Annotated in this window: 42 protein-coding genes (1 of these 42 cut by a window edge); 10 read left to right on the top strand and 32 right to left on the bottom strand. The window is 55.6% G+C overall.

Going from position 1 to position 49,641, the window contains the following annotated elements; translation table 11 throughout:
• Positions 1–229: 229 nt before the first annotated feature.
• The 7 genes from KO499_RS16630 to KO499_RS16600 form a co-directional block, all read right to left on the bottom strand.
• A complete protein-coding gene (locus tag KO499_RS16630; RefSeq protein WP_215984879.1) occupies positions 230–1,855 on the bottom strand; it encodes an OmpP1/FadL family transporter in 1,626 nt (541 codons plus the stop codon).
• Between the two features lie 38 nt (positions 1,856–1,893).
• Positions 1,894–2,904 carry a transporter gene (locus KO499_RS16625; RefSeq protein ID WP_215984878.1) on the bottom strand — a complete coding sequence of 337 codons (1,011 nt, stop codon included), beginning with the start codon at positions 2,902–2,904 and terminating at the stop codon, positions 1,894–1,896.
• A gap of 54 nt (positions 2,905–2,958) precedes the next feature.
• Entirely contained in the window at positions 2,959–3,759 is an 801-nt protein-coding gene (locus KO499_RS16620) for a C39 family peptidase (RefSeq protein ID WP_215984877.1), read from the bottom strand.
• A 186-nt stretch (positions 3,760–3,945) separates the two neighbouring features.
• Complete coding sequence (locus KO499_RS16615; protein ID WP_215984876.1) at positions 3,946–5,151, bottom strand: efflux RND transporter periplasmic adaptor subunit; 1,206 nt, start codon at positions 5,149–5,151, stop codon at positions 3,946–3,948.
• Between the two features lie 32 nt (positions 5,152–5,183).
• Positions 5,184–7,565, bottom strand: a complete 2,382-nt coding sequence (locus tag KO499_RS16610; protein WP_215984875.1) for an ABC transporter permease — start codon at positions 7,563–7,565, stop codon at positions 5,184–5,186.
• Between the two features lie 21 nt (positions 7,566–7,586).
• Positions 7,587–8,318, bottom strand: coding sequence for an ABC transporter ATP-binding protein (locus tag KO499_RS16605; protein WP_215984874.1), 732 nt, complete (start codon positions 8,316–8,318; stop codon positions 7,587–7,589).
• Positions 8,319–8,326: 8 nt separating this feature from the next.
• Positions 8,327–8,647 (bottom strand): TraR/DksA family transcriptional regulator, encoded by a 321-nt coding sequence (locus KO499_RS16600; protein ID WP_215984873.1) that lies wholly within the window; start codon positions 8,645–8,647, stop codon positions 8,327–8,329.
• Between the two features lie 143 nt (positions 8,648–8,790).
• Between KO499_RS16600 and KO499_RS16595 the strand changes: the two genes are divergently transcribed.
• The 3 genes from KO499_RS16595 (at position 8,791) to KO499_RS16585 (ending at position 12,413) form a co-directional block, all read left to right on the top strand.
• Positions 8,791–9,123 (top strand): phasin family protein, encoded by a 333-nt coding sequence (locus KO499_RS16595; protein ID WP_215984872.1) that lies wholly within the window; start codon positions 8,791–8,793, stop codon positions 9,121–9,123.
• Between the two features lie 9 nt (positions 9,124–9,132).
• Positions 9,133–10,935 carry a PHA/PHB synthase family protein gene (locus tag KO499_RS16590; protein ID WP_215984871.1) on the top strand — a complete coding sequence of 601 codons (1,803 nt, stop codon included), beginning with the start codon at positions 9,133–9,135 and terminating at the stop codon, positions 10,933–10,935.
• A gap of 113 nt (positions 10,936–11,048) precedes the next feature.
• Positions 11,049–12,413 (top strand): sodium:solute symporter, encoded by a 1,365-nt coding sequence (locus KO499_RS16585; RefSeq protein WP_215984870.1) that lies wholly within the window; start codon positions 11,049–11,051, stop codon positions 12,411–12,413.
• 22 nt (positions 12,414–12,435) lie between these two features.
• Here the strand turns inward: KO499_RS16585 and KO499_RS16580 are convergent, their stop codons facing one another.
• From KO499_RS16580 to KO499_RS16510, 15 genes are all read right to left on the bottom strand, one after another.
• Positions 12,436–13,434 carry an AgmX/PglI C-terminal domain-containing protein gene (locus KO499_RS16580; RefSeq protein ID WP_215984869.1) on the bottom strand — a complete coding sequence of 333 codons (999 nt, stop codon included), beginning with the start codon at positions 13,432–13,434 and terminating at the stop codon, positions 12,436–12,438.
• Between the two features lie 5 nt (positions 13,435–13,439).
• A complete protein-coding gene (locus KO499_RS16575) occupies positions 13,440–13,940 on the bottom strand; it encodes an ExbD/TolR family protein (protein ID WP_215984868.1) in 501 nt (166 codons plus the stop codon).
• The gene (locus KO499_RS16570; RefSeq protein ID WP_215984867.1) at positions 13,937–14,449 is read right to left on the bottom strand and encodes an ExbD/TolR family protein; all 513 of its coding nucleotides are present in this window, start codon (positions 14,447–14,449) and stop codon (positions 13,937–13,939) included. Before KO499_RS16570 ends, KO499_RS16575 begins: the two co-directional genes overlap by 4 nt.
• Before the next feature lie 25 nt (positions 14,450–14,474).
• Positions 14,475–15,179 (bottom strand): MotA/TolQ/ExbB proton channel family protein, encoded by a 705-nt coding sequence (locus KO499_RS16565; protein WP_215984866.1) that lies wholly within the window; start codon positions 15,177–15,179, stop codon positions 14,475–14,477.
• Positions 15,180–15,317: 138 nt separating this feature from the next.
• Complete coding sequence (locus KO499_RS16560; RefSeq protein ID WP_215984865.1) at positions 15,318–15,623, bottom strand: hypothetical protein; 306 nt, start codon at positions 15,621–15,623, stop codon at positions 15,318–15,320.
• Between the two features lie 15 nt (positions 15,624–15,638).
• On the bottom strand, positions 15,639–16,211 hold the full coding sequence (locus KO499_RS16555) for a tetratricopeptide repeat protein (RefSeq protein ID WP_215984864.1): 573 nt from the start codon (positions 16,209–16,211) through the stop codon (positions 15,639–15,641).
• Positions 16,198–19,083: a tetratricopeptide repeat protein gene (locus KO499_RS16550; RefSeq protein WP_215984863.1), complete on the bottom strand. Its 2,886-nt coding sequence runs from the start codon at positions 19,081–19,083 to the stop codon at positions 16,198–16,200. The genes KO499_RS16555 and KO499_RS16550 overlap by 14 nt, the downstream gene beginning before the upstream one ends.
• Positions 19,076–21,010, bottom strand: coding sequence for a hypothetical protein (locus KO499_RS16545; protein WP_323133362.1), 1,935 nt, complete (start codon positions 21,008–21,010; stop codon positions 19,076–19,078). Before KO499_RS16545 ends, KO499_RS16550 begins: the two co-directional genes overlap by 8 nt.
• A gap of 20 nt (positions 21,011–21,030) precedes the next feature.
• The gene (locus tag KO499_RS16540) at positions 21,031–21,582 is read right to left on the bottom strand and encodes an AraC family transcriptional regulator (RefSeq protein WP_215984862.1); all 552 of its coding nucleotides are present in this window, start codon (positions 21,580–21,582) and stop codon (positions 21,031–21,033) included.
• Between the two features lie 19 nt (positions 21,583–21,601).
• Positions 21,602–22,735, bottom strand: a complete 1,134-nt coding sequence (locus tag KO499_RS16535) for a DUF3570 domain-containing protein (protein ID WP_215984861.1) — start codon at positions 22,733–22,735, stop codon at positions 21,602–21,604.
• 13 nt (positions 22,736–22,748) lie between these two features.
• On the bottom strand, positions 22,749–22,985 hold the full coding sequence (locus KO499_RS16530) for a DUF4266 domain-containing protein (RefSeq protein ID WP_215984860.1): 237 nt from the start codon (positions 22,983–22,985) through the stop codon (positions 22,749–22,751).
• Between the two features lie 18 nt (positions 22,986–23,003).
• The gene (locus KO499_RS16525) at positions 23,004–23,501 is read right to left on the bottom strand and encodes a TlpA family protein disulfide reductase (RefSeq protein WP_416240394.1); all 498 of its coding nucleotides are present in this window, start codon (positions 23,499–23,501) and stop codon (positions 23,004–23,006) included.
• A gap of 17 nt (positions 23,502–23,518) precedes the next feature.
• Positions 23,519–24,163 carry an outer membrane beta-barrel domain-containing protein gene (locus KO499_RS16520; RefSeq protein ID WP_215984858.1) on the bottom strand — a complete coding sequence of 215 codons (645 nt, stop codon included), beginning with the start codon at positions 24,161–24,163 and terminating at the stop codon, positions 23,519–23,521.
• Positions 24,133–24,885 (bottom strand): SH3 domain-containing protein, encoded by a 753-nt coding sequence (locus KO499_RS16515; RefSeq protein ID WP_215984857.1) that lies wholly within the window; start codon positions 24,883–24,885, stop codon positions 24,133–24,135. The genes KO499_RS16520 and KO499_RS16515 overlap by 31 nt, the downstream gene beginning before the upstream one ends.
• A 22-nt stretch (positions 24,886–24,907) precedes the next feature.
• Positions 24,908–27,601: a hypothetical protein gene (locus KO499_RS16510; protein ID WP_215984856.1), complete on the bottom strand. Its 2,694-nt coding sequence runs from the start codon at positions 27,599–27,601 to the stop codon at positions 24,908–24,910.
• Positions 27,602–27,771: 170 nt separating this feature from the next.
• On the opposite strand from KO499_RS16510, the gene KO499_RS16505 reads away from it, so the two are divergent.
• From KO499_RS16505 to KO499_RS16495, 3 genes are read left to right on the top strand one after another with little or no spacing between them, the layout of a single operon-like run.
• The gene (locus KO499_RS16505) at positions 27,772–29,007 is read left to right on the top strand and encodes a hypothetical protein (protein ID WP_215984855.1); all 1,236 of its coding nucleotides are present in this window, start codon (positions 27,772–27,774) and stop codon (positions 29,005–29,007) included.
• Positions 29,008–29,014: 7 nt separating this feature from the next.
• The gene (locus KO499_RS16500; protein WP_228340020.1) at positions 29,015–31,504 is read left to right on the top strand and encodes a LamG domain-containing protein; all 2,490 of its coding nucleotides are present in this window, start codon (positions 29,015–29,017) and stop codon (positions 31,502–31,504) included.
• Positions 31,505–31,516: 12 nt separating this feature from the next.
• Positions 31,517–33,076, top strand: coding sequence for a general secretion pathway protein GspF (locus tag KO499_RS16495; protein ID WP_215984854.1), 1,560 nt, complete (start codon positions 31,517–31,519; stop codon positions 33,074–33,076).
• A 14-nt stretch (positions 33,077–33,090) separates the two neighbouring features.
• Here KO499_RS16495 and KO499_RS16490 read toward each other — a convergent pair whose 3' ends face one another.
• Positions 33,091–33,984 carry an FAD:protein FMN transferase gene (locus KO499_RS16490; RefSeq protein WP_215985431.1) on the bottom strand — a complete coding sequence of 298 codons (894 nt, stop codon included), beginning with the start codon at positions 33,982–33,984 and terminating at the stop codon, positions 33,091–33,093.
• 457 nt (positions 33,985–34,441) lie between these two features.
• Here KO499_RS16490 and KO499_RS16485 point away from each other — a divergent pair, with 457 nt between their 5' ends.
• A complete protein-coding gene (locus KO499_RS16485) occupies positions 34,442–35,692 on the top strand; it encodes an ABC transporter substrate-binding protein (protein ID WP_215984853.1) in 1,251 nt (416 codons plus the stop codon).
• A 104-nt stretch (positions 35,693–35,796) separates the two neighbouring features.
• Here the strand turns inward: KO499_RS16485 and KO499_RS16480 are convergent, their stop codons facing one another.
• The 6 genes from KO499_RS16480 to KO499_RS16455 form a co-directional block, all read right to left on the bottom strand.
• The gene (locus tag KO499_RS16480; RefSeq protein ID WP_215984852.1) at positions 35,797–37,539 is read right to left on the bottom strand and encodes an extracellular solute-binding protein; all 1,743 of its coding nucleotides are present in this window, start codon (positions 37,537–37,539) and stop codon (positions 35,797–35,799) included.
• A 221-nt stretch (positions 37,540–37,760) separates the two neighbouring features.
• Positions 37,761–38,036 (bottom strand): DUF2160 domain-containing protein, encoded by a 276-nt coding sequence (locus KO499_RS16475; protein ID WP_215984851.1) that lies wholly within the window; start codon positions 38,034–38,036, stop codon positions 37,761–37,763.
• An 11-nt stretch (positions 38,037–38,047) separates the two neighbouring features.
• Entirely contained in the window at positions 38,048–38,854 is an 807-nt protein-coding gene (locus tag KO499_RS16470) for a carbohydrate ABC transporter permease (protein WP_215984850.1), read from the bottom strand.
• A 10-nt stretch (positions 38,855–38,864) separates the two neighbouring features.
• Entirely contained in the window at positions 38,865–39,731 is an 867-nt protein-coding gene (locus KO499_RS16465) for a carbohydrate ABC transporter permease (protein ID WP_215984849.1), read from the bottom strand.
• Positions 39,731–40,831, bottom strand: a complete 1,101-nt coding sequence (locus tag KO499_RS16460; RefSeq protein WP_215984848.1) for an ABC transporter ATP-binding protein — start codon at positions 40,829–40,831, stop codon at positions 39,731–39,733. Before KO499_RS16460 ends, KO499_RS16465 begins: the two co-directional genes overlap by 1 nt.
• Complete coding sequence (locus KO499_RS16455) at positions 40,831–41,925, bottom strand: ABC transporter ATP-binding protein (RefSeq protein WP_215984847.1); 1,095 nt, start codon at positions 41,923–41,925, stop codon at positions 40,831–40,833. Before KO499_RS16455 ends, KO499_RS16460 begins: the two co-directional genes overlap by 1 nt.
• A 334-nt stretch (positions 41,926–42,259) precedes the next feature.
• On the opposite strand from KO499_RS16455, the gene KO499_RS16450 reads away from it, so the two are divergent.
• Positions 42,260–44,137, top strand: coding sequence for a sigma-54-dependent Fis family transcriptional regulator (locus KO499_RS16450; RefSeq protein ID WP_215984846.1), 1,878 nt, complete (start codon positions 42,260–42,262; stop codon positions 44,135–44,137).
• 26 nt (positions 44,138–44,163) lie between these two features.
• Here KO499_RS16450 and glpK read toward each other — a convergent pair whose 3' ends face one another.
• Positions 44,164–45,636, bottom strand: coding sequence for a glycerol kinase GlpK (gene glpK, locus KO499_RS16445; protein WP_215984845.1), 1,473 nt, complete (start codon positions 45,634–45,636; stop codon positions 44,164–44,166).
• Positions 45,637–45,840: 204 nt separating this feature from the next.
• Here glpK and KO499_RS16440 point away from each other — a divergent pair, with 204 nt between their 5' ends.
• Entirely contained in the window at positions 45,841–46,599 is a 759-nt protein-coding gene (locus KO499_RS16440; protein WP_215984844.1) for a DeoR/GlpR family transcriptional regulator, read from the top strand.
• Between the two features lie 182 nt (positions 46,600–46,781).
• On the top strand, positions 46,782–48,311 hold the full coding sequence (glpD, locus tag KO499_RS16435; protein WP_215984843.1) for a glycerol-3-phosphate dehydrogenase: 1,530 nt from the start codon (positions 46,782–46,784) through the stop codon (positions 48,309–48,311).
• Positions 48,312–48,390: 79 nt separating this feature from the next.
• Here the strand turns inward: glpD and KO499_RS16430 are convergent, their stop codons facing one another.
• Positions 48,391–48,990 carry a uracil-DNA glycosylase family protein gene (locus KO499_RS16430; protein WP_215984842.1) on the bottom strand — a complete coding sequence of 200 codons (600 nt, stop codon included), beginning with the start codon at positions 48,988–48,990 and terminating at the stop codon, positions 48,391–48,393.
• Between the two features lie 124 nt (positions 48,991–49,114).
• A protein-coding gene (locus tag KO499_RS16425) for a glucokinase (RefSeq protein WP_215984841.1) crosses the window boundary here: on the bottom strand, positions 49,115–49,641 show its 3' portion. Its footprint extends 439 nt past the window's final position; only the last 527 of its 966 coding nucleotides appear in the window; the start codon falls outside the window, past its right edge; its stop codon occupies positions 49,115–49,117.

Genomic DNA, 49,641 nt, shown 5'->3' with positions numbered 1-49,641 from the left:
CGCCTGGATCGCCTGGATCGTCAGTATCCGTATTTGCGACTCCGGCCACAGGAGAGTATCGAACCCTCCCCTGCTCATCTACCCAGGTAAAGTAGCCTTCTTGTTTGGATACCGTGGAGCCACCAATCTGGCAGCCTCCGAGAAGAGCGGCCAGAAAGAGGCTGGTGACTGATTTCAATACAGAACCGTTGATCACGGCAAATGACTACCCTTTTATTGATGGCATCAATCAGAACCTTGTCCGAAAGCTGAGGCCCGCCATCACAACCCGTAACGAGGTTTTTATATCGAGGCCCGCATAGGGGTTGTAGATAATGTTAGTAATGTTGTCACAGTTTACGTTGCAACTTGTGTTGGCGGGAATTGACTCTATCGAGTGGAGGTAACTGAGGTTCATGTCAACCTCGGTGTTCTTGTCCCACTGATACCCCATACCGACACTGTAGAGGTTGGCTCCCCCGAACGGTGCCATAACCTGTCGCTGATCATCGGGGATGACGGAATCCCGTATTTCCACACCGGCCCGAAGGTCCAGACGGGAAGACGCATGAAATTCCATTCCAAACGCCCAGTTCCATTGGCTCTTGAAGCCCAGAGGTAGTCGCAGGGTATTTGACGTGGCGTTGTCCGGAGACAGGATCCTGGCCGCATTGAGAAATTCCAGGTTGCGATCAAACCTGAATACAAAGGCATCCCATTGCTTGTAATCGGTCCAGCCTATGTCTGCGTTGAGAGTCAGCTTCGGGTGAACGTCGACACTGATTCCAGTCTGGAAATGCTGCGGATACACCAGATCCATACTGACGTTGCCGGATTCCTTGGGCGCACCAGACGGCAGGCTCAGGATTGCCGAGGTAATGGCACCAAGAACGGATCCGTTAACACTCTGCCAGAAACCTGACCAATCGTCGGTGTACTGAATCTCGAACGTGCCCTTCATGTTCATTTCAGCTTCAGAGGTATAACTCGCCCCCCAGCTGAACCAGTCTGTTGGCTCCCAGATCACACCCAGGGCATAGGTGGGGGACAGAGTTTCCTGAACATTGATATTCAGGGCACCGATATCATCCCAGGGGCCGATGTTACCGCCACAAAGTGCCAGCCAGGGCTGAAGCGGCTCATCACCACTCTCACAGTTGAAAGCGTCCTGTAACACTTCCGCTACCCCCAGGAGCAGGTTGGGAGCACGCATGTACTGGTCTGCTGCGATCCCCATGTGAGACAGGTGAATACCGGCTCCAACGGACCATTCGTCATTGATTTCATAGCCCACGGTGGGCGAAAGATACGTCGTGCGCTGCAAAGCCGTAGCCTGTGGCTGGTAACGGCCAGGATCGTCCTTATCGCGGTAGAAACCGGCGGCCAACGGCAGGTAAAAAGCATTACCGAAGGTCAGCCTGGAACCCGGAGAATTGATGCTGATACCTGCTGAAGGCGCGAGAGCCGGCCCGGGAGGCGCGCGCAAGATACCGTATCCCGGCAGATACAGGGCCACGTTATTGCTGTGACTGTGGGTATTGGCAACCGGGTCCCTCTGCTTTCCGGTCTGAGGATCAATCTCCAGCCCGTCAATGCCGAAAATCTCATAACCTTCCGGTGCTGTGAAATCCGCATCAACGTCCAGATAGACGCTCATCAGGTTCACTTCCAGCTGACGCCCATCCAGTTTGGTCAGACCAGCAGGGTTGTAATGAATCGCCATGAGTCCCGGCGGGTCGGCAGTCACGGCGTTACCCAGCGCCAACGCTTTGGGGTGTATGGTCAGATTCTGCGCCAACTGAGCCTGCGCACCACAGGATAAAATCGTGGTGACAAAAGCAGCGAGAATCTGACGGTTGTAGCTTTGCTGTCGCATTTAATCCTTCCCTTCCCGTCGATCGTCAACGACACCAATCACTCTTTGAGACCGGAGAAGTTAATAGGCAGGGACACCCCCAGCGAAAAGTCAGGTGCGTCCTCGGTAAGGCCGATTCCCAGGCTGGTATTCACGATGGTGGTATCGCTGATCCGGGTTCCCAGGGACATGCTGAGAAAGCCAGTCATCTGGTCCTGTGCCACGGCCTGTTCGCCATTGGAAAACGTCAGGACCGTTTCATCGCTGTAGCTAAGCTGGGCGGAAATGCTCAATGAGATATCGTAGGACAGGGAGTAGGCAAAACCTGCTGAACCGGACAGCCCGAACCCGGGATCCACCTCCGCCAGAAGACGCGCACCACGAACCTGCTGCAGATTCTCAGCCGGCAAGTTATAGGTGGCGCTCAACGAACCAAAGATCACTACCGGATCAAGGACTTTGGACAGGCTTGCTCCGCCTCCGATGGAATAATACCCACTGCCAGTGGACAGTTGTTCATTGATATCAATTTCATAGGGGCTGACACCCGTCTTACTGGAGAGAGTTCCAAATAACGTCGTCGATACCTTGCCGGGAACATAAGCAAATGGCTGCCAGCGTCCGGTAAAGGAAATGTCACCAAAATCATAGACGTTAAGCTCGTCCTGGGTGTCGTACTTGACCAACAGCGGAATCCGGGCACCTACCGTCAGGTTGTCCAACAACCCATAGTCGTAAGAGAACGAATTCGTAAAACTGTGAGTTGCCGAAGGTACGACATCCAGATTTGTTACCGATCCGTTGGTGATAGCCAGATCCAGCCGCTGGTCTGCGGTGAAGGAATAGTCGAACGAATAGTTCAGAGCGTGGGAGCCCTTTTTCTGCAATGAATAATTCTTCTCCGCAGCCTGGAACACCTCCTCAAGCTGCTGAGAAGCGTCCTCGTCGCCTTCCTGCCGGGCCAGCGCTTCCCGCGCCTGATCAACACTCCCGTCCTGTCCCAGGGCCAGGCCCGGAAGCAGGCCTGCCGTGGAAACAAGGATAAAACCTCGCGCTAACCAACGATTCATCCTGACTCCCTTGTTGTATTTGTAGTGTTCCTGACCCGGGGTTTTCCCGATGATTTAATGACGACGGTAATACAGCTGCTTTCGAGTATTCTCAGCACTTCCGTCGGGATTGTTCTTCTGGCGTTCCAGCAAATTCTGGATCCGCCTCTGTGTGGATTCGTGAAACACCGGTATCCGTTCCAGCGCCAGAAGGGTCATCGTCTGGTCGTCCACGAAGCGAAGGTCTTCCTCCTTCAACTCAAGGTTGTCCAATGGTTTGTCGCTGCCCGGAAAGACAATAAAAAGCACGTTGTCATCCCATTTCTCCTCGAACTGAGCGAGCGTAAAGGAGATATTGCCGACAGAAGGATCTGCCAGGTACGCGCGCCCGTCGCGGATCGTCCTTAACACCACAAAATGTTTGAAACCCGCATGATGAATGGGAACGATGGCCGGATGGTCGAGATCCTTCAGGTCATCGATGGTGGCCTTGAATCCACCTGATGGATAACCAAGAGCGGTAACGAGGCGCTTCATATCGAGCATGGAAAAGGCTCTCCGTTCGACGATGCGCTCGCTCTCACCATAATGCAGCAGCCCTTCCATGACCTGTCGCTCCGACAGTGTGCGCCCCAGATAAAAATTCAGCACCGTCGTCAGCGCGGCGCTTCCGCAGCTGTAGTCATAGGCCTGACGCACAATATTCCGGAATTTCTGCTCGACCAGAGGCTCAACCCGGATATCGGATCGCAATTCAATCGGGCTCGAATCGACATCCTGCTGAATAACGATCTGGCCCTGCTCCAAAGGCTCTACCACGGTTGCTTCCTGCACCATGGTAAAAGTAAGAATGGATCCAGCGAGCACCAGAAGCATGTCAGACGAAGTCCCTGTTTTTATTGGTCACGTTATCGATCGGGTTACATGTTGTTACGGTAAGATACCGAAAAGCCTGCGCCCTTAAAGATAACTGTGCCTCAAATCTGTCGCTGCAGACGGGGCCTTACGGGGGGGATTTGAGAACTGTTTCATGACTTTGGTAGGTAACAGCGATACAGCCCCTTACCGGATCCTGATCCTGCTGCCGTCTTCAAGCTGGCGATCCGGATGCCGGACGACCGTATCAATCTCGGCGAGCCCCTCAGTTATCACTGTGTGAAACCCGTTTGTACGTCCAATCGATACGTTCGTGAGCACGGCACTGTCGTCCACAACGCGGAATACCTGATACTGGCCGCCACTACGAAAGATTGCCGACTCGGGAACCTGTAGAACATGGTCTGAATGCCATAGCAGAAACTCCGCATCAACCCGGTACCCATCCCCGAGAGTCTGCCAGGTATCCGGCGGGCTGGTGATGTCCGCAACCACCTGAACCCGCCTTTCTTCTACGCCCAGAGCCGACACATCTTCGAACCCAACCGGTTCAACCCTCCGGACCACGGCATCAAGGGTGCTGCCGCCCCACCCGGTCAGCCGCGCAGTGATGCCCCGGCTGAGCTTTACCGCATCGAAACTCAACACATCGACAACCACCTCCAGTGCGCCGGGATCACCGAGCTCCAGGATGGCCTCGCCTGCCTGAATGACTCCCTCGCTTTTACGGACAATGCTCAGGACGGAGCCGTTGACCGGGGATCTCACCGGTACCCGCTCCACCTCTCCGTTGCCAGAAGCCCGGGCGGCAGACACCTCGAGGCGGGTTCTCGCTGCTGCCAGTTCGTGGGCCATTACCTCCTCATCAAAGCGCGCTGAACGCAGTATGGCCTGCGATCTGTCAGCAGCGGCCTTTGCCTGCTGCAAGCGCTCCTCGGAGATGAAATGGTCACCGCCAAGTGCCTGCAGGCGCGCCAGTTCCCGCAATGCCAGGTCCGCCTCGGCCTCCGCTGCTGAAACTTTCTGACGGGTGGAGTTGAGTGCCGAACGGGCTGACTGCACCTTCGCCTCCGCTTCCGCCCGGCTGCGCGCGTCCAGGGTACTGGCCGGCATGGGGTCCACTTCTGTCAGCAGTTCTCCCGGAACAACCCTGTCCCCCACTTCCAACTGAATCCGGTGGAGGTAGCCGGCCACCGGCGATGAGACCACGTAGCGGTCCCGTACCCGGGTTTTTCCCTCTTCCTTGATCGTGATTTCCATTGGCGCGCGGGTTACCGGCGCCAGATCCACCCAAACAGGATCAGGACGAACCGTGACCACAAACGCAGCGATCGCCAGCAGCACGAACACGCCCCAGAACAACCATTTTCCTGCGTACCATTTTGCTGCCATAGCGACTATTCACTCCCCGTTTTCCACAGCGCCTATTCCCGCGTTTTCAGCACGGCCACGAGATCCAGTTTCTTTAGCCGCCACCACGCAATCAGCCCGGAAGCGATCGCCGATACCACCACAACCAGTGCTGACATACCGAGGGTCTGGCTAGTTATGGTTAGAGGCACACGGTAAAGCTCCGTTTGCATCGCGGTAACGATCAGCAGTGCCATGCCTTGCCCGATGAACCAGCCGAGCGGAACACCAAACAGCAGCATAAGCGCCACCTCACCCAGCAATATATGCGCAACTTCATTATGGGTGTACCCGAGCACCCTCAGGCTTGCCAGTTCCCGACCTTTTTCAGCCAGGGAAATACGAATGGTGTTATAGACAACACCAAAAGCAATCACGCCTCCCATCAGACTGTTGAAATACGTGAACGTCAGGAACGTCTTGGCGAGAGTGTCGTAAAAACTGTCCAGCATGGCCTGGCGCATGCTCAGGCCAAGCACACCCGGTGTATCCCGAAGGCTGCCGTAGACTTCCGATGCCCTGTCCGAATCCAGATTAATCATGGCCTGATTGATCAGGTGTCCATCACCCAGCGCCCGGTTCAGAGCCGCCAGATCCATATAGGCGCCGACACCAAGAAATTCGCTGGTCACACCGGCAACAGGAATCCTGATCTTTCTCCGGTCGCCTTCAAGCAATTCCACCTCGAGCACATCGCCCGGGCTGACTCCAAGTTCCTTGGCCAGATAATCGGTCAATAACAGGCCCTCCACCGGTAATGAGACGCTCTGGAGATTACTGTCGACAACAAATTGCAGCCGCGCATCCTCCGGTATTCCAGTCACCGAACTTCGCCACTCCCGGTGGCCAGAAATCAGACGGGCCGGGATGGTGCGACGGCCCTCGGCGTAACGGATTCCCGGTTGTCTTTGTAAGCCGAACAGTACTGCACTGTTGACCGGATCAATGAAAGTTGCAGCCAGATCCTGATGTTGCACCCGGGCAAACTGTGTATGCACCATCAGGGATACCGAATCAAACTGGAAATTTCCGACCATCACGATGGCTGTCGCCATGGCGATGCCGCTCATGGACAACAGCGAACGGACCGGCCTGCGGGAGAGCTGACGCAGGATCATGCGCGAGGTTTCGGAGAACCGGATGCCCGAAAGCAGCACTTCCACGCCGGTAACCCGGTAGCTGGCAGGCCCCTCGGGCCTCATGGCTTCAGCGGGCGGCAGGGCAGCTGCTTTACTGATGGCCCTCCAGGCACCCAGCCAGGCGACAGCAATCGTCAATGCGGCCAGCAGCAGTACCCAGAGAGGATCAAGACGAAACAACAAACCGGGGAACCGGTAAAAATCCATGTACAGCTCCCCCAACGCTCTGCCGAGCCAGAGCCCAAGGACCAGGCCGATCACCAATCCGACGAGCGCAATCACAATGACCAGCTTGCTGTAATGCCAGGCAACCTGACGATTGCTGTAACCAAAGGCTTTGAGCACGGCAACGATGTCCCGCTGGGTGCTGATCAGGCGACCAATCACCACATTCAACAGAAACATGGCTACACCCATGAAAATAAGGGGGAACACCGTTGCCATGGTTTTCAGCTGATTCAGCTCATCACTCAGAAACCGATGCGAGAACTGATCATCCCGCCCATAGGCCCCGATCGCGCCATAACGGGCCAGCAGTCGGTCGAGGGCATCAGCGACGGAGGCCGCAGAGTAGCCCGGGCTGAGCGTCACCACCAGACTGTTGAAGGCCCCCACCATGTCCATGGCCGATTCAAGCGCCTCTCTGTTCATCCAGAGCACCCCGTAACGCAGGTAATCCGGTAGCATGCCTCCGGGCGGAATAACGTAGATAAACTCCGGTGACTCAACAATGCCGGTCACAACAAGCGCCTGTCGCCGACCGTTGATAATGGCCTGAAAACTGTCGCCAGGTGCCAGGCCATGAGCCTCTGCAAAACTTCCGATAACCGCGACCTCCTGACTTCGGGCAACGTCCGGAAGCCGTCCCTGACGAATAAAGAGACGGTTGATATCTGGCTGGCCTTCCGGAGGAATCGAAACCAGCCGGGCCGATACCGGATCCCGGAAACCCGGGATCTCCAGCTTCGCCGCACCCTCAACCCGTCCTTCCTGTCTTTTGATACCTGGCAGGGAATCTATGTCCTGGAGAGTATGGCGCGGGGCGCGTTTCAGAGGGGAAAATACATCAGCAAACTGGTTCTGTTCGTAATATTGGGCCCGGGTTGCCAGCAATGACGAGTAGTTCACCAGGGACATCACACAAACCGCCACTCCGCCAGCAATCACCAGCGCAATAGCCAGTACCTGACCCCGCATCTGCCAGAGCTCCCGGCGTAACTTGATATTCAGAACCGTGTTCAGAGCATTGGAGGCCATCACACTCACATTCCCGCCCTGTTACCAGGACAGAGTCCGGGGGTCCTGGCGCTGCTTGTTACGCCGTTCGCCACTGATATTGCCGTCGGAGAGCGTAATCACGCGATCCGCCATGCCGGCAATCGATGCATTATGGGTAATGATAACGGTCGTGGTGCCCGTTTCCCGGTTGGCTTTGTCCAGTGCCTCGAGAACCAGCACGCCGGTGGCCGAATCAAGGGCTCCGGTTGGCTCATCGCACAGCAGTACCTCAGGACGTTTGGCGATGGCCCGGGCAATCGCGACTCGCTGCTGCTCACCACCGGAAAGCTGGGCCGGAAAGTGGTCGATTCGCGCTGTCAGTCCAACCAACGCCAGGGCGTCTTCGGGCGACATGGGATTGGACGCAATCTCGGTGACTGCAGCAACATTTTCCCGAGCGGTCAGGCTGGGAATCAGATTGTAAAACTGAAACACGAAACCAACGTGCTCACGGCGGTATTGGGTCAGTTCCCGGTCTCCGGCTGCACTCAATTCAATATCGCGATACCGCACTTCACCCGAGGATGGCACATCCAATCCGCCGAGAATGTTCAGAAGGGTCGATTTTCCCGAACCAGAAGCTCCCAGCATAACAACCAGTTCTCCAGCATAGAGGTCCAGATCGACACCACGCAGAGCATGGATCTTAACCTCTCCCTGACGATACGTTTTCGTCAGCCTCCGGGTCCGGAATACCGGAGACCCATTGCTGTCTGCCGCCCCCGGTTCCATACAGTCAATCAGTTTTCTGCACAAGCCACACACACAGTGGTATACGGCAGAACTTGCAGGCGACGGGGGTCAATGGCCTTGCCACAGGACTCACAATCACTGCCGACACCTTTCTCGATCCGCGCCAGGGCATATTCGATTTGTGCGAGTTCCGCACGAGTTTCAGTCTCCAGTGAGTCAACCACCTGGTCATTCTGAGTCTGAGTAGCCTGCTCCTCAAAATCCTTGTCCAACGCCCCGTCTTCCCGATGTTGATGCGCTTCATATCGGGAAAGCCTGGCCGTCAAGTCTGCTTTCAGCGTTTCCAGTTCGGATTTCCGGTCAGTCATATGGCACCTCCTGCCATGTCGGGGAAACATATTCTTACAGTAAAGCATAAGCTGCGCCCCAGATTGATGCTGGTCAAAAATGCATCAGGTCCGGTGAGGCAAAATACGGAATCCCCCAACCTGAATGCAAAGGAGTTGTGACCATGAATAGGGAGTTTTTCGAGAAAACGACACGCCTGAATGAAATCCTGCTGGAGCAGTTCGGTAAGGCCTCGAAACTTCAGATGGACACCTTCCACCGGTATGCCGATGTCACGGTGGAGCAAGCCCAAAAGGTGTCTGAAGTCCGCGACCTGGAGGGTCTGAAGTGTCTGGCCGGAGATCAGGCAGAAACCCTGAAGTCCCTGGGTGAAGGGTTCACCGCAGACTGGAAAGCCTGGCAGGATTATTTCAGTGAAAGCCGGCAGAAAATCCAGCAAGTGTTCGATAAATCTCCGGAGGAGAAGACCGAACCTGCCGCGAAAGCTTCCAAATAAGGGATTGTTATGTTCGGTCTGGATACGCTCGGCAAAGCCGCCGGCCACATCATCAACAGCTTTGAAACCAACGTCCGCCAGGGGCAGCAGCAACTGGAGAAGTGGCTTGGAGATGCGGGCATCCTGGATGATGCAACTCTCTCCACGATCACGGAAATGTCGGATGCCTACCGTACGATGGCAGAGGATCTGCTACTGCATCCACTCCGATTCGCGAGTGCGGAGCTGGATCTGGCTCGCAAGCATACTGCACTGGGGTATTACACCCTTGCCCGATTGACTGGCAAAGCCAAACAGCCCGTTGCTGAACCCGATCCGGACGACCGACGTTTCCAGGCCGAAGACTGGCATAAGCACCTGCTGTTTGATGTACTGCACCAGGCCTATCTGATCAATGCCCGAGTGTTCCTCGACTGGGTAGCCAGCATGGAGGGTATGCCACAGGCAGGACGAGACCAGATGCAGTTCTACGCACGGCAACTGACCAGTGCGCTGTCACCGTCGAATTTCCCGGTTACCAATCCGGAAGTGCTTCGAATCACCTGGGAACGCAAAGGTATGAACCTCATTGACGGTGGTCGACAGCTGATTGAAGACCTGCGCCAGAACCCATCATTGTTCAACGTCGGAATGACGGATCGCTCTGCTTTCGAGGTCGGTCGAAACCTGGCAACCACTCCGGGCAAGGTGGTGTTCCAGAATGAACTGATGCAGCTTATCCAGTATTCGCCAACCACAGAAACGGTGAGCAAACCGCCCTTACTGATTGTTCCCCCCTGGATCAACAAGTATTACATCCTCGACCTGACCGCCAGGAACTCGTTTATCCAGTGGCTTGTGAACCAGGGCCAGACAGTATTCATTATCTCCTGGCGCAACCCCGGCCCCTCTCTTCGAGACAAAGGCTGGGACGACTACATGGAACTGGGGCCTCTGGCCGCTATGGAGGCAGTCACCGAAGCTACCGGCGAAGCACAGATGAATACGATCGGCTACTGCATCGGGGGCACCCTGCTGGGTTCAACCCTGGCGTGGCTGGCGAAGAAGCGACGCAGTCCGGTGCTCAGTGCCACCTATCTGACCACATTGCTGGACTTCTCGGATCCAGGTGGCATCGGGGTATTCATCAACGATCACTCGATCAAGGGTATCGAACGAATGCTTGAGCGCAAAGGCTACCTCGATGGCCGCGCCATGGCATTTACCTTCAACCTGTTGCGGGAAAACGAATTATTCTGGTCGTTCTGGACCAACAATTACCTGAAAGGACAGAAACCAGCCGCTTTTGACCTGCTCTACTGGAATACCGATGGCACCAATCTGCCGGCCCGGATGCACAGCTTTTACCTGCGTCAGATGTACCTGAACAATCGGCTGGTGCAGCCGGATTCCCTGAACCTGCTCGGGGAATCCATCAATCTGTCCGAGATTGATGTACCCTCCTTTTTCCTTTCCGCACGACAGGATCACATCGCCAAATGGAAAACGACCTACAAGGGTGCCCTCGCCCACGGTGGTGACGTCCGTTTCATGCTCTCAGGCTCTGGCCATATCGCTGGTGTAATCAATCCCCCTTACAAGGAGAAGTACGGCTACTGGACCAATAACAGCCTTGTGCCAGATGCAGACGCCTGGTTTGAAAACTCTGAACATCACCCTGGCTCATGGTGGCCTCACTGGCTTACCTGGGTTGCTCGTTTCTCGGACAGTGAGGTACCTGCTCGCATCCCGGGCGAAGGGAAGCTCACCGCAATCGAAGATGCACCTGGACGTTATGTAAAGGTCAAAGCTGCTGAGGCGGCCCAGTGTTAGATCTGCCGCAGGGGCCAAGGGTCAGGCACGGCTTTCTCCGGGGCACATGATCTCGCCCCGGGTTCGCCATTGTGGCACTATGGCGCGCTGGACGACCGGCGGAGAACCATCTGATGTTTTATACCACCCTCGCGGCCATTGCAGCCGCCATGATCCTGTTTGCCTGGCTCGGGCTCAGAGCCCGTCTCGCTGACGGTGGTCTGGACGACTACGTAACAGCTCGAAACAGCCAGGGAGCGCGCGCTCTGGGATTCTCTTTTCTTGCCTCCGGCATGGGAGGATGGATTCTGTTTGCGCCACCAGAGGTAGGCGCGTTGGTCGGTCCCCTGGCGTTGGCAGGCTATGCTCTTGGTGCCGCACTACCCTTTATTGTGTTCGCGTTTTGTGGGCCCGCCATCCGTCGTTTCCTTCCCCAGGGCCGTAGCATTGGTGAGTTTGCCGACGCCTGCTATGGCAATGGCGTTCGCCGCTACGTCTCTCTGATCTCCGTACTCTACATGCTGTGCTTCCTGACAGCAGAGCTCACGGCTATCGGCGCCATCACCTCACTGCTTTCCAATATTGACGGTGGCGTCGTGGTGATTGGCGTTGCGGTCACCACATTGATCTACACAGCAGTCGGCGGCCTCCGCGCCAGCATCGTTACTGATCAGTGGCAGGCTCTGTTACTGATCGCCCTGCTCGCAATTGTCGGCTTCGTCGCTGTAGGCAAGCTCCCGGACGCAACTCCGGCGGCACTCCCGGACATCCCGACTTCCGCAGCCCTGAGCGTGGCACTGACCCTGGTAATCGCCGTAACGGCAGCGAACCTTTTTCATCAGGGTTACTGGCAACGATTATGGTCGGCCCGGGATACCAACGCTCTCAGCCGGGGAGCGCTTCTGGGCGGGGTGATCACAATCGTCGTTGTTGCAGTCGTTGGCGGGCTGGGAATATTGGCGGCGATGAGCGGCGCCGATCTTGGCAATCCACCGATTCCCTTCTTTGCCTTGCTGACCGATGCCCCGGCCTGGCTGGCTCTGCCGGCACTTCTTCTGGCGATCACACTGGTCGCCTCGTCGGTGGATACGCTGCAGAACGCCCTCGCGTCACTGGCGGTTACCGAGAAAAAGGGCCTGTCGATTGTCAGCGCCCGATGGTTCACCGTTTTACTCATGGTTCCGGTTGTTCTTGTGGCCTTGCAGGGAATCTCGGTACTGCGGCTTTTCCTGATCGCCGACCTGCTTTGCGCCACAGCAGTGTTGCCTGTGCTTATGGGACTCTGGGGCAAAATGACAACACGAGCCGCCATTCTGGGCTGTCTGGCTGGCCTTCTTGGCGCCATTTTGCCCGGCTGGCTCACCGGAGGCAGCTTTTCAGCCGGCCTGGAAGCTGCCAGCTTTCCCGGCAGTATTCCGACCCTGATGCCCTTTGTTGGCGCTCTGGCCGGTTCCGGAGTAGTAAGCCTGGTGGTCGCTGCCACCACCCGCAAACACTGAATCCATGCTGCTGCCTGGCGTCCTAGCTGGGCAGCAGTTCAATCGGGTACCGAATTTTAGTCTGATCGACACCGGGACGGGCTCCGAAATCCACTAGCCTCAGCCGGTTACAGATCTTACTCTCGAGTGCCGGCTCATTGAGTGTGGATTCCACCACCGAACAACTGGAGACTGCTCCGCTCGGTTCAATGACCAGCTCCGGTGTAATACTTCCCTGGAGCGAAGGTTTACGACGCAACTCCCGGTTGTAAATGCTGTAGATGGCCGACTTGTTTGCATCCATGGTACGACGCAACTCTTCCTTGCTCCGGGTTCTGGCGGCCGTTTCCTGTGTTTCACGACGGGCCGTTTCTTTGGCAGCGGCAACCTTTGCTGCCTCAGCCACTTCGGCACGCTGGCGTTCTGCCAATGCAACCTGACGGGCCTCCCGGTTCAGGGCTTCTTCGTTCACACCACTGCTCCGGCTGTTTGCAGCAGCTCTGGACGCCAGCGTGTCGCCGGCTTTTCGGGCGATGGGCTCGGCGGTATTGGTGACCGGACCATCCAGCTTGACCGATTCTGCCAGGGAGCTGAGTTTCGAAAGCTCGTTACCCATGGCCAGGATGCCCGTGTTCTTAACCTTTTCACGGGCTTCGGCCACTTCTTCCGGCTTCGGCTCGGGTTTGTCGGCAACCTGCGGTTCCGGTTCCGGTTCCGGCACAACCGGTTCAGGAACCGGCTCAGGTTCGGGCTCCGGTTTCGCTTGTTCTACCGGTTTTTCCTCAGGTTTCGGTGGTTCGGGTTCGGGCTCCGGCTCTGGTTCCGGCAGCACGGGTTTCGGCGGTTCCTTTTTTTCGATTATCAATTTGGCCAACTGAGGCGGCAAGGCTTCCTGTTCCTGCCTGTCGCGCTCAGGCAGCTCTACCCAGCTGACGTAACCTGCAAAAGCGAAAAACAGCGGCACAACCACCACGGCGGTAGTCAGCAGCCTTTTGCGCTCACCGCGGTCCTGGTTCCAGGGCAATCTGTTCCGATAATCCATAACGATCAGGCCCCCTCTTCCGCACGCTGATTAACAGCCAGAGAAATGCTGGCATAACCGGCGTCCACGCAGGTGGACATGATCTTCTTCAGAAGTTCGTAAGGTAGCTCCCGGTCCGCGAGAATCGTAATCGGTCGGCCAGCATCCGGCGCCGGAGTCGATGAACGGCCGGCCTGGTAGTCCAGCTCCTGTTTCAGGGCCGGCTCCACCTGTCCCTCAAACATCTGAAAAGCATCCCTCTTAACAACAACCCGCCCGTTGACCAGAATATCCCGATCCGTCACCGTCAACGCCAGAACATCGCCAGGGGGCTGTTCTGCCGAAGAATCCGGCAATTTAATGGTACTGTTCTGATTCAGTACCTGAACGTCGGAAGAGGAGTTCACCATCAGGAAGAACACAAGGATGGTGAAGATATCCATCAGCGACACCAGGTTCATTTTTCCCTGGCCCTTGTTACGCCGGTAGTGACGTTTCTGGCGACGAGCCTTGGCAGATTCCTTCATGAACTTGCCTCCCCGGATGCACTACTCCGGACCGGCGCATCACCCAGTGAAATTTCAGGAAACAGTTCAGCTTCCACAACACTGCCGGCAACGACCGCTTCGTAAGAACGTACGGTATCCATCACGGAGACCAGCGCCTGATAGGAGGTCTCGCGGGAGGGCATGATGATCACATCCTTCTTGTCAGGAACGCGGCTCTTGATCTCTTTCATGACGTCCTTGAGCACGGCAAAATCATACTCGCCCTCAAGCCGTGCGATGTTCTTGATCACCCCGCCCTGGTTGTCGGCAACCACCAGACGATCTTCATAGATTACGACCTGGATCTGAAGCTCTTCGGCCTGCTCCGCCGACAGACTCTCACCGGTCGGAAAGTTCAGCTCCAACACACTTGTGTGAGCAAATACCATGTTCAGCAGCAAAACCGGCACCAGTACGATCATGAGATTCATGAACGGCGTGATATCGAGATCTGCTTCACTCTGTAGGCGACGATGTTTCCGTCTCATGGCCTGACATCCTTCTTGCTGGTTATCAGGCCGGACTACCGGCCGCTGTCGCTACCTGGGCAGAACCGGGACTGGGAGCCTGGGCTTGAGCCGCAGATTTGTTGCCGGAACCATCGCTGAGCAGGTTCAGGACCTTGATGCCGGCCATTTCAAAACTGTCCACGATTTCATTTGTTTTCGTCTGCAGAACGGAATGGATAAGCAGCATGGGGATAGCCGACATCAGCCCGAAAGCCGTAGTGTTCATGGCCACGGAAATACTCTGCGACAGCAGGCTGGCCTTCTGGGCAGGATCAGCTGCGGCAACCGCCGTAAATGCCGCAATCAAACCAATGATGGTGCCCAGCAGGCCTAGCAGAGTGGCGATATTGGCCAGTGTTGCCAGGTACTGGGTACGCTTTTCCAGCCGGGGCATAACATCCAGAAGCCCCTCTTCCATCGCGTACTCAATCTCTTCCCGACCCTGGCGGCGAGCCAGACGCTGAAGACCGTAGCCGATCATGGTCGACATGGCACTCCCGGATTCCTGGGTATAGTTCAGTGCACCCTTCAGATCACGCTTGGCAATCATCTGGTGCAGGCGATTGAAATCACGGCGGTTGGTCAGTTTCTGAGCGGAAAGGTAGACGTAACGTTCGATGGCAACTACGAGTCCGACAATCAGAACAACTGCGATCGGAAACATAAAAAAGCCACCTTCCTGAAAGAAGCGAACGGCGGTATCGATCATTTCTGGGCACTCCATGGTACGGTTTTCAGAACAGTCTATGCGCGACCTTCCACTCGGAGGGTAAGTTCGCGAAAGTCTGTGTGAGGGTTTGTTGAATCTTGCGCAACAACACAGTCAAAACGTGACAGAAATCACACTCTAACCTCCAGTTGCCGCTTCAGTCTGTTTGAGGAACGCTTCGTGGTACTGGATAAACCGCTGGAACTCATAACGTTCCAGGGGGCTGAGGCCCTGACCCACCATCGGGCGCTCCTCCGGCCCACGCAGCTCACCGACTTCAGGAGGCTGCCAGGGCACCAGATACATCACCGTTGGCATTTCCTGGTCGCCACGAATGCGTGCGCCCTCAATGGTTACCACATCGGCGGCATCCTGGGCCTGTACAACAGAAGTTAAGGCCAGGAGGATGCCAGCTCCAAGAGCGATCATCGCGTAACACTTCATATCACACTCCCAACATTACATTCGGTTTTTCGCATCGAAGATCCAGTCTTTCAGTCTCGGGTGCGGCTCTGTAGCAACCGACTGATAACGTTCATAAACCTCAACGGCTTCGGCGGGGTTTCCGAGGTAGATATCCAGCAGGAAGGCGAGATTAAGAATCGCTGGCGCGTAGTTCTGATCAGCAGCCAAAGCGGCCCGGTAATAGCGTTCCGCTTCGCCGAAGTCGCCGGCGTTTCGGGAAATAACGCCCAGATGATTCAACGCCTGGACATGCCCCGGATTCACCGCGACTGTCTGTTCAAACCATTTTTTTGCGGCCTCGGTCTCACCCTCTTGAAAGGCAATAATGCCAAGATTCGCCATCGGGCCGGATTTCTCCGGATTCTCTATGGCCAGTTGCTCGAAACGGGAGCGAGCCAGGCCAAGCTCTCCCTGCTCCATGGCCTGAACCGCCTCACTGAACGAGGCTTCAAGCACAGCCTGATCTGAGGCCGGGCCGCCCGACTCGGACGGCACCGGAGTCGACACACACCCTGACAGCACAACTATCGCCAGAAAACCAGGTCCGCAGGCCCTAATCCAGTTCATAGACGACCCCCGAAGTTATTTCTTCCTTAAGGTAACGGCCCGGCAACAACTCCTTCAGGGCCTCATAACTTCGCCTGACCCACTCATCGAAAATCCCCTCCCGGGCTCGCCGAATATTCTGCTCGTGGATATCAATAGCGTTGTCCTCGAATGGGTAGGCCTGCTCTTCAAGCAGAAGCTCATACTGTGCCAACTCAAGTTCACTCAATCCGGTGGGCCGTTCAGACTCCATCAGATCGGCACCGAGACGCCCGTAGATATGCGCAATCTGATAACCGGCCTCAGTGGCAAACGACGAAAGTCCATAACTGGCGGTTTTCTGATAGGCATTCACGGCCTTTTCAAGCGCCTCAGTTTTCGCCGTCATGCTTTCGTTGAGGGGCAGGGTCAGGCTAATACTGTCATACCGCGACAGGGCATCCCGGGCCAGGATGGCAGACGCTGACGCAGCAAGATAGCGCATGCGCTCATCCGCTGTATCCGGATTCCCGTCAACCGTTGCCATCTGCTTGCGCAGCCAGAAATCCCGTTTTTCAGTGTCATCCTCTTCCTGGTAAAGCTCCGCCAGGCGGTTAGCCGCTTCCATGTAGATATCCGCTGGCTCCGGGTGACTGTTCGCGTATCTGCGCCACGTCTCGACCGCCTTGTCCCGGTTGCCGGCCTGATCATAGAGCTCCGCCGCAATCATCAGGTTTTCCCGACGCTCTTCCTCCGTAGATGCCAAGGCAACCATCTGCTGAAGTTCATCGGCAGCCAGCTCCCACTGTCCTGTTTCCCGGTAGGCCAACGCCAGCTTTGCAGGAATCGTGTCAATCAGTTCGTGCTCTGGAAAGGCCGAACGGAAGTTGTTCAACACACTGATCGCCCGGTCCCACAGATTGGCAGTGATCAGAAGAGCCGCCGCATCGTATTCTGCATTCGCCCTCAATACGGATTCAGGGACAGCGGTACCGACTCTCAGAAACTCGCTCACGGCGGCCTCAACACTGCCTGCATCAGCCAACTGCTCGGCTTGTCGATAGACTGTTGCGGCCAGATTTTCACGCACTGTGCTTCTGCGTTCATCATCCTCCGCCAACATCGTCAGCGCATCCCGATAGGCTTGTTCAGCCTCGGTAAACCGAGCCAGTTCGGACAGGCTGTGGCCAGACAGTAACAAAGCTTCAGTGATCAGATCGGCGGGAGGATCTGGCTGCCAGGCCACCAGTCGGGCCGCCATGCTGACAGATGCTTCCCAGTTGTTCTGGTCAAATTCCCTTTGAAGCGCAATGTAATACACGGAGGGCGCCCGCGGATCTCCCGGGAAGGCGTTTGCAAAACGCAGACGATTCAACTGCTGTAGTTCTTGATAGGCCACCTGCTCCGATACGGGTTGGTCAGCCCAGGTGTTTGCGTACTCCCGGAAGGCCAGCACCGACGCATAGCCTGCCTCAGAGGCGCGTTCTGGTAAACGGTCCTCAGGGTAGTCGTAGGCCACCTGCTCAAAGGCAGCAATCGCGGCGGGCCAGTCTTCCAGTTCCAGGTATGTCTCACCCAGCAGGAAAAGACGTTCGGGCGTGCGGGGGTGATCAGGAAACGTAACGGCAAATTCAGCGTAATAACTGGCCGCCTTGCGGTAATGATCTTCTCTCTGACGAGCATCCGTGGCCTCACCTGCCAGCAAATACTGGCGGTCGGCCAACTCGGGCAACAGCTGCTCCAGCTGCTGCTGGATAAATTCGATCGCCTCCGGCTCAGCTAACTGCCAGTAGTCACTGTAGATACCGTAAAGACCAACAAAAGCCGCCTTTCGCTCGGGAATGGTCCGGATGAAGCCGGCGAGCTCCAGGGTATCGATAATTTGGATATGGTAGCGCGGCGCCCAGGGGCTTGAGGGATGATCTTCTGTGTACGCCTCAAGGACGTCGATCGCATCACTGTATTGCTCTCTTTCTATCAGAAGCTCGCTGTATCGATCGTAAACCAGGATTTCGTAGGGACGCCCGCCAGTCTGACGGAATAAGCTCTGAAGGGTTTCCGCTCCGTCAAGGTAAGACAGGGACAAGCCCATGACCCGAAACAGATCCTCGATCAGGGTCTGGTTTCGCCGATCAACATCCGCCACCGACTGCCCCTCCGGCATGACCAGATCCAGCACCTCGACATAGCTGAACAAAGCCTCCTGATAGTCGGCCTGTTTGAAGAGGCTCCATCCCTTCATGTAATGGGCGTTGACCAGGAACGAAGCATCGGCCGCGCGCTCCTGGCTGGCCAGGGTAACCTTGTCAAACGCCTGCTCCGCTTCCCGGTACCTGCCATCGGTAAACAGTAGGTCTCCGCGTCGGAACTGGGCTTCGATCCAGTATTCCGAGTCGGGATAACGATGTACCAGAGTATTCAATGCTTCGAGCTGCTGGGGCATGGCCCCGCGAAGCTCCCAGGCCCTGGCAAGCTGGTAATAGATCTGATCATTGCCCTCGCGCTCCGGGTACTCGGAAAGAAGGCGCTGGTATGAGTCAATAGCACCGGAAAGCTCATCGACGGCCAGATCCGCTATTTTCCGCTCCGCCCGCTGGAATTCCAGATCGGCCAGTCGATGCCGTATAGCCACCTGCTTTTGAGGGTCATCAATCAGTGGCAGAAGGGTCTTGTAACTGTCCATTACGGTTTCGATGGAGACATCCGCCGGCACCTCAATGCGCATGTCTGTCTCTTGACTGCTCTCCCGGGACTCAATCGCCGGAAGCGCGGCCAGAGTGCCCTCCCGGACCTGTGGCATCGCGTCGTCCCCGGCAGGCACCATGAATTGGAGCATTTGACAACCACTGGCCATCAAAAGCGTCCCAGCAATCAGCCCAGCTTTGACGGTCATTGCAAGGGTCCGATTACTCATTGCTGGCACCTGCGCTTTGAGACTCCTGGAACAGCTGATCCGCCAACCGTGCCTGGGCATGACGTGATGCCAGCAGATAGCCACTGATCTCCTCCTGCCGGGCTTCGAGCATTCTGTCTACCTGGTGCAGAAGTTTTTGCCGGGCACTGCGCAATGCGTTGGACACTTCCTCCCCGACACTCTCCAGCTCCTGCTCACTGGCAGTGATACGTTGGGCCAGGTCATCGTGACGAGCGTCGTCTGCCATCAAAGCTTCGACACGCTGTCGCTGGGATTGGAAGCGCTCCATCTCGCGATCCAGATCCTGTAGCTGCTTTTGAGCGTCCCAACGATTCACTCCATAATCGTTCGCGATCCACCAGTCAAAATGGGCACGCATTCGTCGATAGGTCGCTCGCTGGCTGGCCGTGGTCTCATCGTCTGGCAAACCCGCCAGAGTTGCCTCAACCTGATCCAGCCGCTCTCTCAGGGCCTTCTGCTTTGACGTCATGAAAAACCGGGCATCTTCCTCAGCCAGCGCAGCGGAAATCTTCTCACTGAACGCCTGCTGCAATTGTTGCCACTGGTCCGCCTGCTGGCTTGCAAGAGCCGCTCGGGTTTGTGCAATACGGATCCGGCGCTGCTGCTCACGGGTCTCCAGCATGACACGGAATGATTCGAACCGTGCCTGCCTCTCGGCGATGAAGGACTGCATCTGGTACAGTTCGTTCAATTCGGCAAGCGCCTGCTGAAATGTCTCCTCGGCCAGCACTTCTGCGATACTGAAATCGACAGGCTCTACCTGCAGTCGGCCGAACGAATCTGTGAGAATGCCATCGCTGTCGCGACGGAACTCGAGCTGCGCCATCAGATTCTCTTCACTGAGCCGCGCCCTGGTGTTATTGAGCGCCTCGATTCTGGCCGCATAATGATCCGCCGCCTGTTTAAATGCGGACAATGCTCGCTGCGGTTTGTTCATCTGTTCAAGAACATAGGCACGAGCAAACGGAACCTGCTGACGCCAAGGCGAAAAAAGTTCCCTGTTTGAAAGTGAGTCAAGGGCATCAAGCGCCCTCTCCGGCTGACCCTGCCTGGCCGCAGCCACAGCGTAGGCGAAGAGCGCCTGTTCAACATACACCCCACTCAATGACATAGCCCCAAGGACCTCCAGCGCAGCTTCAAACCGGTTTTCCCGAAGATACAGCTGTGCCAGTGACAGGCGGGCTCTGCTCAGCATCCCCTGACGTTCTCTATCCGGTTCATCGGCAAGGGAAGGCGGATCAATAATGGAGATGAGTTTCTTCAGTTCCGCCTCGGCGGCAACGGAGTCTCCCGCATCCAAAGTGGATACTGCCGAGTTGTAACGGAGGTAGAGTGCCCAGATATCAGTGTCTTCCAGCAGTGCCTGAAGCGATATCCGTTTGGATTCATCGCCGGAATCCGGAGACATCATCAGGAGCCGCGCCTGAAGGTAAACCCACTCGCGAAACAGTTCATGGTTGGCTTCGGCCAGAACGTCGCCATTCACACGCTCAAGATTTTTTCTGGCCAACGCGTGGTCACCTTCGAGATAGAATACCTTGCCCAGATAAAACCACGCCTGATTACGAACATCGGGAGCCAGAGTACTGCCCGCGCCGTCATCGCCCAGCAATTGTGTGAACACCCTGCTGGCCTCACGCGTCATTCCCCATGACAACATAAGCCCGCCTTCAACTAGGGCCGGATAATCGCCATGTCCATCAATGCCACCGCGTTCACGCGCAACCGCCAGTTGGGTCAGAGCCTCGAAGGCATTGCCTTGATGATACTCGTAGAGCGCCCAACCATAACGCAGATCCTTCACCCGCTCGGGTTGCGTTTCCTCGGCCTGAACTGAAGCAACCGTCGTTAGCCAGAGCAACATTCCTGTAAACAGTACCAGGCGGCCTCGAAACAGCTTGCTCACTTTCGATACCACGATGCAGCTTACTCCCACTCCAGAATGGAAACGGAGGGCTGGTAGTTGGATGAACGATCTTCAACACGGATCTCCAGAGCGGCCGTACCGGTGCCTTTCTCGAACTCAAGAGATGCGGCCTGCTTGTAGGGACGCTGTTCCGGCCCTACACCCTCAACGAAGGCCGTGATCTGATGACGTCCGGTTTTCAGGTTTCCAATGTACAGTCGCTGCATGCCGCCACGCGCAAGAGCGGTTACCTGACGCTCCGTGTATAGGTGAGAGGCAACGATCTCGTCATCTACTTTCAGCTTCACCGCATCCAGCTCAAGGAACTTTCCTGTGTCAACGCTGACAAACACGGCGACCTGGGTATTGGCCGGAAACAGCAAATCCTCTTCCAGAATAAACAGATCCCGGTTCAGACGGATGACCTTTTTTTTGAGAGCCTCCACCTGCTCGGCGACGGCCGCGTCGTCATTGCCACTTTCCCTGTTGCTCTGGGCAGATACCGACGCGGTAAATACCAGGAGCAAGGCCACGATCAGCGCAGGGAGTTGTTTTCTCAAGTAATCAGCCATAATCGTTCTTCCTGCGTTCTCAGTATTCAAGAACCAACGATGCCCGGGTCACCAGGGCATCGAAGGAATAGAGAGGTTCTTCACCGGGGAGGTAATCCCCACTCGCGGTTACATCCCGGAAGTTGTCATAGTCAAAATTCAGCCAGTCCACCAGGAGACTCACCTGAAGGCGATCAATCCCCGGGATAGAGGTCTGCCTCCACTCGTACACAGCTCCGGCTGCCAGAGTCATTCCGGACAGTGAGCTCAGCTCCTTGTCTCTTGCAAGGTGAGTCTGGGAGTTCTCATAAGGGAAAAGGTCACTGTAAAACTCGGCTTCATTCTGACTGTAGTAACGGACAGAACCCTCAAGGGTCCAGCGCTCATTCAATCCATGAACATATCCGAGCTCAACGGTGTGGGCATTGATGCCCCAAGAATCCGTAAAAAATCGATATTCGCCACGGATTGAAGCCCGATAAGGCAGATAATAGAGTGCACGCACAGCCACGGCTGTGCTGGTTCGGGTTTCCGGATAGCGTTCAGGCTGATACAGGTACGATGTCGAATCAGTGGGATCGATATAACGATTCTGACGATACGGATTTTGCAAAAAGCCTTCATCCGTAACAACCTCAAGATCAACACCGACAAGGCTGTTGCGGGTAATTACCTGGCTCAGTCCCAGCTGATAGTTGCGGCGATCCGCTTCCTCACTGAAGGAATCGTTCCCAACCCGCCCGACTTCATCCCAGCCGCTGGCGTAGCCCATGGTGACCGTGGACATGCCGCCAAAAAACTCCTGACTGACCGAAAAATAAACGGTATTGGCTTCGTAATCGTTTTCCGAACTGTTGGTAAAGCCGAGGCTCAGAATGGATTTATCATGCAGATAATCAACGCCAAAGGTGTATTCGTTTCGCTCTTCTTCATAAGGACTGGCAGTGGCCAGAACATCAACGGACGCGGCCGAGACTGAATCGACATAATATTGTCCGGACAGTGAGACCTGTGAGCCAATGCTTTTACGCACGAGCACTGAGGGACCGTCGATCACCATACCGCCACCATCATAACGGTGATAGAGCACATCCACGTTGTCTACCGGTAGCGTTGCTGCCAACGCCTGAAATCCCGGCAGCAACAGAGCAACCAGAACACATGAAGCGCGCATTATCCGGGTTCCGTCAGTTACAGCCACAACCACCTCCCGAACCACCTTCCGCTCCCCGGGCAGACTCCCTGGCCTGATAGACATGGTGCATGTAGGAATCCGCTGTGCCATGACGGCTCAGGCTCATGACAGGATCCGCCAGATTGTCTCTCTCATAAGGCTTTACCCAGGGCTTCACGGAGCTGCAGCCTGACACGGCAACCATGGCCAGCAACAGGGCAACCACCGTGAAAGTCGAAGATATTCGCATAGCCGTTCCGTCCGAAAGTTACTCGCGCACCAATTCGCGAATTTGCTGTTCATAGTCGTCTTCGTAGCCGGGCTGGTATCCGTAATGCAGATACCGTGCGTTGCCGTCGCGGTCAATCATCACCGTGGTTGGCATGGCCTGGACTTCGTAAAGCTCGCTGACGGAGCTCTCCGGGTCATAGAGAATCGGATAGTTCACGGGAACCTTTTCGAGAAACCGGTGAGCCTCAGCCCGGTTCTCATCGACATTGACCGCAAGAATGGTAAACCCAAGGTCTTTGTATTGGCTGTAGAGCTCATCCATAAGTGGCATTTCCTGGCGGCAGGGTCCGCACCAGGACGCCCAGAAATTGAGCATAACCACTTCCCCACGATGCTCCTCCAGCCGGAGATTCTCTCCGGATCGGCTTTCGAGGGTGAAATCCGGCGCCGGAACATTGATAGCCTCTGCAGCGACCAGAGGACTCATGCAGGCCAGGGTGCCCGCTATTGCAAGTGATTTCATGGATGTTCTCATCGCCATCGCTCCTGTGTTCAGAAAAAGACGGACAGGCCAGTGCTGATCTCTGTGTTCACGGACGTTTTCTCCGCTCCCAGAACATCAATCCGGTAGTAATGCTGCCGGACGCCAAGGTGAATAGAGACGCTGTCTGTCAAAAGTATCTGGTAGCCTGCTCCCGCATTCAGGGTAAACCGGGTATCACCCGCAAAATCGGTGGCCCCCGCTCCCGCAATCAGATAGAAGTTGGTATTGAAGGCATAGTTCTCAGTGAAAAACGCCTCCCCCGGTAGCACGTTATAACCGAGGTTGATGTTGTAATAGAGGTAATCCCGGTCACTGTCGGTAAGCACTTCCACGTCGCCGGCCAATTTCTCGAAACTGGTTTCGCCCCCCTCCGCAAGACCCACCCCGGCCTCGAAAAAGAAGGACTCACTCAGGTGATAGGTGAGCTTGCCGCCATACACCAGAGACGATTCGAAATCCTCGATATTCAGCACGCCGACAAAAGCTCCGATCTCAAAGTTCTCAGTATCGATCAACGCTTCGGTGACCGGTACCGGAGTGACATCAGGCTCAATCAGAGGACGGTCGTCCTGCGCTGCGGCGCTTGAGGCAACACAGACACCGGCCACCAGGCCCAGTTGTTTCAGAAAAAGATACTTAGTCCGATTTTCCATTCTGTCGCTTCTTCGTTGGTGGACCGGTTAGTGAATACTTTGTAGTCCTTCACTTCGGCACGGATGAAATATCGATCGGTAATGTAGGCCCTGACCCCCAGGCCAGCATGGCCAATGCTGTTATCACGCTCTTCCGGCTGGTCCAGAGTGGCCTTGGGATCTACCCAGATATGCCCGATGCCCAGCGTAAAAAAAGGTGAGACCCGCCAGTGGGGGAATGGCTGGTGTAGCAGATTGGCATTGACCATTCTGATCTCAGACGCACTGCCCAGAATCTGGGAAGCCCAGAGCTCTGCTGAAAGATTCCTCGTCATCCAGAAGCCGCCATAACCTGCGGTGACCGGGGCACCGTCAAACTGTCCCATCATTATTCCGGCTTCGACTCGCCGGTTACCGAATGATTCGAAATCCGGTACCCGAAGTTCTATGCGGTTGCCTGTGGCATCAATCGTCTGGGCCATATCAGCCACGGATACCCAGCCCTCCCTGCCCCGGGAGTCCGTTACTTTTATCCAGCTGGTCTTTCGTTGCTGAATGGTCAGCCATTCACCCTTTTCACTGGTATGAAAAACCGGGTACCCAATTGCCGGCCCGGTCCGCCAGGTAATATAGGGCTCCGTTACCTGCACCTGAGCCGCACCCTCATCCCCCTGGCCCCATAGCCAGCCAGCCCAGCTTTGAGCGGGCAACAACAAAACACACATGAGAATGACAATGGGCATGGCGCGAATGTGGGTCCTTGGTTCAGTCTGCCGGGGCATCAAAAGGGTTGTTAAAATACTGGCCGCCAATATCCAGCCATTCTGAAATCAGTCTGAGCTCGGCCGGTGTGAGGAAATCCCTATGAGTCCCCTCCTCCGAAAACACCTCAAAAAAATCACTCGCACGGGCACCGTTGACCGACATGGAGGCTTGCACTGGAACTGTGACCAGAATGGGCTGCTCGTTTCCATCTGCATCAAGAATGGGTGTGCCCTCCTCGTCCCTTAGCACCTCACCGGAATCCACAAGCCGGTCAATCAGAGCGCCGTTTACCAGTTCCTGCTCACTGTCCGGGTACAGAAGCTCTCTGTAGGCATTGAAGTGCAGAGGTTCATCCGGTGACGGACCATCGCTCAGATCCAATTGCGCCGCCGGCACCATAGCCATGTCGGCAGCATCGCTATCACTGTGACAACTGGTACAACTGTAGTCATCCACCACCGCCATGGTGTCCGGATCCAACACCTCCCGGTTCACGCTCCAGAGCGGATGAATATGCTGTTCATAATTAATCACAATCCGGCAATTCGGTGTCCATTCGATTGCACAAACACCAGAGATAGGCGGTGCAGTCTCCAGATCTGCGTAGGAAAGCGCAAAACTCTCCGGTTTTGGATCGACAGCTTCGCCGGACCATTCATCGACATAAACCACATCTGGTGATGGCCGGCGAATGTCCCTGATCCGTGCAAACACCTCCGCCATGGTTTCGCCCATATCGGCAAACAGTTCCGTGTCGGTATTCCTGAACTCCCGCCCCGTTGTTGCCGCCCCACCCCAAACGGGCTCCGGACCGGCATCAGATCTGCCATGAGGTGTTGGGCTGTCCGGGTTATGGCAGCCTGAGCACTCAAGAGTGTCTCCAGGACGAACTGTCAGCCAGTTTTGATGCCTGGCACTGATCCGTTGACCCTGCTCGTCCAGCACGCTAACAGCAAATGCCACATTGGCAGGCACTGCAACTTTGACCGAACCATCCGGCTCTATCGGCACATAACCCAGTATTTCCCGCATCAGCTGCGCGCGGCTCCTACCGTAGGCGCTGTTATCAAAGTCCCGGACGTTCTCATCTGGAATAGCCACAGGCTTCTCAAGACGGAGAAATCTGGCTGGCCGTTGCTCAGGAGGGGTCTCCACTGGATCAGCCATCACCTCAATGCCCGAAGGCGTGGTATCAACCCCGTCTATATCGTAAACACTGCGAATATGCAGAATGCCATAGCCTTCATCTCCCAAGGCGCCCTCGGCACCGGTAAACTGAGATTCCGGAATGAAATGTTCCAGGGGACGATCCTTCATAAGGACCGCTTCATCAAACTGGATGCCCTCCACCGGTGGAACGATCGGCCGCTGGGTTTCACTGTTGGTATCCAGTAGCCAGAGGCCGTAAACCGGCTCCGCGGGCTGATAGTCCTCGGACTCAAGGCGATCTTCTGTGCAATTGACGATCTGCTCAGTAGCAATTTCCCGCAATCGACAGGGTGTCCAGCTAGCCAGGTAGCGGTTAGTGCCATCCAGCAATGGCGAGACCGATGCGTAACTCCCTTCCAGCGACATCTGTCCATTCAGGCCCACTCCGGGCACAAGCGGGCGTTGTCCCGAATCATCCTCTGTCCCGTCAATGCGCAGATTGGCCTCAACAAACTGTTCGGCATTAACTTCAATCGGCACCGACGCGTAATCACCGCTTTCAAAAGGCCGCAACTGTACCAGCAAATCGCCGCTGTCCGATTTGCGAGGATGCAGGTACTGAACATCATTTACGTCAGGCACCCAATCGTGAGAATGACGGCCGTACAGATAACTCAAGCCGGTCCCGTCAGGATTTACACGATAAAGGTTTACACCGTTGTCACGGGTCTGGCCTGCATTGTCCCAGCGACTGAATACGATGGTGCCATCAGACGCCACCATGGGATCGAGATCGTGACTCTGGTTGAACGTGATCTGCTCAATGTTCTGACCATCTTCGTCCATAACATGCAGAACAAACGCGGGGCTGCGACCTTCTTCATCCAGTCCGGAGTATTGGGGCTTGCCCTCGTCAAGCAACACGGCTTTGGAGATCCGCTGACGAGTAGAGGAAAAAACGATGCGGCCATCAGGAAGATACGCAGGCGCTACGTCCTGACCTGCCCGGGCGGTAACATCAGAGTCGATAATCCGACGCAGGACATCGGTATCGACATCGTACTCCCAGATATTCCAGGTCGGCTGGTCTTCATCATCGGCGTCTTCGATTTCCGGAGCGCGCATAGCGAACAGCAATCTGGACCCATCATGTGACGCATGAAGGTCCTTCACGTCGTAACGCAAATCGTCGTTATCGTCCAGGAACTGGGCCCCCGCAAACGCGCGGGAAGAGATGTCACGGGTCTCCGCATCCGGAGTTGCGCGCGTCTTCAGATAAAGACGGGCTTCCGGACGAAAAGCCATGGGATCCGCCAGGTTGTCTTCCACCAGCATACCCGTGTTGTCATTAAACAGAAGGGTTCGCTCAATGTAGGCTACAGGGTTCTCAACCACAACGGGATCCACCTGCTGACTGTCACTGCTCGACAGGCAACCAGACAACATCCCGACCGAGCCAAGTGCAATAGCAAGGCGCGCACTGAAAGAGATCTGTAGAATGGGTGACTTAATTTCCAACGTGACAAACCCTGTTTCGGATGACATTCCATGACATAAACTAAGCCGGTTCCGCTGGCATGCTCCAAGGGTTTTACGTAACGCAATGTAATAACGTGGCCGACAACTCAAAATCAAGGATATAGCAAGCCGTAAACTTTTAACAATTGTCAAAAAGCATTAATGTGCCCATGCTACCGAACATCGAGGGAAAGGACATGACCGCCCGGAACAGGATCAGAAGCCTGCTTGGCAAGGCTTGCAGTACCGCAGTTCTCGTCGCATTAGTGTCTGTGCAGGCAGGCTTGGCTAACGCAGGCCCACGGGAACAGGCCAAGCGCATCCACGACCGGATCGCCGGCGTTCCTCCATCCGAGAGCGTGCTTGACGACATGGCCGCTGACATTACCTCGGGCAACGCTCTGAACGCTGCATTTACCGCCATGAATGACAGCGCTTTCTATGACGTCACCCTGAAAAACTTCTCTGCCCCCTGGACCAACGAGGCGATGTCGAAGTTTGTGCCGTTAAATGATTACATTGCTACAGTGATAGGCCTGGTCAGAGATGAGGACGATTTTCGCAAGGTCCTTTACGACGATATTCTCTATGTCGGCGACCCGACTCTGAGCCTGCCCAGTTACTCCACAAGCAACAACAATCACTATGAATCGCTGGAGACCAGTGGAGCCAGCCTGAAGGATAATCTCGTCGCGAGGTCACAATCAAACCTCAACGGCCTGCCCCCCGCTGCCACCGCCGGAGTCATCACCTCTCGGGCCTCGGCGAAAGCCTTTTTCAGCGCAGGAACAAACCGGGCCATGTTCCGGTTCACCCTCATCAATCATATGTGCAATGACCTAGAACAGGTAGCGGATGTCACGCTGCCTACAGATCGTATTCGTCAGGACGTATCTCGCAGTCCGGGTGGCGACAGTCGGGTGTTTCTCAACAACTGCGTTGGCTGCCATACGGGCATGGACCCCATGGCCCAGGCTTTTGCCTATTACGACTACGAATACGACCAGAACACCGATCCTGACGGAGATCTTGGTCGTCTGGTGTACAACGCGGTAGGTCAAACGGATCCTGAAACTGGTTCCAGAGTTCAGGCCAAGTACCATATCAACTCTGCAACTTTCGAACAGGGCTATGTGACACCGGATGACAGTTGGGATAACTACTGGCGCCAGGGATCGAATCGCCGACTGGGCTGGGATCCGTCACTGCCAGGCTCGGGCAGCGGTGCCAAGAGTCTGGGTATGGAATTCGCTCATTCCGACGCCTTTACCGAGTGTCAGGTCACAAAGGTGTTCGAGAATGTCTGCCTGCGACCGCCGTCCGACAGTGAGGATCGCTCTCAGATAAGCAGTATGGTCGCCAGCTTTGCCGGTCAGGGCTACAAGCTGAAACAGGTATTCGCAGAATCCGCTGTGTATTGCATGGGGGAGTAAGGACGTTATGATGACACCTGAACGGATTTCCATGAACGCCCTCAAATCGACCCTTGCCATCATTACAATGGCCCTCGTGCTTTCTGCCTGCGGTGGCGAAGCTACGGAACAATTGCCAAATACTTCCGGGGGGTCCGGATCGGTCACTTACAACGGGCCAAGCCCTTCGACCGATGACGTGACAAATTTCAAACGCACCGTCTGGGACAATCTGGTAACTCAGGATAAGTGCGGCGCATGCCATGGTGCCAATGGTCAGGCGCCAACGTTCGTAAACGAGCAGGATGTCAATCTTGCTTATGCGCAGGCCAACACAATTGTCAGCCTGAGCAATCCTTCCCAGTCCATCATGGTGACCAAGGTGGCCGGTGGCCACAATTGCTGGTTACAGAGCACGTCCGCCTGCGTCGACATTCTTACCACCTACATAACGAACTGGGCCGGCGGCTCTGAAGGGGCTGCAAAAACCGTTGAACTCGAAGCACCGGAACTCAAAGAGCCTGGCGCCACTGTTGCTCTTCCCGTGGATACCTCGCTGTTTTCCGTCACCGTCTACCCCGAACTTAGAAAGTATTGCAGTGACTGTCACGCTGATAACGGCCAGACCCCCTATATTGCCAGTGCCGATGTCACCACGGCCTATGATCAGGCGAAGAGTCGCATAGATCCTATGGATCCTGGTGCATCCCGACTGGTTGAGCGCTTGCGCTATGACTTCCACAACTGCTGGAATGATGACTGTGAAGCCTCCGCAGATCTGATGGAACTGAAGATCCTTGAAATGGTCCAGGACCTGACCGCCCAGCCAGTAGATTCCGCGCTGGTTGCGAGCAAGGCCCTTACGCTTGAGAATGACGGCCTGCTAGCCAACTCAGGCGGTCGCTTTGAAGACAACGTGATTGCACTCTACGAATTCAAATTCGGTGAGGGCCAGACTGCCTTTGATACCAGCGGCGTGTCTCCGGCCCTGAATCTGACCCTGAGCGGAAATGTCGGCTGGGTTGGTGGATGGGGCATCGACCTCGGCCCTGAGGGCAAAGATGAGCAAGGTTTCACGGTCCCGGCCGGCAAGGCTCAGGGCAGTACAACCGCCAGCCAGAAACTCCACACCCTGCTGACGGCCTCCGGCGAGTACAGCATCGAAGCCTGGGTGGCCCCCGCGAACATCACGCAGGAAGATGCCCGAATCGTGACCTACTCAGGCTCATCCACCACTCGAAACGTCACGCTCAGCCAAACACTTCAACGATACGAAGCACTGCATCGCAGCACCACCAGTGATGAGAATACGCCCTTTGCCACCCAGGACGCTGACATGCTCCTGCAGGCAACTCTCCAGCACGTTGTGGTGAACTACAGTCCTGCGACCGGACGCCAGATATTTGTCAATGGGGTTCCGACCGGTGATGTCGATCCGGACGACGGCGGACTGTTAACCGAATGGGACGACAGCTTTGCCCTGGTATTAGGCAACGAGACCGATGGCAACTCACCCTGGGAAGGCGCTATCCGGATGGTTGCCATCCACAATCGAGCGCTGACACCGGAACAGGTCCGGGCCAACTTTGAAGTGGGTGTTGGCCAGAAGTTCTATCTGTTGTTCGGAGTCTCTCACCTCATTGATGTACCTGAGAGTTTCATCGTGTTTGAGGTTAGCCAGTTCGACAGCTACGCCTACAGGTTCACCAGTCCCTTCTTCATCAGTCTGGATGATGCCGCCGAGCCATCAAATATCCGGGTCCGGGGCATGCGGCTGGGCATCAATGGCAAAGAAGCCACCGTTGGACAAGCCTGGGCTAACCTGGACGTCGTTCTGGACAGTGCGACTTATGAACCCGGCACGGGCCAGTCGCTGTCGTCTCTTGGCACCATCATTGCCCTGGAAAATGGTCCTGAAAGCGACGAGTTCTTCCTGACGTTCGACCAGCTGGGCGGCAATGACTATGCCCGCTCAGAGCCGTCTCTGCCAGCGCAGCCGGAGCCTGCGGATCTGGAACCGGCTTCGGAGATTGGCCTCAAGACCTTTGACGAAATCAATGAATCCATGTCCCGGATGACCGGCGTTGACACAACCAACCCGGCAGTATTCGCGACCTATACAACGGTGAAGCAACAGCTGCCTACTGTAGAGACCGTCCAGGGCTTCCTGTCATCCCACCAGATGGCCGTTACTCAGATGGCAATCCAGTATTGCGACGCACTGGTGTCCGATAGCCAGCTTCGGGACGAAATGTTCCCGGGGTTTGATTTCAACGCCCCGGCCAGCAGCGCATTTGATCACAGTGGAAAAAGCCAGATTACCGGGCCACTCCTGTCCCGTTTCGTGGGCAGCAACCTGAATTCACAGCCCAGCGATGGTGACATTCAGGCCGAGCTCAGCAGTCTGATGGATAAACTGACCAGCTGTGGTGCCGGGTGCCCGGCGGACCGCACGGAAACGGTCGTAAAGGCAAGTTGTGCAGCTGTGCTTGGCAGCGCCACCACCCTGGTTCAGTAGAGGAAGCCGATCATGTTCATACGCAAATCCCGTAAAAAGCCTCTGGCGAACGGCAGTCCACTGCTCCACGATGATCACGGCAAACCGAGAACCCGCCGTGAGTTCATTGCCCAGGGCCTGATGGCAGGGTCCGCTACCGTTTTCGGTGCCTCGCTGTTCAGTCTGTTCGGCAACCCGAGATTGGCTTCAGCCGCGTTATCAGCGGATCTGGAAACACTCAAGGAAAGCTGCGGCATTGCAGTTAATGGCGCTGGAAAGATCCCATTTATCTGCTTTGATCTGGCTGGTGGCGCCAATATTGCTGGCTCCAACGTTTTGATGGGCAAATCAGGCGGGCAAATGGATTTCCTGAGCACCGCGGGCTATAACAAGCTAGGCCTGCCGGGTGACATGCTTCCCAACGATCCCGCGTTCGTGAACACGGAGCTGGGCCTGGCCTTCCATTCTGACAGCGCCTTCCTCAGGGGTATTCTGCAGAGCACATCAGCAGGCACCCGGGCGGCGACAGACGGAGCCATCATTGCCGCTCGCTCAGAAAACGACACCGGCAACAATCCCCACAACCCGATGTACGGGATTCATCGTGCCGGCGCGGACGGCTCTCTGCTCTCTCTTATAGGCTCCCAGAGCTCGGAATCCGGTGGCAATTCACTGGCACCGATGAATCTGATCAATCCTGAGGTTCGCCCCACCAAGATTGACCGGCCATCGGATGCCACCGGGCTGGTGGACGTAGGCGACCTCATCGGCATTCTCGATCAGTCGGATGCGGTGGCTGTCATGGAATCCATACAGCGCATCAGCGATGCCAAAATGAACCAGGTAAACACGGGCATTTCCACTGACGATGTGGTCAAGGACCTAGTGCGCTGCGGTTACATAAAAAGTGCCGATCTGGCAGATCGGTTCGGCAATCCGGCAGAACTGGATCCGGAACTGGATCTTGAGATCGTCGGCTCCACTGGAATTTTCAGCCGCGACGAGTTCGACAACAACAGCGAATTTCGCAAAACCGCATCGGTGATGAAGCTGGTGATGAATGGCTACGCAGGTGCCGGGACAATCACCATGGGCGGCTATGACTACCATACCGGGGAGCGCGGAACCGGAGAGCGCCGGGACGAGCAGGCCGGACGCTGCATGGGCGCGTGCCTGGAATATGCGGCAAGGGTGGGCATGCCACTGATGCTCTACGTATTCAGTGATGGCTCAGTATCAAGCAATGGCCGTATTGACGATTCAACGGACGGTCGTGGCAAGGGCGAATGGACTGGCGACAACCAACAGACCGCCGCCTCATTTTTTATGGTCTACAATCCGGCTGGCCGCCCAAGCCCGATTCGCAGACAAATTGGATTCATGCGCTCAGACGCCTCTGTCGAAACCGCATCCAGCCCTGCCGCCAATAACGTTAACCAGCTGGTTCAGACCGTGTTGCTCAACTATATGGCATTGCACGGGGAGCAAAGTGATTTCGGGTCCCGTTTCAACGGTCACGGGCTGGGCAATGCCACATCACAAGATAGCCTGATCGCATTCGAGAACCTCGTGAACGGAACGATCAGCGGTTGATCCTGCGGTTCCCCCTACCTGGATGGAGGGGGAACCAGCCCCTCTGACACATGCATCATGCGCTGATCATCGATAACAACCACATCGATGCCAGGCAGACGCTCAATCATCTCCAGCCCTTTCTCAGGCCCCAGAACAAACACCGCGGTAGACAGGCCATCGGTGGTTAACGCATTGTCGCCAATGATCGTCACGCTCTGGACGCCCCTGACCGATTTGCCAGTGACGGGAGACAGTATGTGGTGGACACGGTCCCCTGCCTCATCCAGAAAGAACCGCTCATAGTCGCCTGAGGTAGAAACAGCCACATCCTGCAGCGGCAAAACCACTGCATTGCGGCCTTCGGAGCGGGGATCCCGGATTCCCACATACCAGGGCCGCCCACGTTTATCGCCCAGAAGCCTCATGTCGCCACCGGCACTGAGTCTGGCATGGCGAATACCAGAGCTGACCAGGTGCTCGACACCCAGGTCGACAGCGTAGCCCTTGGCAATTCCGCCAAGATCCACCAGCATACCCGGCTGGCGGTATTCGACGGTGTGCGCCTCCTGATCCAGAAGGACATCACGGAAATTCACCCGCGACAAACCGGACTGGATCTCCTCGTCTGTAGGTTTCTTACCCGCTCTGAAGTCATACAGGTAACCGATGGAACCAAAGGTGACGTCGAACGCGCCGTCGCTGAGAACGGACACATCCCTCGCTTTCTCCAGAACCTGAAACAGGCCGGAACTTACGGATATGGGACCATCGGGTGCAGTGCGATTGAGCCGGGACACTTCAGAATCCTCGCGGTAACGGCTCATCTGCTCATCCACCTGATGAAATACCGCCAAGACATCCTCCCCGACCCGATCCGCGAAGGTCTTGTCTTCTGCCCAGAATTCGAGCTCGATCGGGGTGGTCATGGCCGTATCCGAATACTGGTACCATTCGGCACTTGCAACAGGCGCAAACAGAGCCCCCCCGGCCAGTAACACCAAACCCTGAATTCCGGATCGCAACAACCTGTGATCAGCGCCTTTCAATTTCCACACAGCAGAAACTCCACTCAACAATGGCCTCAGTGCCACTCCTGTGCGAAGTGTATCCAGTCACTGTGCGGAAACCAAACAGAACGCTTCAGGCAACTTGCTGGGACACCATGTGTTTTCCGATCAGTCGTTCAAAGCCCGGGCTCGCTCTCAGAGCCGACAGGATTCAGACCTTACCTAACCGGCAACCTACAAAACGTTACCCAAATTTCCACTTTAGTCTCATTGTTGGTTCCATAATCAGCGCTGACACTAGCTGCGCTTAACTAAACAACAAAAATGAATAGCGGCCCCTTCTCCAGTGGCGCCGCAATTCCGGAGGCCAACCTGAATGAATCTCAGAAAAGCACTCTTTTCTGCTTGCCTGCTGTTGCTGGCTAGTACCACTGTCTATGCCGAAACCCTGAAAATAGGACTCAACTATCCCCAAACCGGTCGCTACAAGGATCAGGGCCTGCAGCAACGCCTGGGCGCCTTCCTGGCCGTTGACGAGATCAATAAGGCGGGCGGCGTCATGGGTCGCGAGCTTGAATTGGTGGTTAGGAATACCCGTGGCGAACCGGCCCAGGGCGCAAAGAACACAGCCGAACTCATCGATCGTGAGGGCGTGCGGATGGTCTTCGGCGGTGTTTCCAGTGCTGTAGCCATTGCTTCAGGCAAAGCCGCTCGTGACCGCAACCGCCTTTATTTCGGAGCACTCACCTACTCGAATGCAACCACAGGTGCCGAAGGCCATTCTCATATGTTCCGCGAGCCTTACAACGCCTGGATGACCGCAAAGGCACTCAGCCAGTACCTGAGCACGAATCACTCCGACGACGACTACTTCTACATCACCGCCGACTACACCTGGGGCTGGTCTGTGGAAGAATCTGTTCGCAAGTTTTCCGGTACCGACGATACTGAACGCCATAAAGGCGTGAAAACGCCATTCCCCAGAGCGCTGATCACCGACTTCCGTGACGCGTTGGAGCAGGCCGATGCCAGCAACGCCAAGGTCCTGATGATGGTTCTGTTTGGCGATGACATGGTGCGGGCCCTGAACGTTGCTTACGAAATGGGGCTTACCAAGAAAATGCAGATTGTCGTACCCAACCTGACTCTGGGCATGGCCCGAGAGGTCGGGCCCACCATTATGGAAGGCATAATCGGCGGTTCACCCTGGGTCTGGAACGTGCCTTACGAGCTCAACTACACCAGAGGAACAGAATTTGTGGAGGCCTTCTCGAAGCGCTATGAAGTGCGGCCATCAACCGCTGCTGCCTCGGCCTACAGCATTATTTACCAGTACAAGGATGCCGTTGAGAGAACCGGCACCACCAACACCTCTCTCCTTATCAAAGCTCTGGAGGGACACAGATATACCCTTCTGAAAGACGAACAGTACTGGCGGGCATTTGATCATCAGAACGTACAGACCGTCTATGTTGTCAAAGTGAAGCCCCGCAATACCGTCATTGCCGATGAGTATAGTGCCGACTATTTCAGCATCATCGATTCAATGTCCGGTGAACAGGCCGCCCAGACCCGGGAAGAATGGGAAGAGCGTCGCCTGAAGGCTGGCAAACCAGTCCGACTCTGACAACTTTCCTGCAACACGAAACAACGTCAACGTAAGAATGGAGCTCTGCCTGCCGCAACGTTTTCTGTTGCGACAGGCATGGCTTTACAGGAAATCAGCTCGCCTTAGCGCGCCTCTTCCCAGGTTTTCAACAGCTCATCATAGGCAACGGTTTTGCCCTGGGGTTTCTCGTTTGCCAGCTTAGGCTTGGGTGCGCCGGGCTGATCAAGCCAGTACTGAGGATCTCGTGGTTCATTCAGCTTCGGCCCACAGTTTGGCTGTACATTGGCGCGTTCCAGCCGCTCCATCACTCGGTCTTGCGCCTTGGCAAGACCATCGAGGGCTTCCTGCGGAGTAGCCTCACCGCTGGCGGCCTGCGCGATGTACTGCCACCACAATTGTGCCAGTTTCGGGTAATCCGGCACATTGGTGCCCGTTGGGGACCATTGGACACGGGCCGGGCTACGGTAGAATTCCACCAGACCACCGAGCTTCGGAGCCATCTCCGTCATCGCCTCAGACTCAATGTCAGACTCGCGGATCGGAGTCAGACCTGCAATGGTTTTCTCCAGAGACACCGTCTTGGATACAGTGAACTGAGCGTACAGCCACGCAGCAAGACGACGCTTCTCCGGCGTTGAGTCCAGGAAGGTCCAGGAACCCACGTCCTGATAACCGAGCTTCATGCCCTCTTCCCAGTAGGGACCGCGGGGGGACGGCGCCATACGCCACTTGGGTGTGCCATCGTCGTTCACAACCGGCAGTCCGTCCTTGATCATGCTTGCCGTAAACGCGGTGTACCAGAAGATCTGCTGGGCAACATTACCCTGGGCCGGAACAGGACCCGCCTCAGAGAAGGTCATACCCTGAGCTTCAGGGGGCGCGTATTCACGCAACCAGTCGACGTATTTTGCGGTGGCATACACAGCAGCAGGACCGTTAGTTGCGCCGCCGCGGCTGACACTGGCACCTACCGGGTGGCACTCTTCAACGCGAATACCCCATTCATCTACAGGAAGACCGTTTGGCAGCCCCTTGTCGCCCGCACCGGCCATTGAGAACCACGCATCCGTAAAGCGCCAGCCAAGAGACGGATCTTTCTTGCCGTAGTCCATATGACCATAAACGCGCTCACCGTCGATTTCCTTCACGTGAACCGAGAAGAACTCGGCAATATCCTCATAGGCGGACCAGTTAACCGGCACCCCCAGATCGTAGCCATAAATCTCTTTGAACTGCTTCTGCAGGTCTTCACGCTCGAACCAGTCGGCGCGGAACCAGTACAGGTTGGCAAACTGCTGCGAAGGTAGTTGATAGAGCTTGCCGTCGGGCCCGGTGGTGAAGTCCAGTCCGATGAAATCCTCAAGATCCAGTGTAGGAAGAGTGAGGTCTTTGCCAGCACCATTCATGATGTCTTCAACGGCCACCACCTTTCCGTAACGGACATGGGTGCCAATCAAGTCTGAATCGTTCACGTAACCGTCGTAGATATTGCGTCCGGACTGCATCTGAGTCTGGAGCTTCTCGATGACATCACCTTCCTGAATCAGTGTATGGGTCAGGTTTATCCCGGTAATTTCGGAAAACGCCTTGGCCAGAACATTGGATTCGTATTCGTGAGTCGCGATGGTTTCGGAAACCACGTTGATATCCATGCCCCGGAACTGCTCAGCGGCTTTGGCGAACCACTCCATCTCACGAATCTGTTCTTCCTTTGTGAGCGTGGATGTCTTGAATTTTTCATTGACCCACTTTTCAGCCGCCTCAGTGTACTGATCAGCGCTGGCATGCAGACTTAGCCCCATGCTGGCAACACCGACAGCGGCACTCAGCAATAGGGTTTTCGGATATTTATTGTTGTAGAACATATCCAACCTCGTTCGTCTTTTTATATGAATGGAGCGAAACATCCTAGTTTCGTTTCCGCAGTTATAGCGCCTTAGTCGCTATTCTTCCTACCGGAATCGCGGGTGATCGATTCCGATCATTAGATCAAAATTAGTTCGCAATCGAAATCTTTACAACCTTTTACACGGGATTCTTCTGGCCCAAATGTTCGTAAAGATCACACAACGAACATCCGGCCTGCCTATCCCCAACGCAACAACACCAACAACCAGGCTACCGAGACGGCCAGCGCCACCCAGAGGGTGACATCACTGACGGCGAGGAAGCTCAGGTGTATGTAAGCAGCGGAGAGCAAACCGATAAAAAGCCGGTCACCCCGTGTGGTAGCAATCGGCAGAAAGCCCTTCCTTTCAGTGCACGGGGAGACAATCTCGAAAACCGTCATCACTGCCAGAATTCCCGCAATTACAGCAAAGAAGATGGCGACGGTCGGCGTCCAGTTCATCCAGGCAATCATAAGTTGTCTCCTTAAACGCGTCCGAGGGCAAAACCTTTGGCAACATGGTTCCGAACAAACCAGATCACCAGCAGGCCGGGAATGATGGTGAGCGAACCGGCTGCAGCCAGCACACCCCAGTCGATACCGCTCGCGCCTATCGTTCGGGTCATGATCGCACCGATCGGCTGAGCATCTACGGAGGTGAGTGTCCTGGCAAGAAGCAACTCTACCCAGGAGAACATGAAGGCAAAAAACGCCGTGACCCCTATGCCTGAACGAATCATCGGCAGGAACACCTTGACGAAGAACTTTGGAAAGCTGTAGCCATCAATATAGGCCATTTCGTCGTACTCGCGCGGAACCCCGGACATGAAGCCCTCGAGTATCCAGACAGCCAGAGGCACGTTGAACAGGCAGTGCGCCAGCGCCACTGCTATGTGGGTATCGAACAGCCCAATGGATGAATAGAGCTGGAAAAACGGCAACAGGAACACCGCCGGTGGTGCCATCCGGTTACTGAGCAACCAGAAGAACAGATGCTTGTCGCCCAGGAACTTGTAGCGACTGAAGGCGTATGCCGCAGGCAGGGCCACCAGCAATGTGATGATCACGTTAATCGACACATAGATCATTGAATTGAGGTAGCCGTTGTACCAGCTGGGGTCGGTGAAAATCACCGCATAATTATCCAACGTGAAATTCTGGGGCCACAGGGTGAGCCCGCCGAGAATCTCCTGGTTGGTTTTGAACGACATGTTCAGCAACCAGTAGATAGGCGTCAGGAGCAACAGGATAAACAGTGTAATCCCGACGTTTTTCGAACGTGTCTGTCTCATCACACTCTCCTTAATTTTCTTTGTCGGCGTGCGTAATGGCGGTAAAGAAGAGCCATGAAATCAGCAATACGATGAGGAAGTAGATCAGCGAGAAGGCGGCTGCGCGCCCAAGATCAAACTGCCCGATGGCCATGGTCGTGAGCGTCTGACTCAGGAAGGTTGTTGAACTTCCGGGCCCGCCACCGGTAAGCACAAAAGGCTCAATGTAAATCATAAAGCTGTCCATGAAGCGAAGCAGCACAGCGATGATAAGAACACTCTTGAGCCGTGGGAGCTGGATGTACCGGAACACCGCCCACTTCGAGGCACGGTCAATTTCCGCCGCCTGATAGAATGCCTCCGGAATCGCACGCAACCCGGAATAGCAGAGCAAGGCAACCAGCGGCGTCCAATGCCACACGTCCATCAAAAGGACGGTCAGCCACGCATCGAGCGTGTCGCCGGTGTAGTTGTACTCAATCCCCAACTGGTTGATGCCCCAGCCAAAAAGACCGATATCGCCACGGGCGAAGATCTGCCAGATGGTTCCAACCACGTTCCAGGGAATCAGCAGCGGAATGGCCAGAAGAATCAGGCAGACGGAACCCTTGATGCCGGATTTCGGCATCATCAGTGCGACCCCGATGCCCAGTGGAATCTGGATCAGCAGTACCGCGCCAGAGAAAATAAACTGGCGAATCAGGGAATCCTGCAGGCGCTCGTCGGTCAGTACCTCTTTAAACCACTCCGTACCCACAAAGAATGCCTGGCCCGGGCCAAAAATATCCTGTACCGAGTAGTTCACCACGGTCATCAATGGAATCAGCGCCGAGAAGGCAACCAGCAAAAATACCGGCAGCACCAGCCACCAGGCTCTATTGTTTTGGACCTTTTGCATCACTGTTGCTCCTGTACCAGGAATTCATCCACATACAGCTTCAGCCATTGCGCCGGAAAAGAGAGCTGCACCCGACTACCGATTGAAGCGGCAAACTCCTCGCTCTGCCGGATTTTCATTTTCTCGCCGTCAAGCTGAACGGTGACAATCTTGTAGGTACCGAGGTCCTCAACATCCAGAACCTCGGCCTCGAAGGTATCGTCCGAAGCAACGTATGAGACTTGCACAAACTCCGGACGGATGCCGATCTTGATATTGGTGGACCGCGTTCGTTGCAGGATCTCGACCTGCCAGGTTTCAAGCCCGACAACCGTGTTTCCGAAACACACGCCACGAGAACACCGCTGGACCTCAATAAGATTCATGCCCGGACTGCCAATGAAAAAGCCTACGAAGGTGTGGTTGGGTTGCTCGAATAACTCGGTAGGGGTGCCAAACTGAACAATCTGTCCGCCATACATCACGGCAATCTTGTCAGCAAAGGTCGACGCCTCGAGCTGATCATGGGTGACATACACCATGGTGATATCGAATTGTTCGTGGATCTGCTTGAGTTTCCGACGAAGTTTCCACTTCAGCTGCGGATCGATAACCGTCAGAGGTTCGTCAAACAGGATCGCCGAAACGTCCTCCCGGACCAGGCCACGCCCCATCGAAACCTTCTGTTTTTCATCCGCAGTGAGGTTCTTTGCTTTTTTAAAGAGCTTATCCTCGATCTCCAGAACTTCGGCAATTTCATGCACCCGGGCCTTGATCCTGGATGCAGGTACCTTATTGTTTTTGAGAGGGAAAGCCAGGTTGTCGAAAACGGTCATCGAGTCGTAAATAACGGGAAACTGAAACACCTGGGCAATATTCCTGTCTCGTGGCGACAGCTCGTTGACACGTTTTCCGTCAAACAGAACATCCCCTTCGGAGGGCTGCACCAGACCGGAAATAATGTTCAGCATCGTACTTTTTCCACAGCCCGACGGACCCAGAAGCGCATAAGCGCCACCTTTATGCCAGACATGATCCAGCTGGCGAATGGCGTAATCGTCGGGCCCGGCTGGCGTATCGCTGTAACTATGAGCAAGAGATTTCAACTGAATTTCAGCCATCAGACAGACCCTCCTGACACCTGAGACGGTGTGCGTACCAGTTGCTCGTTGTCATCGAAAACGAACAGCTTGTTGATCGGCAGATACACTTTGATGGGTGAACCCGTGTGGTACTGGTGCACGCCCATCAACTGCAACACCATTTCGAAATGACTGTTCTCCACATGCATGAAGGTTTCAGAACCGCTGATCTCGCTGAGCTCTACCTCCATCGACATTTCCAGATCATCATCGCTGGTGGGCACCAGACCGATATGACTGGGGCGAATCCCGAACCAGTAATCGCCCGGTTGCAGCTTCGCCAGTCCCTGCGTCAGCGCATGGTGGGAGTATTCATCGAAGGTCACCTCTGTCTCGGAAACCCGACCGCGAATCATGTTCATCGGAGGTTCACTGAACAACTGTGCAGCAAGAGTGTTCACAGGGGCGCGATAGACATCCATCACCGGGCCGGTCTGAACCACCTTCCCCTCATGCAGTAATGTGGTCGTACCCCCTAGCGCAAGGGCTTCATTGGCCTCCGTGGTGGCATAGACCGCAATGCACTGGCGTTCACGGAACAGGTCCCGGAGTTCGGCCCTGAGCTCTTCACGCAGCTTGTAATCGAGGTTTACCAGAGGCTCATCGAACAGTACCAGAGTGGCATCCTTCACCAGCGCCCGGGCCATGGCCGTGCGCTGCTGCTGGCCGCCTGACAGCTCAAGCGGGTAACGTTTAAGCAAGGGATCAATCCGCAGCATCGACGCGGTTTCCTTCACACGGCGGTCGATTTCGGATTCAGCCATCTTCGCCAGCCGCAGCGGCGAGGCGATGTTCTCGTAGACGGTCAGATTGGGGTAGTTGATGAACTGCTGATAGATCATCGAAATATTGCGGCTCTGCACACTCTGCCCTGTCACGTCCTCGCCGTTATAGATCAGACGGCCGGTATCCGGCTTGTCGAGTCCGGCCATCAGTCGCATCAGTGAGGTTTTTCCGGCCAGCGTCCGGCCGAGCAGAACGTTAAAGGAACCTGCCTCAAAGGTGAGGTTGGCATCCCGGATATAGTCGACACCGTCGACCACACGGGAGAGATTCTCCAGTGTTAAGGACATAGGCTTTCCTTTTTGTTCTTGTGGAAAGGTGCGCCGGCTTGGCTCCTACCAAGCATCGGAATTCGAATTCGAATCTTAACAGGCAAGCGCTGTACCAGCTCACGACACCCTTACAGGTGATTTTGCGTACTTCATTGTTTTTCTTTCTATTTTGGAATTCACTGGGGATTCCTATTCGAAAACAGGCATGTTCGATTAGCAATACTCTGTTCAGTTTGAACATTGACGTGAACGGTGTTTGCACAGATCATTGAACAGCTTCTGCCAGCATTCGGCCGGACTCGCTCCATGAATCGTCGACAAGAACAACAAACGAACACACGAGAACTGCATCATGAGACACAATGAATATCCAGACTATCAACATGTTGTCAGGGATTCGTGGAACCGTTGCATCGCCTGGGGCCTTGATCACGACCACCAGCCCACACCGCCTGTGCCCGAAGCGACCCAGCTTGAAGCAATAAGCCGCCAACACAGCGAACTGCTCTCGGTAACCGAAGCCGAAGTGTTGCCCTACTATCAGAACGTGCTTTTCAACAGCCGCTGCCTGATTCTCCTTGCCGATCAAAACGCGACAGTACTGAACAGCTGGGGTGACGAACGCATCACCGAATCTCGCCTGAAACCCTGGTTCCAGACCGGAGCGAACTGGCAGGAGCAGAATTGCGGAACCAACGCCATCGGCACTTCGATTGCGGCGGGTGCCCCCGTACAGATACAGCGAAACGAACATTTCCTGAAAATGAACCGAAGCATCATTGCCTCGGCTGCGCCCATTTTTGATGCCCAGGCGCAGCTTGCTGGTGTTCTCAGTGTGTTCAGTGATGCCTATCTGCCACAGGCGCACACGCTGGGAATGGTTCGGTTGCTTTCCCAGTCGGTAGAGAATCGCCTCATCAGCCGGAAGTTCGGTCCGGATCATTTTCAGATCACCCTGAATACAACCGCGGACAATTTTGACAGCCCCTGGTCCGGCATACTTGTGTGTGATGACTCGGGCCGGGTCGTTGCCAGCAATCAGCGGGCAGACCAACTACTGGGTATGAAGACTGCCGGGACCCGCCTGGATGAGCTGTTTACCGGTCACCGGAATCATATTCTTGGCCACCCGGAAACCGACCCCCTGCAACTGACCACTCGCAGTAAGGTCCGATTGAGCGCCCGGATCAAGCGCCCCACAAAGGCGACCGAAAGTACACCTCAAATAGCACCACCACGACCTGACGAGGCCGGAGGTCCGGCTGATCTGCTAGCCATCGACAACCTCGAGTACGGTGATTCAGCCGTCAAGCGCTGCGCCACACAAAGCCTCAAGGTACTACAGCGAGGTGTACCTGTGCTTATCACCGGTGAGACTGGGGTTGGCAAAGAAGTCCTGGTCAAGGCACTGCACAAGGCCTCCCCTCGCAAGGCCCGGCCACTGGTGGCCGTCAACTGTGCGGCCATCCCCCCAGAACTGGTTGAATCGGAATTGTTCGGTTACGAGGCGGGCGCCTTTACTGGCGCCAGGGCGCAGGGCTCACATGGATTCATTCGAAAGGCCCACGACGGCATTCTGTTTCTCGATGAGATCGGCGAAATGCCACTATCGGCCCAGTCACGACTGCTACGGGTTCTCCAGGAACGGGATGTCACCCCGGTGGGTTCCACCGACAGCATCCCTGTCGATATTCTGCTGATTACCGCAACTAACCGCCCACTAAATTCACGTATTGAGAAAGGCCTTTTTCGAGCAGACCTTTACTACCGGATCAACGGACTGTGTGTCGAACTGCCGGCTCTGAGACATCGAACCGACAAGTTACTTCTGATACAAAGCCTCTATTCCCAGCATCGGGATCCGGGCCAGTCGGAACATTTATCGCCAAAGGTTCTTGCGGCACTGGAAAACCACCCCTGGCCTGGCAACATCAGGCAACTGGTCAATGTGTTGCGGGTAGCTATCGCGATTGCTGATGGGGAAGACGTGCAGATATGGCATTTGCCGGAAGACTTTCTTGCAGCATTCGACGCCGCCTCCAACACAGAAACCGAGGCAGCACGGCCGAACTCCGAAGCGTCCAATCTCAAGCCAGGGGAAGGCGATACTCTTGCCCGGACACTGCAGGTTTACCGCAAGTGTGCGGGCAATATTTCCCAAGCTGCCCGAGAGCTAATGATCAGCCGTAATACACTGTACAAGCGCTTGCGGGAGCTGGGGGTACGCTGATACCCATTCCCGCAGAAATCAGGCCGTCAAAGCTTTTCCACCGCCTGGATCCAGCCATCGTAGAGTTTGTCGCGGTGCTCTTTCGTCATGGCAGGCTCAAAACTGCGGTCGCATCGCCATAATTCCGCCAGCTCATCGAGAGACGTGTAAACACCGGCTTCCAGCCCGGCCAGATAAGCGGCCCCAAGAGCAGTGGTCTCAACCAGTGACGGACGATCCACCCGGGCACCGAGTATGTCTGCCAGAAACTGGAGAACCCAGTTGTTGGCCACCATACCACCGTCAACCCGGAGATTGACTGGCCGAATGCCATCCTTTTCCATGGCCTTTTGCAGATCCTTGGTCTGATAGCAAACGGACTGCAGGCCGGCTGTGACAATTTCCTTGATGCCAGTATCCCGGGTCAGACCGAATATGGCACCTCTTGCATTGGGGTCCCAGTATGGTGCACCAAGCCCGGTAAAGGCCGGCACCAGATATACGCCATGGTCAATGGGCGTGCCTTCAGCAAGCGGTTCAGTTTCACAGGCGTCCTGGATAAGTTTGAGACCGTCGCGTAACCATTGAATGGTGGCGCCCGCGATAAAGATGCTGCCTTCCAACGCGTAGGTCGGCTTTCCATTCAGCCGATAGGCCACTGTAGTGAGCAATCGGTGCTCCGACTTCAGGGCCTTATCGCCAGTGTTCAGCATGAGGAAGCAACCGGTGCCGTAGGTGCTTTTTGCCATTCCGATACCAAAGCAGGTCTGACCAAACAGGGCCGCCTGCTGATCGCCCGCAACTCCAAGCACCGAGGTACCGTTAAGGGCACCGCCCTCTGTGATCTGTCCGAACTGGTCGGCAGAATCCATCACCTCCGGTAACAACGATTCGGGAATGCCAAAAAGCTCCAGAAGCTCTGGATCCCATTTCTGCGTGTGAATGTTGAAGAGCATCGTGCGGCTTGCATTGGTGGCATCGGTGCGGTGCTCTCGACCGCCGGTCAATCGCCACAACAGAAAGGTGTCTACCGTTCCGAAGGCCAACTCACCGCGCTCGGCACGCTCGCGGACACCGGCAACATTCTCCAGTATCCATCGAATCTTCGTGGCGGAGAAATAGGGATCAATCAGCAGGCCGGTCTTGCTGTTAACCCGGGCTTCAAGTCCTTCGCTTTTGAGGGATTCACAGTAGGAAGCGGTTCTCCGGTCCTGCCAAACGATTGCGTTGTAGACAGGCTCTCCGGTATTGCGATCCCAGACCACGGTGGTCTCACGCTGGTTGGTAATACCCACGGCAACAACTTCGTCATCGTCACCACACTCCTCGGCCATTACAGCATCGCAGGTCTGCTGGACCGATGACCAGAGATCCTCCGGATTGTGCTCAACCCAACCACTGGCCGGAAAATGCTGCGGAAACTCCTGCTGTCGGGTGGCGTGGATGTTGCCCTTCAGGTCAAAGAGTATCGCTCGTGAACTGGTGGTTCCCTGATCGATAGAAAGTATGTACTGACTCATATAGTCTCGCCCCCGGGTTCTTATTTTTTCGTATTTTTACGTTTTTGAAAATGAATGCCAAGTAGTTTTCATGACAAGCGCGCGCATTGCCAGACATCCCCTCGCCCAGAAGCTGCATAACCCGCTGAAAACCACTAAACTTCGAACAGTTTCCAGGCCCACAGTTTTTCGCTTGAGAAAAATGACAACGCGGAGGAGAGGTTAATGGCACAGCGTCGCCGACAGGATCTGATTATGGAGCTGATCCAGCAGAACGGTTTCGTCACGACCGAGCAACTGGTAGACCAATTCAAGGTAACGCCCCAAACGATCCGCCGGGACCTGAACGAGCTCGCCAAACATAAGAAGCTTCGCAGACACCATGGTGGAGCAGGCATCGATTCCAGCACCGTCAACACTGCCTACCAGGCGCGCAAGATCATGGACCTGGAAGCCAAAGAGCGTATCGCTACAGCATTAGTGGAACAGATTCCGGATAACTCTTCCATGTTCATCAACATCGGGACCACTACCGAGACCATTGCCAAGGCACTGCTGGAAAAGAACAATCTGCAGATTGTTACAAACAACCTCCACGTCGCATCCATCCTGTCAGCAAAAGAAGACTTTCACGTCATCATTGCAGGCGGTGAAGTGCGAAACCGGGATGGTGGGATTGTTGGTGAAGCCACCCGCGATTTCATCAATCAGTTCAAAATGGATTTTGGCATCATCGGTATCAGCGGCATTCACAACGACGGCTCCCTGCTCGATTTTGATTACCGTGAAGTTCGCGTCGCCCAGGCAATCATTGCCAATTCCAATCAGGTTCTTCTCGCGGCTGACCATTCCAAGTTCGGGCGCAATGCCATGGTCCGTCTGGGCAGCATCTCCCAGGCGGACCACGTGTATACGGATCAACAACCTCCCGCAGAGATTCGCCAGATACTGAACGAGCACAACGTCCAACTCCACATCGTCTGAGCGCATTTTCACGTCCCGCCGCCATTAAATCCTTGGTCGCCTCGCGTTTTCGTTTTTTTTCTATTTTTTCCTTTACGAATATCCTTGCCTTTCGCATAATGGTGTCATACTGCATATTGAACATCGAAAAGTTCGCACTACAACAACGCGTCTTTTCCACTGGCGTCAGGAGATGACCAACAATGGCTACGGGGCACGATCACTTTGACGTTATTGTCGTTGGCGGCGGAGTCAACGGCACCGGCATTGCCATGGATGCTGCGGGACGGGGACTCAAAGTTCTGCTGTGCGAGATGAATGACCTGGCGTCAGCGACCTCATCGAGCAGCAGCAAACTGATACATGGTGGACTCCGGTATCTGGAACACTATGAATTCCGACTGGTTCGCGAAGCCCTGTCCGAGCGAGAATCCCTGCTCCGGAATTCGCCACACATTATGTGGCCGATGCGCTTTCGACTGCCCCACCGCCCTCACTTGCGACCCGCCTGGATGATCCGCACCGGCCTGTTTCTTTATGACCATCTGGCCAAGCGGGAAATTCTTCCAGGCTCCCGCTCAATCGAGTTTGGCGCAGCCGATCCGCTGAAGGCGGATATCACCAAGGGTTTTGAATACTCGGACGGCTGGGTCGACGACGCCCGCCTGGTGGTGCTGACTGCGAAGAAAGCACAGCAGTTTGGCGCTCAGATACTGACCCGCACCAAATGCGTGAAAGCCGAACAGGGCGCCAGCGAATGGAAGGTCACCCTGCGCGACATGACCAATGAAACCGAGAAAACCGTTTCAGCAAAAGCGATTGTGAACGCCTCCGGCCCCTGGGTAAGCAGGTTATTCGGCGAAACACTGTCGATGCCAGCCCCCAAAATGATTCGCATGGTCAAAGGTAGCCATATCGTCGTTCCCAGGCTTAACAAGGACACCGAAGCCTACATCCTCCAGAATGAAGACGAGCGAATTGTCTTTGTCATTCCTTACGAGGACGAGTTTTCGCTGGTAGGCACCACCGACGTTGATTACGAGGGTGACCCCAGGAAAGCAAAAATTTCACCCGAAGAGACCGACTACCTGCTGGATATCGTGAATGCCCACTTCAAGAGACAGCTTGGACCTTCGGATGTGGTCTGGTCCTACTCCGGCGTTCGCCCTCTGATGGACGATGAACAGGAGAATGCGCAGAAGGCATCACGGGACTACTCGTTTGAAGTCAACAGTGAGAAAGGCAAGGCACCCCTGATTTCCGTTTTCGGCGGCAAGATCACAACCTACCGAAAACTCGCCGAAGCAGCCACCGACAAGCTGTGTCAGTTCTTCCCCGAGGCCAGCGGACGGTGGACCAAAACCGCCACACTTCCGGGCGGCGAATTTGATAATCACGAATCTCTCGAACAGAAAATGCGGGGAGATTTCCCGTGGCTCTCAGAGCGGGTTCTAAGTCGCTATGTTCGAACCTACGGCATGACCGCCTATGAGTTTCTCAAGGGCTGTACGTCCATGGAGGACCTGGGCGTCAATTACGCAGGGACCCTGTATGAAAAAGAGGTTGAACACCTTGTGAAGAATGAGTGGGCCATGACGTCAGAGGACATTCTATGGCGTCGAACCAAACAGGGACTGTACGCAACTGAATCCGATGTTGAAGCCCTGGATCGTTACCTCATGAAAACGGCTGCCCCTGAAACCCGCGCGACCGATCTCCACCACAGTGCATGAATCTCATTCAGCCTCCCTTGCTCCGGGCGAAAATGTCCTGCCCGGAGCTCTTTAGCTGCCGGAATCTCCCTCACCCGATCTAGGGTTCAAGAAGCCGGGCAATCCGCAGCTGGAGCTCGGGCACGACTTCCTTTTCGAACCAGGGATTGCGACGCAACCACAGGTTGTTTCTTGGACTGGGGTGAGGCATGGGCAGAAGGTCGGGCCAATAATCCCGCCAGTGCTGAACATTGGCCGTTACGGATTTCCGGCTGCTGGCAAGATGCCAGGCGTGAGCATATTGACCGATAACCAGTGTCAGCCCGATGGCCGGGAGCCGCTCCAGTAAAGCCTCCCGCCAGGCCGGCGCGCACTCCGGTCGCGGAGGCAGGTCGCCAGACTTTCCGGTTCCCGGATAACAAAACCCCATCGGCAGGATTGCGAGCTTCTGTTCGTCGTAAAAGGTGTCCCGCGTCACCCCCATCCATTGCCGCAGCCGATCCCCGCTGGGGTCGTTGAAAGGCAATCCAGTTTCATGCACCCGCCTGCCCGGAGCCTGACCGACCACCAGAATCCTGGCACTCTCAGAGATCTGTATGACTGGCCTGGGCTCGTGAGGCAAAACTTCTGCGCAAATGGTGCAAGCTCGCACGCGCCGGACCAGATCATCGAAAGAAAGCTGGGACAGATTGTCAGTCATGACCTTAAAACCATCGGTGCATTAGCGCAAATGAGTGCTTGAGGATGACCTGGAGTTTGCGACACTGACTGCCAGCTTCAGCGCCCTTGTACACCATCTCTGATCCCACAGCGGTAACCCGCCGTCATACCTCCGGATTGCCCAGTGCCTCAGCGGCTCCCAGCAGCCCGGTGTATGGCTCGGAGACCACGTAGACAGGCGTAGACTCCAATATCGGGCGCATTCTGCCCTTGTCCTCAAAACCGTTACGGAACCTGCTTTCCAGAAAGAACTCCAGGAAGCGTGGCAGAATTCCGCCGCACAGGTAAACCCCACCCGTGCTTCCAAGAGTGAGAACTCCGTTACCAGCTACCCGCCCCAGGATTTCACAAAAGTGGCGAAGCGTGTGACAGGCCAGGCTATCGGTATGTTCCAGGGCCGCTGCGGTGATTTTTTCCGGCGCATCCAATGGCGCTGCTACGCCCTGAATCTCTGCATGGGCCTGATAGAGATTCAGAAGCCCCTGCCCACAAAGAATCCGCTCTACCGATACCCGACCAAACCGGGCCTTGAGAATCCGCAGAACGGCCATCTCGGTATCGTCGGTGGGGGCAAAATCCACATGACCGCCCTCAGTCGTTAAAGGCACCCAGCCCTTTTCAATCGGCACCA

It is taken from the genome of Marinobacter sp. F3R08 (assembly GCF_018860425.1).
In the GTDB taxonomy this organism is placed as follows: domain Bacteria; phylum Pseudomonadota; class Gammaproteobacteria; order Pseudomonadales; family Oleiphilaceae; genus Marinobacter.
Note: the sequence above shows the minus strand (reverse complement) of the source record. Positions and strands in the feature narration are given on the sequence as shown.

What these genes read in the sequence shown, in the direction of transcription:
- KO499_RS16550 (WP_215984863.1), bottom strand. Translation starts at nt 19,083, where the DNA reads ATGAGTAATCGGACCCTTGCAATGACCGTCAAAGCTGGGCTGATTGCT.
- KO499_RS16595 (WP_215984872.1), top strand. Translation starts at nt 8,791, where the DNA reads ATGAATAGGGAGTTTTTCGAGAAAACGACACGCCTGAATGAAATCCTG.
- KO499_RS16600 (WP_215984873.1), bottom strand. Translation starts at nt 8,647, where the DNA reads ATGACTGACCGGAAATCCGAACTGGAAACGCTGAAAGCAGACTTGACG.
- KO499_RS16520 (WP_215984858.1), bottom strand. Translation starts at nt 24,163, where the DNA reads ATGGAAAATCGGACTAAGTATCTTTTTCTGAAACAACTGGGCCTGGTG.
- KO499_RS16575 (WP_215984868.1), bottom strand. Translation starts at nt 13,940, where the DNA reads ATGAAGGAATCTGCCAAGGCTCGTCGCCAGAAACGTCACTACCGGCGT.
- KO499_RS16500 (WP_228340020.1), top strand. Translation starts at nt 29,015, where the DNA reads ATGATGACACCTGAACGGATTTCCATGAACGCCCTCAAATCGACCCTT.
- KO499_RS16540 (WP_215984862.1), bottom strand. Translation starts at nt 21,582, where the DNA reads ATGGCTGATTACTTGAGAAAACAACTCCCTGCGCTGATCGTGGCCTTG.
- KO499_RS16525 (WP_416240394.1), bottom strand. Translation starts at nt 23,501, where the DNA reads ATGAGAACATCCATGAAATCACTTGCAATAGCGGGCACCCTGGCCTGC.
- KO499_RS16450 (WP_215984846.1), top strand. Translation starts at nt 42,260, where the DNA reads ATGAGACACAATGAATATCCAGACTATCAACATGTTGTCAGGGATTCG.
- KO499_RS16485 (WP_215984853.1), top strand. Translation starts at nt 34,442, where the DNA reads ATGAATCTCAGAAAAGCACTCTTTTCTGCTTGCCTGCTGTTGCTGGCT.
- KO499_RS16625 (WP_215984878.1), bottom strand. Translation starts at nt 2,904, where the DNA reads ATGAATCGTTGGTTAGCGCGAGGTTTTATCCTTGTTTCCACGGCAGGC.
- KO499_RS16475 (WP_215984851.1), bottom strand. Translation starts at nt 38,036, where the DNA reads ATGATTGCCTGGATGAACTGGACGCCGACCGTCGCCATCTTCTTTGCT.
- KO499_RS16585 (WP_215984870.1), top strand. Translation starts at nt 11,049, where the DNA reads ATGTTTTATACCACCCTCGCGGCCATTGCAGCCGCCATGATCCTGTTT.
- KO499_RS16530 (WP_215984860.1), bottom strand. Translation starts at nt 22,985, where the DNA reads ATGCGAATATCTTCGACTTTCACGGTGGTTGCCCTGTTGCTGGCCATG.
- KO499_RS16605 (WP_215984874.1), bottom strand. Translation starts at nt 8,318, where the DNA reads ATGGAACCGGGGGCGGCAGACAGCAATGGGTCTCCGGTATTCCGGACC.
- glpK (WP_215984845.1), bottom strand. Translation starts at nt 45,636, where the DNA reads ATGAGTCAGTACATACTTTCTATCGATCAGGGAACCACCAGTTCACGA.
- KO499_RS16480 (WP_215984852.1), bottom strand. Translation starts at nt 37,539, where the DNA reads ATGTTCTACAACAATAAATATCCGAAAACCCTATTGCTGAGTGCCGCT.
- KO499_RS16565 (WP_215984866.1), bottom strand. Translation starts at nt 15,179, where the DNA reads ATGATCGATACCGCCGTTCGCTTCTTTCAGGAAGGTGGCTTTTTTATG.
- KO499_RS16460 (WP_215984848.1), bottom strand. Translation starts at nt 40,831, where the DNA reads ATGGCTGAAATTCAGTTGAAATCTCTTGCTCATAGTTACAGCGATACG.
- KO499_RS16570 (WP_215984867.1), bottom strand. Translation starts at nt 14,449, where the DNA reads ATGAGACGGAAACATCGTCGCCTACAGAGTGAAGCAGATCTCGATATC.
- KO499_RS16615 (WP_215984876.1), bottom strand. Translation starts at nt 5,151, where the DNA reads ATGGCAGCAAAATGGTACGCAGGAAAATGGTTGTTCTGGGGCGTGTTC.
- KO499_RS16610 (WP_215984875.1), bottom strand. Translation starts at nt 7,565, where the DNA reads ATGGCCTCCAATGCTCTGAACACGGTTCTGAATATCAAGTTACGCCGG.
- KO499_RS16495 (WP_215984854.1), top strand. Translation starts at nt 31,517, where the DNA reads ATGTTCATACGCAAATCCCGTAAAAAGCCTCTGGCGAACGGCAGTCCA.
- KO499_RS16560 (WP_215984865.1), bottom strand. Translation starts at nt 15,623, where the DNA reads ATGAAGTGTTACGCGATGATCGCTCTTGGAGCTGGCATCCTCCTGGCC.
- KO499_RS16515 (WP_215984857.1), bottom strand. Translation starts at nt 24,885, where the DNA reads ATGCCCATTGTCATTCTCATGTGTGTTTTGTTGTTGCCCGCTCAAAGC.
- KO499_RS16455 (WP_215984847.1), bottom strand. Translation starts at nt 41,925, where the DNA reads ATGTCCTTAACACTGGAGAATCTCTCCCGTGTGGTCGACGGTGTCGAC.
- glpD (WP_215984843.1), top strand. Translation starts at nt 46,782, where the DNA reads ATGGCTACGGGGCACGATCACTTTGACGTTATTGTCGTTGGCGGCGGA.
- KO499_RS16580 (WP_215984869.1), bottom strand. Translation starts at nt 13,434, where the DNA reads ATGGATTATCGGAACAGATTGCCCTGGAACCAGGACCGCGGTGAGCGC.
- KO499_RS16590 (WP_215984871.1), top strand. Translation starts at nt 9,133, where the DNA reads ATGTTCGGTCTGGATACGCTCGGCAAAGCCGCCGGCCACATCATCAAC.
- KO499_RS16465 (WP_215984849.1), bottom strand. Translation starts at nt 39,731, where the DNA reads ATGCAAAAGGTCCAAAACAATAGAGCCTGGTGGCTGGTGCTGCCGGTA.
- KO499_RS16505 (WP_215984855.1), top strand. Translation starts at nt 27,772, where the DNA reads ATGACCGCCCGGAACAGGATCAGAAGCCTGCTTGGCAAGGCTTGCAGT.
- KO499_RS16490 (WP_215985431.1), bottom strand. Translation starts at nt 33,984, where the DNA reads ATGACCACCCCGATCGAGCTCGAATTCTGGGCAGAAGACAAGACCTTC.
- KO499_RS16555 (WP_215984864.1), bottom strand. Translation starts at nt 16,211, where the DNA reads ATGAACTGGATTAGGGCCTGCGGACCTGGTTTTCTGGCGATAGTTGTG.
- KO499_RS16470 (WP_215984850.1), bottom strand. Translation starts at nt 38,854, where the DNA reads ATGAGACAGACACGTTCGAAAAACGTCGGGATTACACTGTTTATCCTG.
- KO499_RS16440 (WP_215984844.1), top strand. Translation starts at nt 45,841, where the DNA reads ATGGCACAGCGTCGCCGACAGGATCTGATTATGGAGCTGATCCAGCAG.
- KO499_RS16535 (WP_215984861.1), bottom strand. Translation starts at nt 22,735, where the DNA reads ATGCGCGCTTCATGTGTTCTGGTTGCTCTGTTGCTGCCGGGATTTCAG.
- KO499_RS16430 (WP_215984842.1), bottom strand. Translation starts at nt 48,990, where the DNA reads ATGACTGACAATCTGTCCCAGCTTTCTTTCGATGATCTGGTCCGGCGC.
- KO499_RS16630 (WP_215984879.1), bottom strand. Translation starts at nt 1,855, where the DNA reads ATGCGACAGCAAAGCTACAACCGTCAGATTCTCGCTGCTTTTGTCACC.
- KO499_RS16510 (WP_215984856.1), bottom strand. Translation starts at nt 27,601, where the DNA reads ATGTCATCCGAAACAGGGTTTGTCACGTTGGAAATTAAGTCACCCATT.
- KO499_RS16620 (WP_215984877.1), bottom strand. Translation starts at nt 3,759, where the DNA reads ATGCTTCTGGTGCTCGCTGGATCCATTCTTACTTTTACCATGGTGCAG.